Genomic DNA, 55,757 nt, shown 5'->3' with positions numbered 1-55,757 from the left:
CCCTCGAACCGCAGCTCGCCGCGCCGTCCCTCATGGGGCAGCGCCGTCGGCTCCGCCGGCTCGGCCACCGACGGCTCCTCCTCCAACACACCGGAGATCTTCTCCAGCGCGGCCACCGCGGCCGAGTAGGAGTTGGCGAACATGGCCAGGTCGTCCAGCGGGTCGTAGAGCCGGCGCAGGTACAGCGTGAACGCCGCCAGCACACCCAGCTGCAGGGTGCCGTCGACGACCCGCAGCGCGCCCCAGGCCAGCACCACGGCCACGGTCACGTTGCCGACCAGCCGCACGGTGGCGGTGAACCGGGACATCACCTTGAACGCCTGGTTGTTGGCGTCCCGGTACTCGACGTTGACCTCGTGCAGAATCTGCTCGTTGCGGTCGTGCCGCCGGTAGGCCTGGACCGCGCGAATCCCGTTCATGGTCTCCACGAACTGCACGATCACCTTGGCCACGGCCGTGGTCGTGGCCCGGTACGCCTTGTGCGAGCTGCGCCGGAACCAGCGCGTCACCAGGTACACCGGGACGAAGCCCAGCAGCACCACCAGGGCCAGCCGCAGGTCCAGGACCAGCAGCGTGACGGCGATGCCGACCACGGTGAAGATCGAGCTGAGCAGCCCGTCGAGACCCATGTCGAGCAGGTCGTCGATGGACTCCACATCGGACGAGAGCCGCGAGATGATCTTGCCCGAGGTGTAGGACTCGTGGAAGGACAGGGAAAGCCGCTGCACGTGCCGGAACACCCGGCGCCGCAGGTCGAGCAGCAGGTCCTGGCCGACCCGGCCGGACAGCCGCACGAACGAGAACTTGGCGCCGGCGCTGGCCAGGCCGCACAGGGCATAGCCCAGCACGCACCAGACCAGCGTCGCCGGCCGGCCGGCGACCACGCCGGTCACGCCGTTGTCGATCGCCGCCGCGACCAGCAGCGGGCCGGCCAGCTGCGCGCCGTTCTCCAGCAGCACGAACACCAACGCCAGCGCCACGGCCCACTTGTGCGGCCGCAGCAGCGACACCAGCAGCCGTCGCGACCGGGCCTGCAGCCGGGCCGTGACGACCTTGTCGACGTTCTCGATGTCTTCCGCGGCGACGCCGCGCCAGTCGGTGTCGGCCGGAGTCGCAGTTGTCGGCGTGCTCATCAGACCGCCACCTCCTCGTCCTCGTCTTCGTCCAATGTGGACAGCAGTCGCCGGTACTCCGCGTTGGTGGCGATCAGCTCGGAATGCGTTCCCACGGCGGCGATCCGGCCGTCCACCAGCATCGCCACCCGGTCGGCCAGCTGTACCGTGCTGGGCCGGTGCGCGACGACCAGCGCCGTCACGTCGTGCAGCACGCGCCGCAGCGCCCGCTCCACCTCGCCCTCGGTGTGCACGTCCAATGCGGACAGCGGGTCGTCCAGCACCAGCACCGCCGGCCGGCCGACGACCGCGCGGGCCAGGGCCAGCCGCTGACGCTGGCCGCCGGACAGGGACAGGCCCTGCTCGCCGACCCGGGTCGCGATGCCCCACGGCAGCTTTGCGACGAACTCCTCGGCCTGCGCCACCCGCAGCGCCTCGTGCACGTCCTCGTCGGTCGCGTCCGGCGTGCCCAGGGCCACGTTCTCCCGCACGCTGGCCGAGAACAGCACCGGCTCCTCGAACGCCGTGGCCACGATCTGGCGCAGATCGTTCATCCGCAGGTCGCGGACGTCGATGCCGTCCACCGTCACGCGGCCGCCGGTGACATCGGCCAGCCGGGCCACCAGCGCGGTCAGTGCCGTCTTGCCCGAGCCGGTGCTGCCGACCAGCGCCACCGTCTCACCGGGACGGACCTCCAGGTCGATGCCCTTGAGCACCTCGTGCTGGCCGCCGTCGTAGGCGAAGTGCACGTCCTCGAACCGCAGGTAGCCGTGGACGTGCTCCGGGAGCTCGCGGGGATGTTCGGGCTCGACGAGCGGGTTGATCTCGTCGCGGACCTCCCAGTACCGGTCGCAGGCCGAGGCCGCCATGTTGGTCTCGGCCAGCAGCCAGCCGATCGAGTCGAACGGCCAGCGCAGGTACGTGGCGACGGTGATCGCGGCGACCAGGGTGCCCGCGGTCAGGGTGCCGTTGGCGATGCCGATGCCGCCGATCGCCAGCTGGCCGGCGATGGCCAGCTCGGGCAGGCTCACCAGCACCGCCCACAGCGCCGCCATCACGCGGACCTTGCTCAGCTCCGCCCCGCGCAGCGACCGGGCCTGGGCCATGAACGACTTCGTCATGTTCCGGCCGCGGCCGAAGGCCTTGAGCACGCGGATGCCCAGCACCGATTCCTCCACGGTGCTGGCCAGGTCGCCCTGGAGATCCTGGGCCCGGCGGGCGTAGATCTTGTACTTGGTCTCGAACAGATAGGACAGCACCACCAGCGGCGCGCCGCAGGCGATCACGACCAGGCCCAGCAGCGGCGACAGCGTGAGCAGCACGCCGACCCCCACCACCAGGACGGTCGCGTTGACCACCAGGAAGATCGCCGCGAACGCGATGAACCGTCGCAATGTGCTCAGGTCGTTCACGGCACGGGACAGCAGCTGCCCCGACTGCCACTTGTCGTGGAACGCGACCGGCAGTCGTTGCAGTTGGTGGTAGATGTCCTCCCGCAGCCGCATCTCCACCGTGGTGCTCGGCCGCACGTTGAGTCGCCGCCGCGCGTAGAACAGGACCGCCTCGGCGACGCCGAGGACCAGCACCAGACCCACCAGCCAGGGCAGCTCCGACAGCTCGCCGCGCGCGACCGGGCCGTCGATGATCTGCTGGATGACCAGCGGAATGGACAGTCCGGCCAGCATCGCGCCCAGCGCCGCCGCCAGTGAGGCGAGCAGTTCCAGTCGCACCGGACGCACATAGGGCCACAGCCTGCTCAGCGTGGCGAAGGATGAGCGGTGGGTGACGGACTGGGCTCCGTCGTCACTCATTCGACAATTCCCCCTTCGAGTTCCACCCCGACCATACGTAGGACCCCTGACATCGACGACTCAATTTCCGCGCGTTCCGCGCGGGGCTCGGCCCCCGGGTAGCCGGTGCCTCGCCCTTGCTGGATTTCGCCCGCCGCGTCGGCAGAGTGGTCGGTCGCGTTGGTTGGCGGCGGTCGAAATCCAGCAACCGTGCGAAGCACCGGCGGGGCCGAGCGATCTCTGACTTGCCACCCCGACCCTTGTGCCAGCATGCGAGCTCGACCGCGCTGGAGGTCAAGACCGTCGTGGCTGGTCACACGGCCCGGGGGAGGTCCTCGTGAGGGGGATGACGGCGCGCGGGAATCCGGCGCATGATGCAGGCATGACGCGACCCGAGTCGGTGCGCTACCTCCGCACCGAGCCGACGATGGCGTTCCCCGACGGACGGCTGCTGGCCCGCAAGCAGCACCAGCTCTACCTGCTGGCGCCGGACGGGTGGACGCGGCTCGGCGACGACCGTCCGATCGACGCCAAGCCGCTGACCCGCCCGGAGGCGGAGGACTGGTGCGAGCGCGAAGGCATCGACTGGCACGCCTTCGAGCAGCTATGACCCAGCTTGGGACCTAACGCTGCGAGCGAACCCCGAGCAGCACGTCCTCCCAGGACGGCACGATCGGGTGGTTCTTCTTGCCCCGCCGCGGAGGCGCCTCCGCCTTGCGGGCGGCGGGCTGCGCGTCGGGCTGGGACTGCGCCGCCGGCTGCTGCGGCACGGGCGCCTGCGCCGCGGGCGGCTCCTCCACCGGGTCCGGGTCGTTGATCACGGGCGCCTGGGCCGCCGTGTGGGTCGGCTCGACGCGCGCGGTCTCCGTCTCCGGGGCGGGCGCCGGCTGTTTAATAAGTGAAAACCTACGCAGTAATTACTGTTTAACGGCTGTAATAGATGTCTATCACCTTTGCCCTGTGGGTTCTAAACGGCCAGTACGACCACTCCTCGGATGAGGGCGGGCGGCCGGGGGCTCCGGCGCCTGCTCCGGCACCACCGGCGCGGGCGCCGGGGTGGGCTGGGCCTGCGCCGCGGTGTGGGCCTGGGCCTGGTGCTCCAGCTCCAGCGCCTGCCGGGCCAGCTCCGTCACCGGCCGCACGGTGCGCAGCGGCCGGTTCGGGGACGGGTCCAGCAGGTCGATGGCGTGGTCGTCGATCGGCGAGACGGTGCCGCCGTGCGCGCCGGGGTGGAACGTCCAGTGCGCCCGGTTCTCCGACCTACCGGCCTGCCAGTGCAGCTGGATGATCCACTTGCCGTCCTCGCCGCGCCACGAGTCCCAGTGCCCGGCCGAGTAGTCCTGGCCGCGCAGGCCGAAGGAGTGCGCGATCACCTCGCCGAGGGTCTGCACGTCCGGCCCGTCCTCGCGGATCGGGTGGGCGCGCTGGGCCAGCTCGGCGGTGCGGGAGCGCTCCAGCAGCACGGGGTAGGCGTACCGCTCGATACGGTGCGTCGGCAGCCCGGCGGCCGCGGCGACCTGGTCGACCGACTCGCCGGCACGGATGCGGGCCTGGATCTCGCGGGGACGCATCTGGACGTCGGTCTCCGCCGCGATCTGACCGAGGCGGGCGATGTCGCCCCGCGCGGCGGCGCGCAGCCGCTCGTCGCAGGGAATGGTGTAGCGCTCGCCGCGAACGGGGTCTTCGCAGATGACAGATGTGCCGTCGTCGTCGAGCCCGACGACTCGCAGCGCTCGCATCACGGCCTCCCCGATCTGTCACCTCGCCACTGACCAACGATAGTTCGGCGCGCCTACTTGACGCCGTAGGCGCGCCGAGTCTATCGACATCCGACCATGATCCTGCCGGATTTACTAGGTAGGACGCATGGTGAGCCGGGAAGGTTCACCGCTACGGACGGTGATCTTGATCTGTGAGCCGGTTCACAGTTGACCGACGACCCACTCCACGCACTTGGTCAGGGCCGTCACGTCGTCCGGGTCGATGGCCGGGAACATGGCCACCCGCAGCTGGTTCTTGCCGAGCTTGCGGTACGGCTCCACGTCCACGACACCGTTGGCGCGCAGGACCTTGGCCACCACGGCGGCGTCCACGTCGTCCGAGAAGTTGATCGTGCCGACGACCTGCGAGCGGTTGGCCGGGTTCGCCACGTACGGCGTCGTGTACTCGGTGGCCTCGGCCCACGAGTACAGCCGCGACGACGAGTCGGCCGTGCGGGCCGTCGTCCACTCCAGTCCGCCGTTGCCGAGCATCCACTCGATCTGCTCGGCCAGCAGGAACAGCGTGGCCACCGACGGCGTGTTGTAGGTCTGGTCCTTGGTGGAGTTGTCCAGCGCCGTGGTCAGCGACAGGAACTCCGGCACCCAGCGGTCCGAGGCGCCGATCTCGGCGACCCGCTCCAGCGCCGCCGGGCTCATCAGCGACAGCCACAGGCCGCCGTCCGAGGCGAACGACTTCTGCGGGGCGAAGTAGTAGACGTCGAAGTCCTCGGCCTTGACCGGCAGGCCGCCCGCGCCCGAGGTGGCGTCGATGGCCACCAGCGCGCCCTCGGAGCCGGCCGGCCGGATCACCGGCACCGCGACACCCGTCGAGGTCTCGTTGTGGGCCCAGCCGACCAGGTCGATGCCCTCGCCGGCGGCGAAGGCGATCTCCGGGGCGTCGCCCGGCTCCGCCTTCACCACGACCGGGTCCTTCAGGAACGGCGCGCCCTTGGTCACGGTGGCGAACTTCGAGGAGAACTCGCCGTAGGTGAAGTGCTGCGCGCGCTCGCGCACCAGGCCGAACGCCGCGGCGTCCCAGAAGGCCGTGGTGCCGCCGTTGCCCAGCACCACCTCGTAGCCCTCGGGCAGCGAGAACAGCTCCCGCAGGCCCGCGCGGACCCGGCCGACCAGGGACTTCACCGGCTTCTGGCGGTGCGAGGTGCCCAGGTACGTCGCACCCGACTCGGCCAGCTTGGCCAGCTGCTCGGGGCGTACCTTGGACGGGCCGCAACCGAAGCGGCCGTCGGACGGGCGCAGCTCGGTGGGCAGGACAAGGGTGGCGGGGTCTGCGGTCTGCGTCATGCCGGCGCCTCCGGGACGTGTCAGCAAGTGCAAGGAATGCCGGCGCCGTTGCCGGGGAAGGGCCAGTGTTGCAAACCGGTGTCCGGCGCGTGACGTCCGGGTGTTCCGCGCCACACTTTGCGTCTCACGGATCGGTCAGATCGGCCAGCAGCACCGCCTGCGCGCTGCTGGCGATGTCGTCCCAGCTGTCCGGCGGCAGCTCCAGCAGCCGCCGCACCCGCTGCCGGTTGGTCAGCAGCTGCATCAGCGTCGCGTCGTCCACCGCGTCCGGCGGTCCGAAGTCCCGGTAGAACCGGCGCAGCCCGTTCGTGAACCAGCGCAGCGCGCCGTCCAGGTCCCCCGCCTCTTCCAGCACCTCGCCCGCGCACACGTAGGCGAACGGGTCGTCCGAGCTCGTCAGCTGGGCCAGCGCGTGCAGCGCCCGCTCCGGGCAGCCCGTGTCGAACAGGAACCCCGCGTAGTAGGACCTCGCGTCCCCCACCACCGGGCCGCCGTCCTCGATCGCCGCCGCGAACAGCTCCCCGGCCCGCTGCGGGCAGCCCGCCGCCGCCCACCCCTCCGCGGCCTCCACCAGGTACTGCGCCCGTTCCTCCGGGATCAGCGCCGCCAGCCGCTCGGCCTCCGCCGCCTCCGCTGCCCTGGCGGCGGCCCTCCCGTCCCGCATTTGTGGAGGCTAGCGGGTGAGAGCGCGCTCAAACGCCACCTCAGAGAGTGGTTCCCTCCCCTACCCGTTCACTCGAACGGCGCACCTCTTCTGCCACATGTGGACCACATTCGACGCTGGCGGCGGAATGCGGACCACATGTGGCAGAAGAAACCAGGGCGGGGTCAGCCGAGTGCGGTGAGGTCGACACGGACCAGGCCGGGGAGGTCGATCGTCAGCACGTGGTCGTGCACGCCGGTCGGCTTGTACTCCCCAGCGCCGTCGAGCTCGTTGGTGTGGACGGCGAGTGCGAGAGCGCCGCTGGCCGGGCCTTCGACCCGCCAGTAGTGGCGGATACCGGCCTCGGCGTAGGCCAGCGGCTTCGAGCCGCGGTCCTCCCGGTGCGAGCCCCGGGACACGACCTCGACCGCGACCAGGATCGCCGAACCAGGCACCGGCCGCGTGGTCAGCGGCACGGCGACATCGAACACGACGACGTCCGGGCTGAGGTAGTCCAGCGGGTCCTCAGCCAGCATCACGTCGATGTCGGTCTCCAGCTGCCACTGTGGCGGCAGCTGAGGTTCGAGCGCATCGGCCAACCGACGAACTACACGCTGATGAATCGGCCGCGGTCTCGGCTGCCCTCGCAAAAGCCCCTCGTCATACGACACGAGGGCAATATCGGCTCGCGGTGCTGTCGTCAGGAGTGGGCGATGGTGGTCCAGCCTTCGACGTCCTCGGGCTTGCGGGGGGCGGGGCCGATGTAGTGGGCGGAGGGGCGGACGAGGCGGCCGGTGCGCTTCTGTTCGAGGATGTGGGCGCACCAGCCGGCGGTGCGGGCGCAGGTGAACATGGCCGGCATCATGTGCGGGGGGACCTCGGCGAAGTCGAGGATGACGGCGGCCCAGAACTCGACGTTGGTCTCGATGGCCCGGTCGGGGCGGCGGGAGCGGAGCTCGGCGAGGGCGGCCTGTTCGAGGGCGTTGGCGACCTCGTAGCGGGCGGCGCCGAGTTCGCGGCAGGTGCGGCGGAGCACACGGGCGCGAGGGTCCTCGGCGCGGTAGACGCGGTGCCCGAAGCCCATGAGCCGGTCGCCGCGGTCGAGGATGCCGGCGACGACGGCGCGGGCGTCGCCGACGCGTTCGACCTCCTCGATCATGGGCAGCACGCGGGCGGGGGCGCCGCCATGGAGCGGCCCGGACATGGCGCCGATGGCCCCGGACATGGAGGCGGCGACGTCGGCGCCGGTGGAGGCGATGACGCGGGCGGTGAAGGTGGAGGCGTTCATGCCGTGCTCGGCGGCGGACACGAAGTAGGCGTCGATGGCCTTGACGTGGGCGGGATCGGGATCGCCGCGCCACCGGGTCATGAACCGCTCGGTGACGGTGGCGGACTCGTCGATCCGACGCTGCGAGACGGCGGGACGGCCGATGCCGCGGGCGGACTGGGCGACGTAGGACAGGGCCATGACCGAAGCGCGGGCCAGCTGATCGCGGGCCTGCTCGTCGGTGATGTCCAGAAGCGGCTGGTAGCCCCAGATCGGCGCGAGCATGGCCAGCGCGGCCTGCACGTCGACCCGCACGTCGCCGGTGTGCACGGGGATGGGGAACGGCTCGGCGGGCGGCAGCCCAGGCCCGAACCGGCCGTCGACGAGCAGCGCCCACACGTTGCCGAACGTCACCCGTCCGGCGAGATCCTCGATGTCCACGCCGCGGTAGCGCAGCGCCCCGCCGTCGCGGTCGGGTTCGGCGATCTCGGTACGAAAAGCGACGACACCTTCGAGCCCTGGCCGGAATCCGTCCTCCATGGCGCAACCCTGCACCCCGAACGGCTGATCGGCAATCGCAGGTAAACATCATGTTGCGGTCGCCACCGGGCGGTCACCGCGTGTTAGATCTTTCGCCATGCACCTCACGCCGCACGAACGGGACAAGCTGCTGGTGCACGTCGCCGCGGACGTGGCACGCCGCCGGCTGGAGCGGGGTGTGCTGCTCAACTACCCGGAGGCGGTCGCGCTGATCACCGACCACGTGCTGGAGGGCGCGCGGGACGGCGAGTCGGTGTCGGCGCTGATGGCCAGCGGCCGGCAGGTGCTGCGCCGCGACCAGGTGCAGCCGGGCATTCCGGAGATGCTGGACTCGGTACAGGTGGAGGCCACCTTCCCGGACGGCACGAAGCTGGTCACCGTGCACGACCCGATCGCGTGAGGGGCCGATGATTCCAGGCGAGATCATTCCCGGCGACGAGCCGGTGGAGCTGAATCCGGGCCGCGAGCGGACCGTGCTCACGGTGGTCAACGCGGCGGACCGGCCGGTGCAGGTCGGCTCGCACTACCACTTCGCGGCGGCCAACCCGGGGCTGGAGTTCGACCGGAAAGCGGCCTGGGGCAAGCGTCTGGACGTCCCGGCCGGCACGTCCGTGCGGTTCGAGCCGGGCGTCGAGCGCGAGGTGACGCTGGTGCCGATCGCCGGCCGCCGGGTGATTCCGGGGCTGCGCAAGGAATGGTCGGGGGAACTGTGACGAGCATCGACCGCCACCGGTACGCGGAGCTGTTCGGGCCGACGACCGGCGACAAGATCCGGCTGGCCGACACCAACCTGGTCATCGAGGTGACCGAGGACCGCAGCCGCGGCGCGGGCTCCGGTGACGAGGTGGTTTTCGGCGGCGGCAAGGTGATCCGCGAGTCCATGGGCCAGGGCATGGCCACCCGCGCCGAGGGCGCGCCGGACGTGGTGATCACGGGGGCGGTGATCCTCGACCACTGGGGCGTGATCAAGGCGGACGTCGGCATCCGCGACGGGCGGATCGTCGGCATCGGCAAGGCCGGCAACCCGGACACCATGGACGGCGTGGACCCGGCGCTGGTGATCGGCCCGTCCACGGAGATCGTGGCCGGCAACGGGAAAATCCTCACCGCCGGTGGCATCGACTGCCACGTGCACTTCATCTGCCCGCAGCTGGTGGACCAGGCGCTGGCCGCCGGCCTGACCACGCTGATCGGCGGCGGCACCGGGCCGGCCGAGGGCACGAAGGCGACGACGGTGACGCCGGGATCCTGGAATCTGGCGCGGATGCTGGCCTCGATGGACTATCAGCCGGTCAACGTCCTGTTGCTGGGCAAGGGAAACACAGTCAGCGAGGAAGGGCTCTGGGAGCAGCTGCGGGGCGGGGCCGGCGGCTTCAAGCTGCACGAGGACTGGGGCACCACGCCGGCCGTGATCGACTCGGCGCTGCGGGTGGCCGACGCCTCCGGCGTGCAGGTGGCCATCCACACCGACACGTTGAACGAGGCCGGTTTCGTCGAGTCCACTGTGGACGCGATCGGCGGGCGGTCGATCAACGCCTACCACACCGAAGGGGCCGGCGGCGGGCACGCGCCGGACATCATCAAGGTGGTTGGCGAGCCCAACGTGCTGCCCTCGTCCACCAATCCGACCCGTCCGCACACCGTCAACACCCTCGACGAGCACCTGGACATGCTGGTGGTCTGCCACCACCTGAACCCCTCGGTGCCGGAGGACCTGGCCTTCGCGGAGAGCCGGATCCGGCCGACCACCATCGCGGCCGAGGACCTGCTGCACGACATCGGGGCCATCTCGATGATCAGCTCTGACTCGCAGGCCATGGGCCGCATCGGCGAGGTGATCATCCGGACCTGGCAGACCGCGCACGTGATGAAGGAGCGGCGGGGGATCCTGGGCGACAACGAGCGGGCCCAGCGCTACGTCGCCAAGTACACGATCAACCCGGCCATCGCGCACGGCATCGACCACGAGGTCGGGTCGGTGGAGGTTGGCAAGCTGGCCGATCTGGTGCTGTGGGAGCCGAAGTTCTTCGGCGTGCGGCCGCACATGGTGCTCAAGGGCGGGTTCGCGGCGTGGGCGGCGATGGGCGACGCCAACGCCTCCATCCCGACGCCGCAGCCGGTGTTGGCCCGGCCGATGTTCGGTGCGGCGCCACGGGTCGCGGCCGCGAGCAGCGTGCATTTCGTGTCGCAGGCGGCAATCGACGATGGGCTGGCGGAGCGTTTGGGGCTGTCGAGGCTCTTGCTGCCGGTCGCGGACACTCGCCGCAGGGGCAAGGTGGACATGATCCGCAACGACACGCTGCCGCGCGTGACGGTCGATCCGGACAGCTTCGCCGTGCACGTGGACGGCGAGCTGGTCGAGCCCCACCCCGTGACGGAACTGCCCATGTCCCAACGTTATTTCCTGTTCTGATGTCGGCCGTGCTGCTCGTGCTGGCCGACTCCCGGTTCCCGGGCGGCGGGCACGCGCACTCCGGCGGCGTCGAGGAGGCGGCCGCGCGCGGGCTGATCACCGATGAGAACAGCCTGGAATCGTTCCTGTGCGGCCGATTGCGGACCAACGGCCTGGTGTCGGCGGCCTTCGCGGCGGCGGCCGTCGACGGAGACTGGTCCACTTTGGACATGGAGCTCGACGCCAGAACCCCTTCGCCGGCCCAGCGGGCGGCCTCGCGGGCTCAGGGCAAGAGCACGCTGCGGGCCGGCCGGGTGGCCTGGCCGTCGCCGCTGCTGAACGAGCTTTCCCAGCCCCACCATGCCATTGCCGTCGGCGCGCTGGTGCAGGTCGCGGGCGGGACACGACAGGAGGCGGCGGAGTGTGCCGCCTATCTCTCGGTCAGCGGCCCGGCCAGCGCGGCGGTGCGGTTGCTCGGCCTCGATCCGTTCCAGGTCAACGCGATCGTGGCCCGCATGCGGATCACCGAGATCGTCGACGAAGCGCTCAAGGGCCTGCCGATGCTCAGCGCGCCGGCACTGGACCTGTTCGCCGACTCCCACGCCCGGATCCACCAGCAGGAGGTGCGTCTCTTTGTCAGCTGACCACGAGCACCCGGTGTCGTTCGACCCCACGTTCACCGTGCACGACCACCATTCGGCGGCCCCGGCCGACGGCCGCGCGGTCCGCATCGGCATCGGCGGCCCCGTCGGCAGCGGCAAGACGGCCCTGGTCGCGGCCCTGTGCCGGGCCCTCGGCGCGGAGATCGAGCTCGCCGTCGTGACGAACGACATCTACACCACCGAGGACGCCGACTTCCTGAGGAAAGCGGGTGTCCTCGACCCGGCCCGGATCGAGGCGGTGCAGACCGGCTGCTGCCCGCACACCGCGATCCGCGACGACATCAGCGCCAACCTGGACGCCGTGGAAGTGCTGGAAGAGCGGTTTCCCGGGCTGGACCTCGTGATCATCGAGAGCGGCGGCGACAACCTGACCGCCACCTTCAGCCGCGGCCTGGTCGACCGGCAGGTTTTTGTGGTGGACGTGGCCGGCGGCGACAAGGTGCCGCGCAAGGGCGGCCCCGGCGTCACCACGGCCGACCTGCTGGTGATCAACAAGATCGACCTGGCCGAGCTGGTCGGGGCCGACCTGGACGTGATGACCAGCGACGCGCACCGGATGCGCAACCACCGGCTGCCGGTGATCACCCAGTCGCTGACCCGCACCCCGGACGCGCCCGAGGTGGCCGACTGGGTGCGCAAGCAGTTGGCCTGATGCGGGCCCGCGCCCGGCTGGCGGTCGAGCGCCGCGACGGCCGGACCGTCGTGACGGAACTGCGGTCGGCCGCGCCGATGACGTTGCTGCCGCAACGAAGTCGGCTGCGGCGTGGAACCGGTACCGCCGTGGTGCACCTGGTGAGCTCGGCCACCGCGCCGCTGGGCGGCGACGACCTCTCGCTGGAGGCGCACGTCGGTCCCGGCGCGCATCTCCAGCTCCGTGGCATCGCGGCGACGCTCGCATTGCCGGGGCACAAGGGCGAGCGCAGCCACGCGTCGATCCGTTTCGACATCGATGACGAAGCGTCGGTGGAATTCCTGCCCGAACCGACGATCGTCACGTCGCGGGCGTCACACAGCTCGGTGTTCACCGCGCAACTGGCCGACACGGCCCGATTGCGCCTCCGTGAGACGCTGGTTCTCGGCCGGGTCGGCGAACGGCCCGGCAGCCTGGACAGCACCGTCGAGGTCGTTCGGGGTGAAACGCCGCTGCTGCGGCAGCGCGTCGACATCGGCGACCCGGCGCTCGCGGCCAGCGCCGCCTACCTGGCCGGGCACCGCGTTCTGGCCACTGAGCTGCTGGTTTGGGGCGCCGATCCGGCGTCGGCGGTCAGCGGCGACTGGTGGTCGCTGGTTCCGCTTGCGCGGGGCGGATCGCTGGCCACCGCGCTGGCGGCCGACGCCGTCACCGCGCAGCGCCGTCTGGCCGAAGCGACCGCAGGTCACCCGGGACTTTCCACAGTGGACGGCGCTTCTGAATTGATCACTTTTTCGGTCCAGAACCACAGCGTGGCCAATTCCCGTTCGTGATCACTTCGCCGGGTGTTCACCGTCACCTCGCGAGCGGTTCCGGTTTGCCGGCAAAACCCGTACCTTCCGACGAACACGGTTGGTACCACGAGTGCTCTTCCGCGCGGAGGCCGCTATGCCGGAAACCCAGTCCGAGACCAACATCGCGCTCCCTGCGATGCGCGTGTCCTACGAGCAGGGCTCGATGACCGAGCACGATCTAGCCGGCACCTGGCACGAGCAGCTGGGGCTGTGGCTGGACGAGGCGACGCGGGCCGGTCTGGCCGAGCCGAACGCCATGGTGCTGGCCACCGCCGATCCCGAGGGCCGGCCGTCGTCACGGACCGTGTTGGCCAAGGGCCTGGACGCGCGTGGACTGGTCTTCTACACCAACTACACCTCCAACAAGAGCCACGACCTGCGGGCCACCCGCTACGCCTCGGCCACCTTCCCGTGGCTGGCGATGCAGCGGCAGGCCACGGTCCGCGGCACGGTGGAGAAGGTGGACCCGGCCGAGACCGCCGAGTACTGGCGCACCCGTCCGCGCGGATCGCAGCTGGGCTCGTGGGCCTCGCCGCAGTCCCGCGTGGTGCGCGACCGGACCGTGCTGGACAGCGCGCTGGCCAACATCAACCGGCAGTTCGCCGACGCCGATCGAGTACCGGTGCCCCCGCACTGGGGCGGCTGGCGGATCCGGCCCGAGATGGTCGAGTTCTGGCAGGGCCGGCAGGACCGCATGCACGACCGCCTGCGCTTCCACCTGGTCGGCGACACCTGGCAGCTGGAGCGCCTGGCCCCGTAAGCCGCGCGGATCACACCCCGACGGGTCGTTAGTTATCCTAAACTAACGACCCGTGACGGCTGCTGACACCACTTCCACGCGCCCCAAACGGGGCGTGCTGGCCCGACTGGTCCTCGACACGAGGCCGCTCAAGGTGGTGGCCTACCGGCGGCTGTGGCTGTCCACCGTGATCACCGCCATCGGCAGCCAGCTGACCGCGGTCGCCGTGCCCAAGCAGGTCTACGACATCACCGGCTCGTCCGCGTACGTGGGCGTGGCCGGCGCGGTGGCGCTCGTGCCGCTGCTGGTGTTCGGGCTGTGGGGCGGCGCCGTGGCCGATGTGATGGACCGTCGCAAACTGCTGATCATCAGCAACCTCGGCATCGCCGTGGTGTCGATTCTGCTCTGGCTGCAAGCGCTTTCCGGCATGAACTCCGTGACCGTCGTGCTGGTGCTTCTGGGTTTGCAGCAGGCGTTCTTCGCGGTCAACATGCCGGCCCGCAGCGCCTCCATCGCCCGGCTGGTGTCCGTCGAGTTGCTGCCCTCGGCCAACGCCCTGGGCTCCACCGTGCAATCCTTCGGCGCGGTCCTCGGCCCGATGCTGGCCGGCGCGTTCATTCCCGTGGTGGGGCTGTCCACGCTGTACCTGATCGACGCCATCGGCCTCACCGCCACGCTGTGGGCGGTCTGGAAACTGCCGCCGCTGCCGCCGCTGGACGGCGTCCGCCGCACCGCCGGGCTTCGCTCCGTCATCGACGGTTTCCGTTACCTGTCAACGAAGAGCGTGTTGCTGGCCTCGTTCCTGGCCGACATCGTGGCCATGGTGTTCGGCATGCCGCGGGCGCTGTTCCCGGAGATGGCCGAGCGCACCTTCCACGACCCAGCCGGCGGCGGGCCCGCTCTGGGCTGGCTGTTCGCGGCCATCCCGCTCGGGGCGCTGCTGTTCGGGCTCGTTTCCGGCTGGCTGTCCCGCATCACCCGGCACGGCGTCGCCGTCTGGGTCGCCGTGGCGGTCTGGGGCGTGGCGATCATCGGTTTGGGTTTGTCGTCGTCGCTGTGGGTGGCCGTGGTGTTCCTGGCCCTGGCCGGCGCCGCCGACATGGTGAGCATGGTGTTCCGCGGGGCGATCCTGCAATCCGCCGCCACCGACGACATGCGGGGGCGTATGCAGGGCGTCTTCACCGTGTCGTCGCCGGCGGTCCGCGCCTGTCCGACGTCCTTCACGGCACCATCGGTGCCGCCGTCGGCACGTCCGTGTTCCGTCTCCGGCGGCGGCATCGCCGTCGTCGTGGCCATCATCATCGCCGCCATCGCCCTACCGGCCATGTGGCGTTATCGCGCCGCCACCACCCACCCGGCTTGACGCCACATGTGGACCGCTTTAACTATATGGTTCTTGTCACAGACGGGCGTCATGGAAGTGATTGACCCCCAGTGTATGAGTGCGCACGCTGCTCCGATCGCCGGGAAATCAACACGGCTTTAAACCACCTTGGGGCAGTGTTGGCTGTCTGGGGTTACCGACAACTCCGTTCCTTGCTAGAAGGCGGCATCTTAGTACCCCACTCTCGGTTCGAATCGTCTAAAAACGTCTGGAAAAAGGGGAGGGGGAGGCGGGGTCAGGAGACGCGGGGAGCCAGGCCTCTGGCGAGGGTGTCGACCAGGGACTTGGCGTAGGTGCCGTCCGGGTCGAGGTCGGGGTCGAAGACCGTCACCTCGACGCCGAGGCAGCCCGGAGCCACCGTCAGCCCGGCCAGCAGCTCCGCCAGTTCCGCGTGCTCAAGGCCGTCCGGGTCGGGGGAGTCGACGCACGGCATCACGGCCGGGTCCAGCACGTCCACGTCCAGGTGCACCCAGAAGCCGTCCAGCTCGTCCAGCCGCCGCCGGGCCCACTCCGCCGACTCGGCGGCCCCGGCCTTGCGGATCTCCAGGGCGGTCCGGTGCCCGATGCCGGATGAGGCCAGCTCGGCTCGGCCCTCGTCGTCCTCGCGGATGCCCAGCACCACCACGTCGGCGTCCTCGAACAGCCGACACGCCACATCGGACTGGCCGCGCCCGGTGGCCAGCGCGAGGTCCTCGCCGGCCGCGGCGCCGATGCCGGCGTCGGTGGAGTTGCCGGGGTGGCGGAAGTCGCTGTGCCCGTCGATGAAGGCCAACCCGTAGCGGCGGCCCTCGGCCATGGCCCGCTCCCGGAGTGCGAGGCCGGTTCCCAGCAGCACGGAGCAGTCGCCGCCGAGCACGAGCGGGAAGGTGTGGCCGATCAGGCCGGCGACGCGGTCGGCGATGCGACGGGAGTACGTGGCTATCTCAGAAGCGTGGAAAACACCGTCCCCGGGCTGCCATCCACCCAGGTCGTAGCGGGGGGCGACGAGCCCGCCGGCGTCGGCGGCGGCGAGCCGGTTGAGCAGGCCGGCCTCCCGCAGCGCCGCGGGCGCCTTGGCGCAGCCAGGCACCACTCCGGGCGCAGGTGGGCGCAGGCCCAGGTTCGTCGGTGCGTCCACGATGCTGATCGCCACGCGCACAACCCTAGATACGCCGGTCGGGTGAAGCCGAACCGTGTTGAGTTCGGCCCCGATCGGTGAGCCGATCGTTACGACTTCCCGCGTCGGACCTCTAAGCTCGCACGGGTGAGCGGTCCCACAGGCGAGCAGTTCGAGATCACCTACGGCCATGCCCGCGCGGTCGTCACCGAGATAGGCGCGAGCCTGCGGACCTACACGGTCAACGGTGTCGACCACGTCGAGAGCTACCCCGACGACACGCATCCGCCGATGGGCTCGGGGGCGGTCCTCGTGCCCTGGCCCAACCGGGTGCGGGGCGGCAGCTGGCCCTTCGAGGGCGGTGTCCAGCAGCTGGAGCTGACCGAGCCGGAGCGCGGCAACGCCATCCACGGCTTCGTGCGCAAGCTGCCGTGGCAGGTGATCAACCACACCGGCTCGCTGATCTCGCTCGGCATCGACGTGCAGGCGCAGCAGGGCTGGCCGGTGCCGCTGCGGGTGACGATCAGCTACGCCCTCGACGCGCACGGCCTGACCGTCACGCACGGCGTCACCAACGTGGGTGACCGGCCGGTGCCCTTCGGCGTCGGCATGCACCCGTACCCACGGGCGGGCCGCGCCGCGACCGACGACTGCACGCTGCAGCTGGCCGCGACCACAAGCCTGCCGCTGAGCGCCGAGACCATGACCCCGGACGGCCCGCCGGTGCCGCTGGCCGGCTCGATCCTGGATCTGAGCAAGCCGACGTCGCTGCGGGGCGTCAACCTGGACGACGCGTTCGGCGGCTGCGAGCCGGGCGCGGACGGCCTGATCCGGCACCGGCTGATCGGCCCGGACGGCGGCGGCGTGGAACTGTGGGCGGACCCGGACTTCCGCTGGGTGCAGGTGTACACGCCCAACGACTTCCTCGGCCGGGGCCGGGCTGTCGCCATCGAGCCGATGACCTGCCCGCCGGACGCCCTGAACTCGGGCGTGGACCTCATCACGATCGCGCCCGGTGAGGCCTGGTCGGCTCGTTGGGGCCTGCTTCCCAAGTAACCCTGGCCAACCCGCCTGAGACCGTTAGCATTGCGAACCATGAACGTGGCGATCACAGGCGGATACGTGGTGCCGGTCGACGGCGACCCCATCGACGGCGGGACAGTCCTGATCATGGACGGGCGGATCGCCGCCGTCGGCCCGGACGCCGACGTCGACGTGCCCGACGAGGTCGAGGTGGTCGACGCGGCCGGCTCGTGGGTGCTGCCCGGCTTCGTCGAGGCCCACGGGCACCTCGGCGTGTCCGAGGAGTCCGAGGGCTGGGCCGGCGAGGACACCAACGAGATGACCGACCCGATCGGGGCCCGGTTCCGCGCGCTGGACGGCATCAACCCGGGCGACCTGGCCTTCGCCGACGCGCTGTCCGGCGGCGTCACCACCGCGGTGATCAAGCCCGGCTCGGGCAACCCGATCGGCGGCCAGACGGTGGCCGTGAAGTGCTGGGGCGCCACCGTGGACGAGATGGTGCTGCGCGAGCCGGTCAGCGTGAAGAGCGCGCTGGGCGAGAACCCCAAGCGGGTCTACGGCGACAAGAAGGTCACCCCGAGCACCCGGCTCGGCGTGGCCGCGGTGATCCGCGAGGCGCTGACCAAGGCCCAGGACTACAAGGCCAAGCGGGACGCGGCGGCGGCCGAGGGCAAGCCCTTCGACCGGGACGCCAACAACGAGATCCTGGTCAAGGTGCTCGACCGCGAGCTGCCGTGGTGCCAGCACACGCACCGGGCCGACGACGTGGCCACCGCCATCCGGCTGTCCGAGGAGTTCGGCTACAAGCTGGTCATCAACCACGGCACCGAGGCCCACCTGATCGCGGACCTGGTGGCGGAGAAGAACATTCCGGTGATCATCGGCCCGCTGTTCACCAGCCGGTCCAAAGTGGAGCTGCGCAACCGTTCGCTGCGCAACCCCGGCATCCTGGCCCGGGCCGGCGTGGAGCTGGCGATCATGACCGACCACCCGGTGGTGCCCATCCACTTCCTGGTGCACCAGGCCACCCTGGCCGTGAAGGAGGGCCTGGACAGCGACACCGCGCTGCGGGCGATCACCAGCAACCCGGCCCGCATCCTCGGCCTCGACGACCGGGTCGGCTCGCTCAAGCCCGGCCTGGACGGCGACGTGGTGATCTGGTCCGGCGACCCGCTGGACGTGATGAGCCGGGCCCTGCAGGTGTTCATCCAGGGCCGCAAGGTCTACCGCTTCGACGAGGCGAGCGGCGAGGGCGTCACCGAGAACCCCTATTACCAGGATCGTTGACAGGTAAGCGGGTTCGCCTCGACCGGGCGAACCCGCTCCGTCCTCAACCCCGGGCCAGGTGCCGGCCGATCACCATGCGCTGGATCTGGTTGGTGCCCTCGAAGATCTGCAACACCTTGGCCTCGCGCATGTAGCGCTCGACCGGGAAGTCACGGGTGTAGCCGGCCCCGCCGAGCACCTGTACGGCGTCGGTGGTGACCTTCATGGCGGCGTCGGTGGCCACCAGCTTGGCGATCGAGGCCTGCCGGCTGAACGACAGCCCGCGGTCCCGCCGCCGCGCCGCCTCCAGGTAGGTGGCCCGGGCCGACTCCACCGCGGCGGCCATGTCCGCCAACAGGAACTCCATGCCCTGGAACTCGATGACAGGGCGGCCGAACTGCTTGCGCTCACGGGCGTAGCGCACGGCCTCGTCCAGCGCCCCCTGGGCCAGACCGACCGCGCAGGCGGCGATCCCGAGCCGCCCGGAGTCCAAAGCGGACAGTGCGAACTTCAGGCCGTTGCCCTCCTGGCCGACCCGGCGCTCGGCCGGCACCCGCACGTCGTCGAACCGCAGCTGCGCCACCGGGGACCCGGTCAGGCCCATGGTCCGCTCGCGTTCGGCGGCGGAAAGTCCTTCGCTGTGACCGTCCACGAGGAAGCAGGACACTTCGCCGGTGCGGGCCATCACCGTGTAGAAGTCGGCCACGCCGGCATGGGTGATCCACGCCTTGGTGCCGTTGAGCACGTACTCGTCGCCCTGGCGGACGGCCTTGGTGGTCATGCCGGCCGGGTCCGAGCCGGCCTGCGGCTCCGACAGCGCGTACGCGCCGAGCAGCTGGCCGCCGATCATGTCCGGCAGCCACCGCTCGCGCTGCTCGTCGGTGCCGAAGGTGGCCAGCGGGTAGCAGGACATCACGTGCACGGAGATCGCCTCGGCCACTGTGAGCCAGTTGGCGGCGATCTCCTCCAGGACCTGGAGGTACACCTCGTACGGCTGCCCGCCGCCGCCCAGCTCCTCCGGGTACGGCAGGCCGAGCAGCCCGGTCTTGCCGAGCAGCCGAACCGTCTCGCGCGGGAACCGGCCCGCCTCTTCCTCGGCGGCCGCGTGCGGCGCCAGTTCTTCCCGGCAGATGTCCCTGACCAGCGAGATCAGGTCCTCGGCCTCCGTGGTCGGCAGCAGGCGCTCGGCGGGCATGGCACGCTCCCAGATCGTGGGTTCGATACTGAGAACAGTACTCTGGGACGTACTGGAGTACTACTTCGGTGATTGTGGCACTCTCCACACATGACCCGGTCCGAAGTCACCGCGATGCCGCGCCGGCGCACGCTGACCGCTCGCCAGGCCGACCTGCTCAACCGCCTGGAGCAGCTGTTCCTGGCCGAGGGCTTCGGCGCCTTCACCCTGGACGACCTGGCCGCCCGGATGCGGTGCTCCAAGTCCACCCTGTACGCGCTGGCCCCCAGCAAGGAACAGCTGTCGGTGCAGGTGGTCGGCCACTTCTTCAAGAAGGCCACCGAACGGATCGAGGCCCGCATCGCCGAGGTCGCGGACGTGCGGGCCCGCATCGGCGACTACCTCTCCGCCGCCGCCGCCGAACTGCGCCCGGCCAGCCGCGAGTTCATCGCCGACATCGCCGCCTTCCCGCCGGCCCGGGCCGTCTACGAGCTCAACGCCCGCGCCGCCGCCACGCGGATCCGGACCCTCATCGCCGAGGGCGTCAAACAGGGCGCCTTCCGTGACGTGCACGCCGCCCTGGTCTCGGAGATGGTCGGCCTGACCATCGAGAACATCCACCTCGGCGTCATCGCCAAGCGCACCGGCCTGTCGGACGCCGAGGCCTTCGAGGCCCTGGCGGAATTCCTGCTCGGCGGCCTCTCACCGGCTGGGTGACCCTGATGCAGGGAAGGACGCCTTACCCGCGTTGAGCGCGGGTAAGGCGTCCTTCCCTGCATCGGCCGGGCCCGGTTAAAGTGGGCCGGCTCGCGGCCGTGACAACGTTGACAAAGGGGTACCCGTGATCGTCGTCGCTGGTGAGGCGCTGGTCGACCTGGTTCCGACGACGGGTGGCGCGCTGCTGCCGCAGCTCGGCGGCGGCCCGTACAACGTGGCGGTGGCGGCCGGGCGGCTGGACGCGCCGACGGCCTTCCTGTCCCGGGTCTCCACCGACGCCTTCGGCGACGCCCTGGTGGCCCGCCTCAAGGACGCGCAGGTGGACGTGAGCCTGATCCAGCGCGGCCCCGAGCCCACCACGCTGGCGGTCGTCGGCCTGGCCCCGGACGGCTCCGCCCGCTACGGCTTCTACGTCGAGGGCACCGCAGACCGCCTGGTCGTCGATCCCGGCCCGCTGCCCGCCGACGCCCAGGCGGTTTCCTTCGGCACCCTCTCCATGGTGCTGGAGCCGGGTGCCTCGGTCTACGAATCGTTGCTGCGCAGGGAATCTGCCCGCGGTCTGCTGACCGCGCTCGACCCCAACGTGCGCCCGGTGCTGATCCCGGACGCCGACGCCTACCGCACCCGGTTCCGCTCCTGGCTGCCGGATGTGGGCCTGCTCAAGGTGTCCATCGAGGACGCCCGGTGGCTGGCCGGGGACGCCGACGCCATGACGGAAATCCGGGCCTGGCAACAGATCGGGCCGGCCGCGGTGGTCATCACCCGCGGCGGCGACGGGCTGGCCGTGCTCATCCGTGACGGCCAGCTCGTCGAGGTGCCGCCGGTCCGCGTGTCGGTGGTGGACACCATCGGCGCGGGCGACACGGTGCAGGGCGCGCTACTGGCGTGGCTGCACCGTCACGGCGTGCTGTCGAAGGACGCGGTCTCCGCGCTGACCGCCCAGGAGTGGCGAGCGGCCCTGGCCTTTGCCGGAGCCGCCGCCGCGATCACCGTTTCCCGCGCCGGGGCCGAACCGCCCCGCAGCGCGGAAATGACTCACCAGCAGTGGTGATGCCACCACCACGTGCCCAGGGAAAGGCCCACACCCAAGCCGATCACGATCATCGGAAAACCTCCGCCTCGTGTGCAGAAATTGATTTCCGGAAATGCGGCCGCTGAGAACAAAATTAACCCGATGACACCGTGCTGTGGCCACACGAATGTGTCGACCTGTCGTCACCGGACGTGTCGGTAACCCCCATCCGCTGTGCCGGCTGTCACCTGGGCGGCCCAGCCGGCTGGGCCGGACGGCGGAAACCGGGGCGGGTGCGGCCGGTGGGCGGGACCGGGACCGGGAGTGTCGCACGCCACGGCCCGACGCCGATGTGTCCTTATCGTGACCCTGACGGGTCGGGACATCGTGTGATACCTGTCCCATCGCGTGCAACAGCACGCCCGCCGCGCTGTCCGCCGGGCTCGAACGCTACTAGCGTGCTACTCGACAGGACCCCAACGGGGCGGTGCTGCGGTGCGGTCACCCCGGTTCCGTGCGCTCGCTCGACACCTTCGCTGTGAGCCCAGCGGCGCCCCGTCTGAGCGTGAGAGGGATTTTGATGCCCGACGCGACGACTGCGCCGAATACCGACCTCCGTACCGTCGCGCTGCACTATGCGGGCGGAGAGCACGAGATGGGTGTGTCGCTCCCGACAGAGGGCGCACCCGGCATAGATCTCGGTAAACTCCTTGCGAAAACCGGGATGGTAACCCTCGATCCCGGTTTCGTGAACACCGCTTCATGCTCCTCCGAGATCACCTACATCGACGGTGACGCCGGCATTCTGCGTTACCGTGGTTATCCGATCGAGCAGTTGGCGCAGCGGTCCAACTTCATGGAAGTCAGCTACCTGCTCATCTACGGCGAGCTCCCGACGCAGGCCCAGGTCGAGGAGTTCAGCCGCCAGATCAGCCGTCACACCCTGCTGCACGAGGACCTCAAGCGGTTCTTCGACGGCTTCCCGCGTGACGCGCACCCCATGCCCGTGCTGTCCTCGGCGGTCTCCGCGCTGTCCACCTTCTACCAGGACAGCCTGAACCCGTTCGACGACAACCAGGTCGAGATCTCCACGATAAGGCTGCTGGCCAAGCTGCCGACGATCGCCGCGTACGCGTACAAGAAGTCGATCGGCCAGCCGTTCCTTTACCCGGACAACCAGCTGGGGCTGGTGGAGAACTTCCTCCGGATGACCTTCGGCCTGCCGGCCGAGGACTACGACGTGGACCCCGCCCTGGTCCGCGCGCTGGACCTGCTGTTCATCCTGCACGCCGACCACGAGCAGAACTGCTCCACCTCGACCGTGCGGCTGGTCGGCTCGTCCGAGGCCAACCTGTTCGCCAGCATCTCCGCCGGCATCAACGCCCTGTTCGGCCCGCTGCACGGCGGCGCCAACAGCGCCGTGCTGGAGATGCTGGAGAAGATCCGGCAGGACGGCGGCGACGTCGCCTCGTTCGTCAACAAGGTCAAGAACAAGGAGGACGGCGTCCGCCTGATGGGCTTCGGCCACCGGGTCTACAAGAACTACGACCCGCGCGCCGCGATCATCAAGAAGACCGCCGACGAGATCCTCGGCAAGCTGGGCGGCGACGACCAGCTGCTGGAGATCGCCAAGAAGCTCGAGGAGACCGCGCTGGCGGACCCCTACTTCATCGAGCGCAAGCTGTACCCGAACGTGGACTTCTACACCGGCCTGATCTACCGCGCGATGGGCTTCCCCACGAAGTTCTTCACGGTGCTGTTCGCGCTGGGCCGCCTGCCGGGCTGGATCGCCCACTGGCGCGAGATGATGAAGGACCCGGCCACCAAGATCGGCCGCCCGCGCCAGCTGTACGTCGGCCCGGCCGAGCGGAACTTCGTGGCCATCGACGAGCGCTGAGCTTCGTAGGCTGAATCGATCGCTGAACCGGTCCACACCGGTCCGCGAACATGCAGGGAAGGACGCCTTACCCGCGTTGAACGAGGGTAAGGCGTCCTTCCCTGCATTCAGGGGCTGTCGGTGTGGTGGGGGAGGGAGAGGGCCAGCAGGGTGATGACCAGGCCGGCCCAGTGGGCCTGCTGGGCGGCGGTGGGCGTGGTCAGCACGCCGAGGGCCAGGATCAGGGCGAACAGGGCGATCATCAGCAGCCGGGGGCGGCTGATCAGGGACACGCCGACGTGGCGGGCGGCGGACAGACTGCACAGCACGGCGACCATGGCCTCGACCACGGGCAGGAACGGGTCCAGGGCCAGCGACGGCCAGCGCAGCGGCGGGGTGTCGCCGAGCCGGGCGAGGGCGGTCAGCGCGGCGCCGGGGTCGAGCAGGAACGCCCCGCCCGGCGTGATCGTCACGAAGTAGGCGAAGAAGGCGCTGACCACGCCGCCGAACAGGCCGAACAGCAGGCCGGCGGTGGAGTGCGTGTACACCGTGCGGCGGTCGGAGACGGTGACGCCCATGACCCTCCCCGTTGTGCGGCCGGAAGGGGATCACCGTAGCGTCGGAGGGCATGACCCCGCCCGCGATCATGTGGTTCCGACGCGATCTTCGGCTGTGTGATCACCCGGCCGTGTTGGCCGCGGCCGACGCCGGCGAGGTGCTGCCGCTGTTCGTGCTGGACGACCGGCTGCTCAAGCCGGCGGGCGAGCCGCGGCGGCGCTTCCTCTTCGACTGCCTGCGGGCGCTGGACCACGACCTCGGCGGCCGCCTGCACATCGCGCACGGCGACCCGGAGCGGGTGTTGCCGGAGCTGGCCGCGAAGATCAAGGCCGGTAGCGTGCACGTCACCGCCGACACCGCCCCGTACGGCCGGGAGCGCGATGACCGGGTGCAGAAGGCGTTGGGGGACATCGACTTCGTGCGTACGGGATCGCCGTACGCGGTGACGCCGGGCCGGGTGCGCAAGCAGGACGGCGACCCGTACCGGGTGTTCACGCCGTTCCGCCGGGCCTGGCTCGACCATGGCTGGCGCAAGCCGGCGAAGTCCGGTGTGGACAGTGCCTCCTGGATGACTCTCAAGGGCAGCAAGAAGGTCCCGGCCGCGAAGTCGGAGCTGCCGGCCGGTGAGGCCGCCGCCCTTGAGGCGTGGGAGGACTTCCGGGACGGCGCTCTGGCCGACTACGACACGGGGCGGGACCGCCCGGACCGGGAGGGCACCAGCCGGCTGTCGACGTATCTGCGCTGGGGCTGCGTGCATCCGCGCACGTTGCTGGCCGATCTCAAGCCGGGCAACGAGACCTTCCGCTCCGAGCTGGCCTGGCGGGAGTTCTACGCGGATGTGCTGTGGCACCAGCCGAAGACCGCCCGCGAGAACTACGACCGCAAGTTCGACAAGTTCGAGCACGACACCGGAAAGGCCGCGCAGCAGCGGTTCGAGGCCTGGTGCGAGGGCCGCACCGGCTATCCGGTCGTCGATGCCGGCATGCGGCAGCTGGCGGCCGAGAACTGGATGCACAACCGGGTGCGGATGATCGTCGCCAGCTTCCTGGTGAAGGACCTGCACGTGCCGTGGTGGTGGGGCGCAAGGCATTTCATGCGCCAGCTGATCGACGGGGACCTGGCCTCCAATCAGCACAACTGGCAGTGGGTGGCCGGCTGCGGCACCGACGCCGCCCCGTACTTCCGGATCTTCAACCCGATCACCCAGGGCGAGAAGTTCGACCCCAACGGCGACTACGTGCGCAAGTACGTGCCGGAACTGCGTGGCGTGCCGGGGAAAACCGTGCACAAGCTGGACAAGCTGCCCGAGGAGTACCCGGCGCCCATCGTGGACCACGCCCACGAGCGCCGGGTCTCCCTCGACCGGTACGAGGCGATCAGGACGACCTGAGCGCGTCCAGCAGCCGGACCCGGCCGCCGGTCTGGAGCACGGCGTTGCGGTAGATCCGCCCGGCCAGCCAGGTGACGACCGCGATCGAGGCGATCATCAGGGCCACCGCCAGCGCGATCTGCCACGGCGGCGCGACGCCGAGCGCGATCCGGGCCGGCAGCAGGGTCGGCGTGAACAGCGGGACCATCGACAGCACGGTGCTGATCGTGTTGGTGGGGTTGGGAATCAGCAGGTTCACGCCGACCACGAAGCCGATCGTCGGCAGCAGCGTCACCGGCGTGACCGCCGACTGGAGCTCCTCCTGGCGCGACACCAGCGAGCCGGCGGCGCCCAGCAGGGCGGCGTAGAGGAAGAAGCCCAGGACGTACCAGCCCAGCGCCGCGAGCACCGTGCCGACCGTCACCGTGGGCAGGTCGACCACGCCGCTGGTCCGGGCCAGCACCAGCCCGACCCCGGCGATGACCAGCACCTGTATCAGCCCCACAGCGCCGATGCCGAGGATCTTGCCGGCCAGCAGCTGCCAGGGGCGGATGGTGGCCAGCAGGATCTCCACCACCCGGCTGGACTTCTCCTCCACCACGCCCTGGGCGACGGCCGTGCCGAAGGTGATGATGGAGATCACCAGCACGATGCCGGTGATCAGCGACACCGCGATCCGCGGGCCCTGGTCGGGATCCGGCGGCTCCAGCTGGTCCAGCGTCACCTTGGCGTTGAGCACCGGGTTCAGCACGCTCGCCGGCTGCTGGATCTGGGCCAGCAGGGCCTGTAGGGCCTGGGCCCGCACCTGCTGCTCCAGCGCGTTCTGCAGCACCGGGTCCACAGTGGACTTGAACACCGCGGTCGGCGCGCCCAGCGGGCCCTTGACCAGCAGGTCCAGCTTGCCGTCCCGGACCTGCTGCACGCCGTCGGCCTCGTTGTCCACGGTGCTGATCTGCACCGTCTTGCCGAGGTGTTCGGCGGCGGCGGTCAGCGGCTGGGCCATGGCGGTGGCCTGCCCTGTGAGCCCGACCTTGGCCGTCGTTCCCTTGCCGATGACGGTGAACAGCACGACGTACACGGCCATCACGGCCAGGATCAACAGCGTGCTGATGACGAACGACTTGCTGCGTACGCGGGTGGTGAACTCGCGGCCCGCGACCAGGCCGATCACGCGCGATGTGGTCACGATGCCCCCTGTTCGGACACGACGTTGCGGAACAGCTCGGCCAGACTTGGCCGCAACCGGCTGAACTCCTTGACGGGTCCGGCTTTCAGGGCCGCGGCCAGCACCTCCTGGTCGTCGGCGCCCTCGCTGAGTTCGACCGTGGTGCGGCCGCCCTCGGTGGCGACCACGCGCACGCCGGGCAGCCCGGTCGCCCAGTCGGCGTCGGCCCCGTCGACCACCAGCCGCACCGGGCCGCTCTCGCGCAGCTCGGTCACGCCGCCGCTGGCCACCATCTGTCCACTTCGGACGATGCCGACCCGGTCGCAGAGCCGCTCGACCAGATCGAGCTGGTGGCTGGAGAACAGCACCGGCACACCGCGGTTCGCCTGCTCCCGCAGCACTTCGCTCATCAGGTCCACGGCCACCGGGTCCAGCCCGGAGAACGGCTCGTCCAGCACCAGCACCGCCGGCTCGTGCACCAGCGCGGCGATCAGCTGCACCCGCTGCTGGTTGCCGAGGCTGAGCTTCTGCACCTCGTCATCGCGGCGGGCGTCGAGGCCCAGCCGGTCGATCCAGCCGTCGGTGGCCCGCCGGGCGTCGGCGGCCGACATCCCGTGCAGCTGGGCCAGGTAGACGAGTTGTTCACGTGCCTTCATCTTCGGGTACAGGCCGCGTTCTTCCGGCATATAGCCGATTCGCCTGCGGGTGGCCAGATCCACCGGCCTGCCGTCCCAGCGGACCTCGCCGCCGTCGGCCGCCAGCACACCCAGCGCGATGCGCATGGTGGTGGTCTTGCCGGCGCCGTTGCTGCCCACGAAGCCGAACAGCTCGCCCGCGCGGACGTCGAAGGTCATCTCGTGCAGCGCGCGCACGGTCCCGTAGCGCTTGGAGATCCGGTCGATCTCCAGCACGCCCTCAGCCACGGCTGTCTCCTTCGGCGATCGGGTCGGGCTCGTCATCCGGCAGTTGCCAGGCCAGCAGCGCGCTCGGGGTGTTGGCGGCGAGCATGCCCAGGCTCATCAGGACCACGAACGGAGCAAGCGGCAGGCTGCCGATCGGCGTCGCCGCGAACGCGACGGCGGCCGCGATCATGCTCCACGTGGCAACGAGAAAGCCAACGTAGCTGGACCGGCCGCGCAGCGCGAGTTCACGTTCGTCCAGCAGCCGTGCCGACCGCTCGCCCATGTTGTTCGTGAGCACCTTGTTCAGCAACTGCAACATGATCGTGATCAGCAACAGGACCATCCAGACCAGCAGGACGGTCGAGTCGGGCGACCCGGCGACGGTGCCGAGGCCGATGGTGGTCAGCGCGGCGATGAGCCAGGCCACGGCCACCCGGCGGCGGGTGCGACGGTTGCGCCAGCCCGGCAGCCAGTCCGCGTACGCCGCCGCCTGGCGTTCCTGTTGCTCGTGAAAGCGATCCTTGAACGTGGTCATGACTCCCCCTTGCCGTACAGCTGGGTGGACAGCGGTTGGAACGGGGTGCGGCTGAACACCGCCTCGACCGGCAGCGCGAACACCTCGCACAGCCGGAAGGCCAGATCGAGGCTCGGGTAGTGGTCGCCGCGCTCCAGCGCGCCGATCGTCTGCGGGTTCACCTCGACCAGCTCCGCCAGCTGGGCCCTGGTCAGCCCCCGTTCCGCGCGCAGCACCTGCAGCCGATTGTGGATCGGCAGCTCTTTACCGCGCCTTACTGGGCTCACGGAACGAAGTGTTGCAAAAACCCAACGACTCGTCAACGAGATCGGCGGAGGGGTCACGCCCTGTCCGGCGCGGCGACCCGCCGCGCGGCCTGTGAGCGGTCGGCCGGGACCAGGCCGATGCGGGTGCGGCGGTCCAGGACGTCGTCGGCGTCCAGGGCGCCCTCGTGGTCGTAGGCCCAGGCGATCTCGGCCTCGGTGATCTCGCCGAACACCGGTTCCGGCCGGTTCAGGGCCACCACAAGCGGGGCCTCGGAGCCGTACTTCGCGACCAGCCGGGGCGGGGCGTCGACGGCCGAGCGGGTGGCGCCGACGAGCGGGATGTCCTTGGTACGGCAGGGGTTTGACGCCAGGCCGGTGGCGTCGACGGCGTCGGCGGCCATGCGGCGGTAGGTGGTGAGCTTGCCGCCGACGACGGTGATCACGCCGTCGGGAGAGGTCAGCACGGCGTGCTTGCGGGACAGGTCGGCGCTGCGGGATCCCTCCTGCTCGATCAGCGGCCGCAACCCGGCGTACGAGCCGATGACGTCGCTGATGGTCAGGGGGTGTTGCAGGACAGAGGAAGCGACCCGCAGCAGGAAGTCCACATCGGACTGCGGAACCGTGGGGACGTCCGGGAGCGGGCCGTCCACGGGCTCGTCGGTGAGTCCGACGTAGACGCGGCCGTCGGCCTGGGGCAGCACGAGCACGAAACGGTTGGTCTCGCCCGGGATGGGGACGGTCAGCGAGGTGGATCCGATCCGCACGGCGTCGGCGCTCAGCACGAGGTGCGAGCCGTGGGACGGCCGCAGCCGCACCGACGGCACGAGTTGCCCGGCCCACACCCCGGTCGCGTTGATCACCTTGCGGGCCTTGACGTCGAACTCGACACCGGTCAGTGTGTCCCTGACCCGAGCGCCGTCACCGGCCAGCTCGGTGACGCGAGCGCGAGTGAGGATGCGAGCGCCGAGGCCGGCGGCGGTGCGGGCCAGGGCGACGACCAGCCGGGCGTCGTCGATCAGCTGTCCGTCAAAGGAAAGCAGGCCACCGGTGAGACCGTCGGCGCGTAAACCGGGGGCCAGGGCCAGGGTTTCCGCCGCGGAGATCCGTCGCGGCGGCGGGAGGACGGACTTGGGCGTGCCGGCGGCGCGGCGTAGCACGTCGCCGGCCCGTAGCCCGGCCATTACGAGCGAGCCGCGCTGTTTGTCATGCAGGGCAACGAGTTGCGGCAGCGCCCGGACCAGGTGTGGGGCGGTGCGGGTCATCAGGATGCCCCGCTCGACCGCGCTCTCGTAGGCCAGCCCGACCTCGCCGTGCGCGAGATAACGGAGGCCGCCGTGTACCAGCTTGCTTGACCACCGCGACGTCCCGAAGGCCAGATCGTGCGCCTCGACCAGGCACACCGACAGCCCGCGTGAGGCGGCATCCAGGGCAGTGCCGGCCCCGGTCACGCCGCCGCCGACCACGAGCACATCGACGGCCAAGCCGCCGGCCACCTCGGCCAGCTCACGAAGGCGGCGCTCCGCGTTCATCGATGTCTTCACGGCCGCAGCGCTCCTTCCACCATCAGCGCCAGCTCGTCGAAGACGGTGTCCGGCTCCAGATCGGCGATCGCCGGCCGGACCGACAGCACGAACGACTGCACCATCAGCAGCAGGGTGCGGGCCTGCACGTCCAGGTCGCCGGGGCGGACGGAGCCGTCCGTGTGCCCGGCGGCCAGCTCCACGCGCAGGAACTGCTCGGCGATCAGCTGCGTCGCCCCGAGCCGCTCCACGACGTACGGCAGCAGCAGTTCGGCGTCCCGGTCGAGGACGGCGGCCATCAGCGGGTTGGCCAACAGCCGGCGGACGGTGCCGACGGCGCCGCTGACCAGCCGCTGGCGGGCGGTGGCGCCGGGCCCGACCTCGCCCAGCAGCGCGCCGAACTCCCTGGTCATCAGGGCCGCGACCAGGCTGCGCACGTCGGGGAAACGCCGGTAGAGGGTCATGCGGCTGACCCCGGCCTCGCGGGCGACGTCGGTCAGGGTGGTGCGCCGCACACCGACCAGCAGGACGCACTTGTGCGCGGCGTCCAGCAGGACGTCGTCCCCGACTCGGGTGCTGTGACGTTGTGACGGCATGTGTAACACTGTAGCAATGGAACCGGGCATCGATCACACCCTGCGCGGCGGCTGGACGCTTGGCGAGCACGCGCTGCCACCGCACGCGCTGCGCTGGCTGCGGACCAGGATCGGCTTGGCCGAGCATCCGACGCCGATCGCGCCGGACTCGGTGCTGACCGTGCCGGAACCGGAGCTGTCGATCGTCGGCCGCGCGGCGCTGGAGTCGGTGGTCGGGGCCGAGAACGTGCTGCTGGACCGGAACTCCCGGCTCGGCCGGTCCGGCGGTATGTCCTATGTGGACCTGTTGCGGCATCGCGGCTGCGGCGAGCTGGCCGTGCCCGACGCCGTGGTGCTGCCCGGCGAACCGGACGAGGTGGTTGCCGTGTTGAAGGCGTGCGCCGAGCACGACATCGGCGTGATTCCCTTCGGTGGCGGCACTTCCGTGGTCGGCGGCGTGACCGCGCTGCGCGGCGGCAAGCACGCGGTGATCGTGCTGGACCTGACCCGGCTCAACCGGCTCGTGTCGATCGACCCGCTGTCCCGGCTGGTCGTGCTGCAGGCCGGCGTCCGGGCCACCGACGCCGAGCGGATGCTGGCCGCGCACGGCTTCACCCTCGGCCACTTCCCGCAGTCCTTCGAACGGGCCACCATCGGCGGTTTCGCCGCCACCCGCTCCGCCGGACAGGCCTCGGCCGGCTACGGGCGTTTCGAGGACATGGTCGACGGCGTCCGCCTGGCGACCCCCGTCGGCGAGCTCGACCTCGGCGTCGCCCCGGCCACTGCGGCCGGCCCGGACCTCAAGCAGCTCGTGATCGGCAGCGAGGGCGCCTTCGGCGTGATCACCGAGGTGACCCTGCGGGTGCGGCCCGTCGCCACGCACACCCGGTACGAGGGCTACTTCCTGGACGGCTGGGACAAGGCCACCGACGCCATCCGGGACCTGGCCCAGCACCGCGTGCTGGCCGACGTGACCCGGCTGTCGGACGCCGAGGAGACCGAGGTGCAGCTCTCGCTCACCGGTGGCGTGAAGGCCGGCGCCGTGCGGGCGTACCTGCGGGCGCGGCGCATCAACGACCCGTGCCTGCTGATCCTGGGCTGGGAGGCCGGATCCGGCGGCGAGCTGGCCGTCCGTCGCGCCGGGACACTGCGCGCCCTGCGCCCGCACCGGTACGTGCGCCTGGGCAAGCCCATCGGCGAGACGTGGCGGCACGGGCGGTTCGCCGGGCCACGGCAACGGGATTCTCTACTCAACGTGGGTGTTCTCGTGGAGACGCTGGAGACCGCCACGCACTGGTCGCAGCTGAGCACCCTTCGGTCGGCCGTGCGAGGGGCCTTGCAACGATCGCTGGGCCGGGCGATCGTCATGTGCCACGTGTCCCACGCGTACGAGACGGGCGCATCGCTGTACTTCACCGTGCTGGCCGCGCGGGCCGACGAGGACCCGATCGGCCAGTGGCAGCGGGCGAAACGGGCGGCCTCCGAGGCGATCGCGCCGCTGGGCACCATCACCCACCACCACGCCGTCGGCACCGACCACGCGCCGTACCTGGCGGGCGAGGTGGGCTCGCTCGGCATCGACGTGATGACCTCGGTGAAGCGTGCACTCGACCCGACCGGCGTGCTCAACCCCGGAAAGCTGTTGCCGGCGGCCGATCGGGGTTAACCTCCCGTGATGAGCGGTGAGCTGCTGATCACCTCCGTGCGGCCGTGGCCGAGCGCGGCGGAGCTGCCCGCGGTCGATGTGCTCTGCGTGGCCGGCCGGATCGACCAGATCGGCGTCGGCCTTTCCGCGCCGCCCGGCACTCCCGTCGTCGACGGCGGTGGCGGTGTGCTGCTGCCGTCGTTCGTCGACGCCCATGCCCGGCTGGACGCGTTGCGTCCCGGCACCACCATGGCCCGCGCCCACATTCCGTTGGGGGCCATGGACGAGGCCCTCGCGCAGCGGGAGCGACTGCTTGGTCGGGTCGAGGTGCAGCTGGTCGCGGTGTCGCTCACCGGGGCCATCACCGGCATGGACGCCCTGGACGCCGCGCTGGAGGCCGGGGCCGATCTGGTCGGCGGCATCGATCCGGCGCGGGTCGACCGGGATCCCGTGCGGCACCTCGATGTCGTGTTCGGGCTGGCCGACAAGCACCAGTGCGGCATCGACATCCAGCTCGACGATCCCGGTGAGCTCGGCGCCTTCGAGATCGAGCTGATCTGCGCCCGCACCTCGGCGTTGGACCTTCGCGGCCGGGTCGCCATCACCCACGCCACGGCTCTGTCCACTGTGGACCCGGATCGTCAGGACGAGCTCATCGACCGGCTGGCCGAGTCCGATGTGGCCGTCATCGCCACCAAACCCCTGCCGCTGCGCAAGCTCCGCTGGGGCGGCGTGCGGGTCGGCATCGGCGGCTGCGACCTCTGGGATCTGGCCGAGGCCGAGGGCTACACCGCCGCCCCCATGATCGAGATGTGCGCCGACACCGCCACCCGTGGCGGCGCCGCCGTGCTCGGCGAGCGCGACCACGGGCTGGTCGAGGGCGATCGTGCCGAGTTCGTCGTGCTGCCGGGCGCCACCGTCGCCGAGGTCATCCGCGACCGCCGCGAGCCGACAGTCGTGGTGCACCAGGGAAAGGTGGTCCAGCCACTGTCAGGAAGGGGCCCTTCCTGACGTTCAACGCCAGGATTGTTCCCTTGATCTTGTTACTTCTCCTCCACGGCCTTGGCGTCGAGTTCGATGACCTGCTCGATGATCTTCGTGACGGCGGCCAGGCCCTCGGGGGAGAGTTCGAGGGCGCGCAGGGCGAGGTGGCGGACGCCGAGATTCTCGGCCACGCGGGCCAGCTCGGTCTCGGCGTCGGGGCGCGTCTCGCCGGTGACGAAGTAGTCGACGGACACGCGGAAGAAGCGGGCCAGCGCGGCCAGGAGTTCGGTGGAGGGGCGGCGCTTGGCCCCGGTGCGCAGCGCGGACAGGTAGGCGCCGCTGACCCGGACGGTGGGCACGGCCGTCTTCACGGCGTTGGCGACCTCTTCGTTGGTCCAGCGCCGACCGGTCCGACCCCCGGGACGGACGTCCTCGAACAGCCGGTTCAGCCGGTCGGCCAGTAGCGACTGCTCGCTGTCGGGCATCCGGGGCACCTCAACCAGTGGTTGACAACGATGGTTCGGGCCAGTTTAGACTGGCGTCGTCCGTCAACCAGAGGTGAAGCCTACGCCTAGGCTTGGATATGCATTCGCAGATATAGAGAGGGTAGGGCAGGGCTACATACCCGCGCGCACTCTAGCGTGCAGCTGACGCGGTGCTCAACGCGGGCGGAGTTATAGTGGACAAAAAGTCTGTGATTAAGCCTGGTCTTACTCTACCGGACACTGTTCTGGGGTAGAACTTGGTCCGAAGGCCCACAAGATGGATTAACTATAAAACAGGAACTCTGTAACTGGTGCATCGTTTTTGGTCAAGCCCTCCACGTTAGTACTCTATAAAACGGTTCCTTGAGCCCAAAATGGGGGTGAGCCGGCCTCTGAAGAAACTACGATTGTCCAGTGTAGTCACGTTTCTCACCGGCGCCGGGGGGCGGGGGGAAGACTTCGCCCGGGGGGAGGCCTGGTGGCGGCGTGCTCTGACGACGCGCCGCCACCAAGCAGCCAGGCCGGTCGCGCAGGCCAGGCGCAGTCACGCCGCGCCCGCCCGTGCCGACCGCAGCCGACCCGATGCTTCAGGCTCTGGCGGGCCCGCTGTCGCGCCGACACCGCCCGCGCCGACCCCAGCCACGATGCGCTTCAGCGGGGCCGCCGTAGCGCCGACCCCGCTCGCGCGACCCCGTAGCTCGGTCTCAGATCTTGACCAGCATCTTGCCGGTGTTCTCGCCGCGCATCATGCCGATGAACGCCTGCGGGGCGTTCTCCAGGCCCTCGACCACGGTCTCGGTGTAGCGCAGCTTGCCGCCGGCGACCAGCGGGGCCACCTCGGCGACGAACTCGGGCTGGAGGTCGTAGTGGTCGCCCACCAGCAGGCCGCGGATGGTCAGGCGCTTGGCGATGACCTGGGCCAGGTTGCGCGGGGCGGGGGTGGCCTCGGTGCTGTTGTAGCCGGAGATCATGCCGCAGACGGCGACGTGGCCGTGCTCGTTGAGGCTGTTCAGCGCGGCTTCGAGGTGCTCGCCGCCGACGTTGTCGAAGTACAGCTCGATGCCGTCGGGCGCGGCCTTGGCCAGCTGCTCGGCGACGGAGCCGTCCTTGTAGTTGAAGGCGGCGTCGAAGCCGAGCTCGTCGATCAGATACTGGACCTTCTCGGCGCTGCCGGCGCTGCCGATGACCCGCTTGGCCCCCTTGAGCTTGGCCAGCTGGCCGACGACCTGGCCGACGGCCCCGGCGGCGCCGGAGACGAAGACGGTGTCGCCCTCCTTGAACTCGCCGGAGCGCAGCAGGCCGGCGTACGCGGTGAGGCCGGGCATGCCCAGCACACCGAGGTAGGTGCTGATCGGGGCGGCCTTGGCGTCGACCTTCACGCCCTGCTTGGGGTGCAGGACGGCGTAGTCGCGCCAGCCCTTGAAGTGCAGCACGGTGTCGCCGACCGCGAAGCCCTCGGCGTCGGACTGCACGACCTCGCCGATCGCGCCGCCCTCCATCACCTTGCCGACCTCGAACGGGGCGCTGTAGGACTTGGCGTCGTTCATGCGGCCGCGCATGTACGGGTCGACGCTCATGAACCGGTTGCGCACCACGATGTGTCCGGGCTCGACCACCAGCGGCGCCTCGGCGAGCTCGAAGGTCTCCTCCGTGGGCCAGCCCTTCGGTCGTGCGGCCAGCCGGATCTCGCGGACGGTGGTCGGAACGGACATGGCGAGCGCCTCCATATTTTCGAGACTGGATAGTTCAGTAATTGATGCTCACTCTGTCCAACACCATGCATCCGGACACGTGTTCCCGCGAGTGGCGACGGTCACTAGCGGCCCAGGATGCCCTTCTTCTTGATCGCCTCGATCAGGGCGGCGCAGGTCGCCTCCACCTCGGCCTCGTAGAACTCCAGCGGGCGCGCCGGCCCGGTGGCGTCCGGCGGCGGAATGGGCCGCATCTCCTTCATCCAGGTCTCGTGGAACAGCTCGGCCATGGCTTTGCGCCACAGCCCGTCGATCTTGGTCATGCTCTCGTCGGCCCTGGTCAGCATGGCCATCGTCTCGGCCATGGCATAGTCCAGCTGCCGCTCGACGAGCTGCCCGCGCTCGGCGTTCTGCTCCTGCATGTGGTGCATGGCGTCGCCGAGCCAGGCGGTGATCTCCCGGTAGCGCACGTCGGCGCCGACGTCCTCGGTCACGGGGCCTCCCCCTCGGTGTCGAACGGGATGACGACCTGGGGCCGGGCGTGCTCGAAGCGGTCGAAGAACAGGCCACGGCCCGGCCGCGGGGACCACGTGATCATCTGGCCGGGGGCGAAGGTGTTGAGGTCCTGCCCCTGCACGTCGAAGCCGACCCAGGCCCCGATGTCGTCGGCCGACGCGCCCATCATCAGCATGCTCTTGAGCCGCCCGGGGCTGCGCCACCAGCCGATGAGATGGGTCCGGTGCTCGGGCCCGCTCTTGATCACCTGCCGGAAACTGTCCACACCGGACACCCGCGTGTCGGGATCCTTGGTCTCCAGCACGGAATTGGCGGCGTCCACGCCGTACAGCACGAGGTAGTGCGGCACGGGCTGCTCCGACACGGAGCCGGACAGCCGCTCCTCAAGGCCGCGGGCGACCCGGCCCAGGTGCTGGCGGATGCCGTCGAGGCCGACGGTGGCGACCTCGTGCCCCATGGCCTGCAACCGCGCGGCCAGGGACGAGGCGGCCGGCATGGCGTCGTCGATCATCGGCGCGACGGTGAAGCGAGCCTCGCCGGCCAGGTGTTGCCGGGCCACAGAAAGCGTCGCGGCGGCCAGCACGCTGGTCGATTCCTTCAGCACCGAGCCGAAAACGGCCACGTTCCGGCCGGGGGCCCGGGCCAGCGTCACGCGGGCGGCGCGGCCCTCCACATCGATGACCTGTCCCAACAGGACGGTCGGCGAGCCGGAAACCGGGGCCAAAGCCTGGAAACCGGGCAGGTCGGCCAGCACCGGGATGCGGCTGCCGTCGAACAGGCGCGGCACCGGCAGATCCGGATCCTTCATCTCGAACAGCCGGGCCTGCACGCGGTCGAAGGCGCCGCGGCCGGTGGCGTCCGGCACCCGGGCGATCTCGTTGCCCTGCTTGACGCCCGACTCGTGGTTGACGATCGCGTGCCAGCGCGGCAGGTTGATGGCCTCGTTGTTGCCGTCCACCAGCACGCGGCGGGCCTTGGGCAGCGCCACCCGCACGGTGAACTGCTCGAAGATGGCCGGCTTGCCCCAGAACGCCTCGATGCTGGACACGTCCTGGCTGGCCAGCACCAGGTGGATGCCCTGCGACCGGCCCCGCCGCGCCACATCCTCCAGCAGGGCAACGGCTTCCCGCGTGACGGCGTCCTTCTCGGCGAACAGGTACTGGAACTCGTCGATCACGGCGATCACCCGCGGCCAGCGGCCGCCCGGGTCCTCGGCCCGCAGCTCCTCCAGCTTGGTGACCTCGTGCTGCTTGGCGGCGTCGGCCCGGCGGCGCATCTCGTCGGCCAGGAAGCGCAGCAGCGCCACGCCGAACTCCCGGTCCTGGTTGACGTTCACGCCGACCAGCCGCGCGTTGGGCAGCCAGGTCGGGTCCTTGCGGCCCGGCGCGAACTGGGCGAACGACACGCCTTCCTTGAAGTCCAGCAGGTACAGCTCCAGCTCGGCCGGCGAGTACCGGGCCACCAGGCCGCCGAGCATGGCGTACAGGAAGTTCGTCTTGCCGGAGCCGCTGGGCCCGCCGATCAGCACGTGCGGCGAGCTGTCGCCGATGGTGATCGGCACGGCCACGCCGTCCCGGTGCCCGATCGGCGTCTGCACGACCGCCGAGGACTGGTGCGACCAGTAGTGCTCCGGCAGCAGCTCGTCGAAGGTGCACACGCGGTTGCGGCGCTCCTCCAGCGCGGCGGCGATCGCCCCGCAGGCCCGCGGCACCATCTCCCGAGGCAGCGCGGGATCGACGTGGAAGGTGGCGTGATCACCGGACATCGTGGTGCGCCACGGCTTGTCGTCGAACAGCTTGACCGTCTCGATAGGACTGTTGACGGTGATCGGGATGTCGACCAGCACCAGCTGCACGCCGGCGGCCAGGCCGTTGCGGGCGATCCGCTGGAGCTTGTGCAGCTCCTCGTCCTTGAGCGCCTCGGCCCGCCCGAACATCACCGCGATCCGCCACGGCTCGGTGCGCAGACCGGCGTCGGATTCCATGGAGCGCAACGAATCATGCCCGCCGACCAGGACCGAGGTGTGCACCTTGCGGATGTGCTCGGCCAGCTCGTCCAGCAGCTCGGCCGGCCGTGCCGGATCGTGCACGGTGAGCAAACCGGCCCGGGTCAACGGATACAGCCCGGGCAGCGACCCGGTGAGCTGGCCGACGTCCCACACGTGCACGTGCACGAGGCCGGGCTGGAAGTGGCTGAGCACCCGCAGCAGCAGCGATTCGACCAGGTTCTCGGCCTGTGGCCGGGTTGTGGGCGAGGTGAAGATGGCCAGGTGCGACCGGTCCAGCAGCGGCACGGCGACCGGAAACGGCACGGGCACGGGCGAACTGGTGGCGATGGCCGTGCCGATCCGCCACAGGCCCGGGACCGGACCGCGGCCGTCGACCGTGCCGATCTGCCCGAGCCAGTTCTCGGAGTCCTCCGATGCGCTGCCGGGCGCGGCCTCGGCGACCAGGGCGGCCAGCGTCTGCGGACCCTCGTCGGTCCACTTGGCGAAGGCCTGCTCCCAGTCGTCCTTGGCCTGCCTGACGATCTCGGCCAGGTGTGGATCGGTCAGCGACTGGGCGTAGTCCGGATCACGCAGGGCCTGGTGGATGCCCCGGGCCCGCAGATCCTGCTCGAAAGTCTCCCTCGCCTGCTGCAGAGCGGCGGCGACATGCGCCCGCGTGGCGGCGCCGCGGGCCGCGGCGACCGCGTCGTGGAAGGCATCGAACGCGTCCAGTATCCGTTGCCGGCGATCGTTTCGCCTGTTCAACGCCCACCTCTACGGTCAGTTCACAGGCGACCGGAGAACCGTTCCACGGCTTCCATGACGCCCAGCAGCAGCGTCAGCTGCTCCCTTGCATGATCGCACGCCCTGGTCAGCTCCGGGGGCACAAGTGAACGGGGGTGCATCCGGCTGGCCTCTTCGAGGATGGCGTGCGCCTCGGTCAGCCGTTCGCAGGCCTCGGTCAGCTGCTGGTGCGCCGTCCGAAGATGGTCACCGACCACCACCAGCGAGGCCCGCACCTGCTCGACTGACGCCATCGGTCACAACCGGCCGGCGTAGGACTCCGCACCGCTCACCGCGGCCATCACCGCGTCGCGCGCCTCGCCGATCTTCTGCAGCGCGTGGGCGAACATGTTGTTCACGTCGCTGGCCTCGGACTGGTTGCTGCCCTGCGAGGCCTGCTGGAAGGCCTGCTGCGCCTGTCCGACCTCGGTCTCCGCTGTCTGCAACGCCTGGGCAGCTTGCTCGGCCTGGTCCTTGGCCTGGCCGATCTGGCCCATCACCTGCTCGACGCTAGCCATAGCTGATCCGGTCCCTCCCAGTAACGTGACTGCCCGACCGTGCAGTCCTACGTTCCCGAACTTAGTACTGTCACACGCCGCCCGCTCAACCAGGATCGGCTGATCGAGCGGTATTTCTGGGCATTAGAGTGCACGGTTGGCCTCGGTCGCGGCAGCCCGTGTCCCTCCACTGTAGACGATCAACTTCCCGGCTCCCGCCACACCGGCGGCTCGTCCTCGGTCGGCCATGCCACCTCGGCCTCGGCCAGGTCCGCGACCAGCTCCAACGACGTGATGCCCGAAGTCGGCCGGAGCACGTCCAGCCACCGCTGCACCGCCGTCCCGTCGGCCCTGAGCTCCATCGGCGACCACTCGGGACGGCCCAGCGCCTCGGCCGCGTCGGCCACGGCCTGCTGCGGCGGCTGCGCCCATCGTCCGAGGTCCAGGTGCACGGAGACGCCGTCGCCACCCTGCGTGACCCCCGTGATGGTGGCCGCCTCGGTGATCCGGCTGGCCAGCGCCCGCGCCTGCCACTGCGCCCCGGCCGGATGCTGCACGGCCACGTCGACCCGCAGCCGCAGCCGGGTCGTGTGCTCCGCCGGCACCGGTTCCGGGGCCACCGGCTCCTGATAGCTGACCGGCTGGAACGGGGCCTGCTCCGACCACGCCTCCACCAGCAGCCGCTCCGCGCCCTCCACCAGCTTGCCGATCAGCTCGGGGTCGTCCAGCACCGTCCAGGCCGTCGGCGGCTCGCAGCACACGCGGGGCAGCGGCGAGTCCGGGGCCAGCTCCCGCACGAAGGTGCGCACCGACCGGGCCAGCGCCGCGGCGTCGTTGTGGACCTGCACCGACGGCAGGTCCTTGCCGATCGTCACCGACCAGCAGCCGGGTTCCTCGTCCGAGCAGTCCGCGGCCTCGACGACGCGGCCGCCGATCCGGTCGACGAGGTCGCGGCAGGCGTCATGGGCCTGTCGCTCGTCTTCGGCGCTGACCACCACGGAGATCAGCAGCCTGAGGTCCTGCTCCACCATCGCCGCCAATTGTCCCTCAGGCGTGCGGCGACGCAGCGCGGTGGGTGGCGTCACGTCAGGTCCTGGGCAAAAAGGCCTGCCGGGGCGTCAAGGCGAGCGGCGGCGCCGGCCCGGCTGAGGGACGGACCGGCGCCACACCCGGTTACTTCCTGTGCTCGCCTGAGTCGTCGACCTCGATCCGCTCCTTGCGGACCTTGCCGCTGACCGTGCGCTGCTCGGTCACGGTCTCGGTGCGCAGTCGGACCTTCTCCACCGGCACCGCCTCGGTCTCCACGACCGGGCGCTCGGCGTGCAGCACGACCTCCTGGTCGTCCTCGCCGATGCGGGCCCGCTCGCCGCCTCGGACGGGTTCCCGCTCGACGCGGACCTCTTCGTGCCGCACCGGCACGGTCACCTGCTGCTCCTCGGTGACGACGTATTTGTGCAGGCGGACGCGGCCGGTCTCGGTCTGCTCGGTGCCGACCCGCAGCTGCTCCTCGGAACGGGTCATGGCCTGGTCCCCGGAACCGGCGCCGGAACCCGCGCCCGTGCCGGAGATGCCGCCCTTGGGGGCGGTGCGCCCGCGCTGGCCGGGCAGGCCGTAGTGCTGGTACAGCCGGCGGCCCTCCTCGTCGGACAGGTGGCCCTCGGCGTCCATCCGCGGCGCGTCCTTGACGGCGTCCTTGGTGGTCTGCACGCGGAGGCCACCGTCGGAGATCTGCGCGCCCTGCAAGGGAACGAAGCTCTCCTTCTGGCCGAACAGTCCCGTTCGGACGGTCACCCACTGCGGCTGCCGGTTGTCGTCGCCGACGTAGACGTTGCCGACCTTGCCGACCCGTTCGCCGTCGCGGTCGACGACCTCGGTGCCGATCAGGTCGCGGGGATTGGCGATGCTGGTCATGGCTGCGCCCTTTCCTGGTCGAATTCCCCTGATGGGCAAGGGATGTCCGACGAGAGCGAAGGGAAACACGAGGGTCACCCACCTGTGTGGTCCCGCCTCGGATCGATCACGCCCACGGCTGCGCTGCGCAGTCGGCCGGGCGGCACTTGTCGGTGGTTTCGAGGGCAGTCCTTCGGGTACGAGGCCGCCCTTGAGGGGTCGTGAGGCGGATATGAGGGCTACTGTCACACGTACGGGTCAACTTGAGGCCCGCGCGCTTTTATCGACGGTATTCACCGTGTGTATAGTTCGGCGGGTGGTGAACGCCTACCTGCTGCCGATCCGGACCGCGGCCCTGCTGTTTCCGCTGCTCGCGATGGTGCTGTTCGTGCCGACGGCGATCGTGCTGTACCGCCGCCACGGCGTGCTGAGCCGGTGGCGGGGGCTGTCGTTCGCCAGCTTCCTCTACTACTGCCTGGCCGCGTTCTGCCTGGTGATCGTGCCGCTGCCGAGCCGCCAGGTCGACGTCTGCCGGGTGTACGCCGACTTCGGGCATCCGCAGCTGGTGCCGGGCAACACCTTCAGCGACATCTGGAAGGAAGCCAAAGGCTCCCTCAACCCGAACGCGCTGATCATCCACAACCCGGCGGTCTGGGAGACGGCGTTCAACCTGGCCCTGCTGCTGCCGCTGGGCATGTACCTGCGCTACCACTTCCGCCGCGGCCGCTGGACCAGCGCGGCGATCGGCCTGGCGGTGGCCTGCTTCTTCGAGTTCACGCAGCTGACCGGCCTGTGGGGCATCTACCCGTGCCCGTACCGGCTGTTCGACGTGGACGACATCATCGTCAACTCCCTGGGCTGCATGCTGGGCTGGGCGCTGGCCGGCCCGATCACCCGCTGGCTGCCCACGCTGGACAGCATCGACGTGCGGGCGCTGGAACGGGTCCCGGTGCCGTTCGGCCGCCGCCTGATCGCGCTGCTGCTGGACGCCGTCGGCTACGCGTTCTGCCTGCCGTTCCTGGCCGGCGCCTGGTACCTGCTCGGCGGCGAGTCGCTGTCCAGCGCGTTCCTGGTGGCGCTGTTCGCTTTTGTGCTGTGGTTCGTGCTCATGCCGTGGGTCACCGGCGGCACGGTGGGCAAACACGTGCTGCGGCTGCGCCTGGTCGACAAGGACGGCAACCGGCCGCCGGTGTGGCGGCTGCTGATCCGCCAGGTGCTGCTGGCTGTCGCCTTCGTGCCGCTGACCTTCGTGGCCATGCTGGGCGCGGTTTTCCTGGTGGTGTCGGCGTCACGGCTGGTCGAGGTCATGCAGAACTTCCAGCTGTCGACGCTGATCGGCATCGCCGAGGACCGGCCGGGCGAGGTGGCCTTCGCGGTGTTCGCGGTGCTGGTCAGCGTGGCCCTGCCGGTCGGCTTCGCGGTGTTCGCCAAGCTGCACAACAAGCATCTCGGCCTGCACGAGCTGGCGTCGGGCGTGCGCAACATCGCGCTGCCGCCGACGAAGACCCCGCCGCCCGAGGTGCTGCCGGCGCAGAGCGAGGACCAGGAGCTGACTAGCCTTTCACCGCCCGGGCGGTGAAAGCCGCGATGTCGGCGAACACCTCGTCCCGGTTGATCTCGTTGAACAGCTCGTGCCGGGCCCCGAGATAGGTGTGCTCCTCGAAGCCGAGGCCGCGCACCCGGTCCGTGCCGGCGCGGGTGTCGGCCTGGTCGACCAGCTCGTCGGCGTCGCCGTGCAGCCACAGCACCGGCAGGTCGTCGCCGAGCGGCCGGTCGAAGCTGATCGTCTGGAGCAGCTCGTCCAGCGCCACCAGCGTCGGCCGCTTGTACGGACCGTGCCACACCAGCGGATCCGCGGCGTAGGCCGCGGCGACCGAGGCGTCGCGGGACAGCCTGGACGGGTCGACCGGCGTGTCGGGGATTTCCTCGTACTCCAACAGATCCAGCATCGGCCACACGCCCAGCACCGGCGCGGACAGCACCATGGCGGCGATCCGGTCGGCGAAGCGCTGGGCGTAGCGGACGGCGACGGCGGCGCCCAGCCCGTGCCCTATGACCACCACCGGCAGGTCGGGGTGCCCGTCGAGGGCCGCCGTCACCACGGCGTCCACATCGGACACCACCGCCTCGAAGTCGCCGATCAGCGCCCGCTCGCCGGCCGACCGGCCGTGGCCGGCCAGATCGGCACCGACCACCATGGCCCCCATGCCGGCCAGCGCGTCGGCCACGTGCTGGTACCGGCCGAGGTGCTCGCCGTGCCCGTGCACGAGGACGGCGAGCCAGCGGGCGTCGGGATTGGGCCAGGTGCGGGCGGCCAGCTCGCCGGCGTGCCCGGACAGGGTCCATTCGATCGGTGGGATCACCCGTCCACTTCAGCACATCTCACAGCTTGTAGTAAGCGCTGGCGTCCATCTGGCCGTGCTGGCAGACCGACCCGTAGGGCCAGCTGACCGACAGCGGCACGGTCTCGTCCGGCGGGATGGAGATCGCCGAGGCGGCGACCGGTTCGCACTGGTCACCAGCCTCGTCGTCGGCCGGGACGGCCGTCCAGTGCAGGGTCATGGCGGCCCGCTCGCCCGGCGACAGCGTGACCAGGCTGGCCCCCGGATTGGCCGTCCAGGTCAGCTGGGTCGGTGCGCCGACCAGGGCGAATCCGCCGTGGCCGTAGAGCGTGCAGGCCGCGCGGCCGGTGTTGGTGACGATGAACTGGGCATAACGCTGGCCGGCTCCGGCGTCCGGATTGGCCAGTGTGGCCGATAACGTGCCGGCATTGCAGCGGGTGCTGGCCGGGCTCGCCGAGGCGACCGGGGCGACGACGGCCCCGACGGCGGCGAGCACGCCGGCGGCGACCAGAACGCGGTTGATGAACATGAATGGACCACCTCCATTCCGCAGACGCCCGGGTGCGGCCTGAGGTTGCCTCAGGGATTCCCCGGGTTCAGGCCGAGGCCCGCCACCCTTGCGGCAGGAGGTCCATGCCGTGCGTCGGCTCGGTCCACACGTAGGTCCAGCACACGGCGCCGTCCGGCAGCACGAGCCGGACCCGCCGGTAGTCGGGGCCCTCGTACTTGTCCAAAGTGGACAGAGTCCGGCGCGGCGAGCGGATCGGCACCGCCCAGCCCGGAATGGTGTCCGTGCCGTCGAGTTGCAGCGCCGGATAGCCCATTCCGGTGTCGTAGAGGGAGCCCCGGATCGACGTCTTGCGCGGGCGGCCGGTGACCATCGGGGCCAGCAGCCGCCACGCCTCGTGCCCGGGCTGCAGGGTGCCGTAGACGAAGACGCGTTTGGGCCACGAGTCGGGGCTGGGCTCACCGTCCACTGTGGACGCTTTGAGGCCATCGCTGCCGGCCCGCTTGCCGACGAGGCCCTGCGCGGCCGCCTGGTCCATGTCCGCGCAGCGCACGGGCTTGCCGCGCACCAGGATCGGCCGGCGCACCCGGTCGGCGGCGATGTAGGCCAGCACCCGGTCCACCACGGCCCCGTCGTCAAGGACCACTCGGCCGCTGCGCACCCGGGCCAGCCGATACCGCCGGCCGCGGCCCTCGCAGGCGTCCAGCACCCGCACCTGCTCCGGATCGGCCATCCAGACGGCGTGCTCCTCGACCACGTCCTTGTCGGCCATCAACGTCGCCGGCCGCTGGTCGTCGACCACACGCAGACCGGCGGCCCAGACCGCGGACAGGCCCTCGCAGCGGGCCCGCAGCACCACCACCGGCCCGGTCAGGCCGAGCGACTCCCGCAGCCAGGTGATCTTCGACGGGCAGGCGTTCGAGCCGTAGGCCAACACCGGCACCCGTCCGCTCATCGGCACGGCGTCCTGCGCGGCCAGCCACTCGTCCAGATCCTGCCCGGAGTGGTCGATGCGCCAGCCGGACGGGCAGTGCCGATCCGGGCGCAGCGGCGCGCCGACCCCGTCCAGGTGGGCGAACGACACGTCCGGCCGGGCGCCCGGGTAGGGCGCAGCGGGGTAGTCCTCGTCGCCGAACGGTGCTAGCACCTGTCCAGTATTAGTCGAACACGACCACGCTGCGCAGCACGTCGCCTCGCCCCATGCGCTCGAACGACTGCTCTACGTCGCCGAGCCCGATTCGTTCTGTGACGAACTTCTCCAACGGCAGGCGGCCCTGGAGGTGCAGGTCGACCAGCATCGGGAAGTCCCGCGAGGGCAGGCAGTCGCCGTACCAGGAGGACTTCAGGGAGCCGCCGCGGGAGAAGAAGTCGATCAGCGGCATGTCCAGGGTCATGTCCGGGGTCGGCACGCCGACCAGCACCACCGTGCCGGCCAGGTCCCGCCCGTAGAAGGCCTGCTTCCACGTCTCGGGCCGGCCGACCGCGTCGATCACCACGTCCGCGCCGAAGCTGTCGGTCAGGCCCTGGATGGCCTCGACCACATCGGTCTCGCGGGCGTTGACCGTGTCGGTCGCGCCGAAGTCCTTGGCCCACTCCAGTTTCCGCTGGTCCACGTCCACCGCGATGATCTTCGCCGCGCCGGCCAGCCGGGCTCCCGCCACCGCCGCGCTGCCCACGCCGCCGCAGCCGATCACCGCGACCGTGTCGCCGCGGGACACGCCGCCGGTGTTGATCGCCGCGCCCAGGCCGGCCATCACGCCGCAGCCCAGCAGCCCGGCCACGTCCGGGCTGACCCGGCGGTCCACCGGCGTGCACTGGCCGGCGTGCACCAGCGTCTTCTCCACGAACGCCCCGATGCCCAGCGCGTTGCTCAGCGGCTGGCCGCTGGCCAGCGTCATCGGCTGGCTGGCGTTGAAGGTGTTGAAGCAGTACCAGGGCTTGCCCTTGCGGCAGGCCCGGCAGTCGCCGCACACCGCGCGCCAGTTCAGGATCACGAAGTCGCCCGGCGCCACGTTCGTCACGCCCGCGCCCACCACCTCCACGATCCCCGACGCCTCGTGGCCCAGCAGGAACGGGAACTCGTCGTTGATGCCGCCCTCGCGGTAGTGCAGGTCGGTGTGGCAGACCCCGCAGGCCTGCACGCGCACCACGACCTCGCCCGGCCCCGGATCCGGCACGATGATCTTCTGGACGCTCACCGGAGCGCCCTTCCCGGCCGCGACCACCCCGTTGACCTCGTACGGCATCGGCTACCCCTTCCGGCCTCGTCGCCCTTGATCGGCAGCCTCGCACTTCCACGCCCGCATCGCGACCCCCGCACGGGTTTTCGCCACATGTGGCGCACATGTGGCCCTGGGCACCGACTGTGGCGCACATGTGGCACCCCGCTCCCACCCCACCCGCGCCCGCATCCGCCCATCGTTTGATGCCACATGTGGCGCACATGTGGCCCCGGGAGTCGAATGTGGCGCACATGTGGCGGCGGGGTTGGTGGTGGTGTCACCGGAACGGGTGACACGGGGCGAAACCCCGGCCGAGTGGCGTCGTTGTGCCTGGCGTGAGCGAGGATCCCGTCAGAGTCTGCATGCATGTCGACGCGCCGGCCGAGATCGTGTACGACCTGGTCAGCGACGTCACCGGCCAACACCGGTTCACCGAGGAGTGCACCCGCTCGCAGTGGGTGCACCCGGCCACCGGCCCCGAGGTGGGCGCGGTCTTCCGTGGCAGCAACCGCAACGGCCCGTTCCGCTGGGCGACCACGTCCGAGGTGGTCAGCGCGGAGCCGGGCCGCCGGTTCCGCTACACGGTGCGCAGCCTGGGCGTCGACGTGGCCGAGTGGGAGTACCTGATCGAGCCGGGGGATCGCGGCTGCCGGGTCACCGAGACGACCTTCGACCGCCGCAACGCGTTCTTCCGCTACGTGGTCGCGCCGCTGGCCACCGGCGTGTGGGACCGCTCGGAGCACAACCGCCGCAACATCGAGCGGACGCTGGACAACCTGCGCCGCGTGGCCGAGCGGAGGGCATAGGAAAGCCGGTCAGGTTCGCACACGATGCGCGTCGGCACGAACCTGGCCGGCTAGTCCGAAAAGCGTAGTGAGCTGGTGTATTCGACGGTACCGACGTTCCGGTGATGTGTCCTGGATCACACGATCAGCGCGGCGGCCAGGTGGCCGGGTCGAGCAGTCCGAGGGAGTAGGCCCGCGCCACCAGCGCGGTCCGGTTGGGCACGCCGAACCGGTCGGACATCCGCGTCAGGTGGTAGTTCACGCCGTCGCCCGTGATGCCGAGCTCGGCCGCCACTGCCGCCGAGGTCGCGCCGCCGGCGATCAGGCGCAGGATCTCGCTCTCCCGGTCGGAAAGGTGCACGTCGGTCGGCACGGGCGTGATCCGCAGCGTGATCAGCAGGCCCGAGCCCTCGTCGTCGGAAACCGCTTGCACGGTGAGCTCGCCGCCGCCGCCCGGGAACTGCACGGCGATCACCAGCCGGGCCCGGCCGCGGTGCAGCCCGGCGACCAGCCGCTCGTAGTCGCGCTGCACCTTGGCCTGGAAGAACTCCAGCACGTGCCGGTCGCGCAACTGGGACGGACGGGTGGAAAGCGCTTCCGCGAAGGCCGGATTGGCCACGGTGATCGTGCCGTCCAGTTGGCAGATCGCGGTGGGCACGGGGGTGCGGTCGAGTAGCGCGAGGAAGCGGTTGCGCCATACGCCGGTCCGGCGCTGCTCCGCGCGGAAATCGGGCGTCGCTTCACTCACAGGGCAAAGCTACAGGTTCTTGTAGTCCTTCTTGTCGCGTGCGCGCCCGGTCGCTGCCAGGCTGGGATGGAGCGATCAAGACGCACCGACCTGGGGAAGAGTAATGACAACCTCGATGGACACCACGGGCCTCCCGCACCCGGCCAACCGGATTCCCCTGGTCGGCGACGTGGTCGGGACCTCGCCGGCCACCCCGATCCAGGACGCCATGCGGCAGTCCCGCGAGCTGGGGCCGATCTTCGCCCGCCAGTTCTTCGGCCACGACGTCGTGTTCGTGTCCGGCGCCGACCTGGTGGCCGAGGTGGCCGACGAGGACCGCTTCGCCAAGCACGTCGCCCCGTCGCTGGCCCGCATCCGGGCCATCGCCGGCGACGGCCTGTTCACCGCGTTCAACGACGAGCCCAACTGGCAGAAGGCCCACGACATCCTGCTGCCGGCGTTCTCGCTGCAGTCGATGCGCGGCTACCACCCGGCGATGCTGGAGGTGGCCAACCGGCTGGTCGCCTCGTGGGACGAGCACGTCGACCGTCGTCCGGTCGAGGTCGCCGACGACATGACCCGGCTGACCCTGGACACCATCGGCCTGACCGGCTTCGCCTTCGACTTCGAGTCCTTCCAGCGCCCCGACCCGCACCCGTTCGTGCAGGCCCTGGTCCGCGGCCTCGCGCACGCCCAGGCCAAGGCGCGGGAGCTGCCGTGGATCGGCCCGATCATGAACAAGGGGGCCGACGAGCAGTACGCCAAGGACGCCAAGTTCCTGGCCGGCGTGGTCGACGACGTCATCCGGGAGCGCAAGGAGTCCGGCGACACCTCGACCGGCGACCTGCTCGGCCTGATGCTCAACGCGCCGCACCCGGTCGACGGCACCGTGCTGGACGACACCAACATTCGCAACCAGGTGATCACCTTCCTGATCGCCGGGCACGAGACCACCTCCGGCGCGCTGTCCTTCGCGCTGTACTACCTGGTCAAGAACCCCGCCGTGCTGGCGCGGGCGCAGGCCGAGGTGGACGCGCTGTGGGGCGAGCAGGACAGCCCGCAGCCGACGTACGAGGAGGTCGGCAAGCTCCGTTACGTCCGGCAGGTGCTCAACGAGGCTTTGCGGATGTGGCCCACCGCAGCCGCGTTCTCCCGCGAGGCGATCGTCGACACCACCATCGGCGGGCACCCGATCAAGAAGGGGCAGTGGGTCGTCGTGCTGGCCCCGATGCTGCACCGGGACAAGGTGTGGGGCGACAACGTCGAGGCCTTCGACCCCTCGCGTTTCGACCCGGAGCGGGAGAAGGCCCGTCCGGTGCACGCCTTCAAGCCGTTCGGCACGGGCGAGCGGGCCTGCATCGGCCGGCAGTTCGCGCTGCACGAGGCCACGCTGCTGCTGGGGATGATCATCCACCGATACCGGCTGCTGGACAGCTTCAACTACGACCTGAAGATCAAGGAGACGCTGACCCTGAAGCCGACCGGCTTCCGGCTGGACCTCGCTCGCCGCACCGAGCGGGTCAAGACGGCTCAGGCTTCGGTTGCGAGGGAGTCGACCAAGGCCGCCGGCCGGGCCAAGCAGGGCACGACGCTGACCGTGCTGCACGGCTCCAACCTCGGCACCTGCCGGGCCATGGCGCGCCAGCTGGCCGACGAGGGTTCAGACCGTGGGTTCACCACCGTCGCCGCGCCGCTGGACGAGTTCGCCGGCAAGCTGCCGTCCGACGGCCCGGTGGTCGTGGTTGCCGCTTCCTACAACGGAAAGCCCACGGACGACGCCGCGAAGTTCGTGTCGTGGCTGGATTCCACTTCGGACGATCTGTCCGCGGTGTCCTTTGCCGTGCTGGGTGTCGGCGACCGGAACTGGGCCGCGACCTACCAGCACGTGCCGACCCGGTTGGACGCCCGGCTGTTCGAGCTGGGGGCCACGCGGCTGGTGGAGCGGTGCGAGGCTGACGCCTCCGGCGACCTGACCGGCGACATCGAGTCGTGGAGCGACCTGCTGTGGACGGAACTCCTCACCCGGTACGGGGATCCGGACGCCGCGCCGGTCGCGGAGGACACCTCCGACCGGCTCTACGACGTGCGGGTGATCACCGGCCCGGTGACGGCCGCGCTGGACGCCCGGTACGAGGTGGCGCCGATGACCGTGCTGGCCAACGACGAGCTGGTCGACGTGGACAGCCCGCTCGGGCGGTCCAAGCGGCACCTGCGCATCCAGCTGCCGGACGGCGTTTCGTACCGCACCGGTGATCACCTGACCGTCGTGCCGGACAACCCGTCCGACCTGGTGGACCGGGTCGCCGCCCGCTTCGGGCTCAAGCTGGACCTGGTGGTCGCGATCAACCCGCGGCAGAAGACCCGGCGGGCCATCCCGGTCGACCGTCCCGTGACGATTCGCCAGCTGCTGACCCACTTCGTCGAGCTGCAGAACCCGGCGACGCCGGCGCAGATCAAGGTGCTGGCCGGCTGCAACCCGTGCCCGCCCGAGAAGGCGGCGCTGGAGGCCATGGCCGAGACCGACCTGAGCCTGCTGGAGCTGCTGGAGCAGAACCCCGCCTGCCAGCTGGCGCCGGAGGACTTCCTGGAGATGCTCTCGCCGATCCAGGCCCGGCACTACTCCATCTCGTCCTCGGCGCTGGCCAGGCCGGGCGAGATCGAGCTCATCGTCGGCGTCGTCTCGGGCCCCTCGCGCACCGGATCCGGTGAGTACCACGGCGTTTCCTCGTACTACTTGTCGCAATTGGCGGCCGGCGACCAGCTGCGGGCGCGGGTCGACAAGGCGCGCGAGGCGTTCCAGGCGCCGGAGGACACCACGGTGCCGGTGATCTACGTCAGCGCCGGCACGGGTTTGGCTCCCTTCCGCGGTTTCATCGGCGACCGGGCGGCGCAGTTGGCCGCCGGCCAGGCTTTGGGCCCCGGGCTGTGTTACTTCGGAATTCGACACCCCGACGTCGACTACCTGCACCGGGACGAACTCGAAGCGGCCGAGAAGGACGGCGTGATCTCCATGCGCCCTGCCTTCTCCCGCGCCGAGGTCGACGGCGTCAAGTACGTGCAGGACCGCATCGCCGCCGACGGCGACGAGATCTGGGCGGCCATGGAGGCCGGCGGCCGGGTGTACATCTGCGGCGACGGCAAGGGCATGGCCCCCGCCGTGCGGGAGGCGTTCCGGTCCATCCACCGCAGCCACGGCTCCGGCGACGACCAGGCGTGGCTGGACGGGCTGATCGCCGAGGACCGCTACGTGGAGGACGTCTGGGCGGGCTGAGCCCCCGTTCCGCGAGGCCGGTTCCGATTCGTCGGGGCCGGCCTTTTCGTTGCGGCACAAGCAAAGGATCTTGTAGAGCAGGGGTCTGTCAGCAAGTCAACGCTTTCTTTTCCCCGGAAATACCTGGTAGTCCTGGGTTACCGACCTTTGGGGGAAGACATGACCGGCTGGTACGTCGACGACCGCTGCACCGACTGCGATGTGGCGCGTCAGTTCGCACCCGACCTGATCGCGCGGGTGAACGGGCGCTCGGAGGTGATCCGGCAGCCTGAGACCGAGGACGAGCTGCGGATCCTGCACACTGCCGCCTTCGCCTGCCCGACCCGCTCCATCCGGCACACCGAGGACCGGCTTGATCCGTCGCTCGACCCGTTCCCGCTGGCGCTGGACGACGACCTGTTCCACTGTGGACACAACTCCCGGCGGACCGCCGCCGCCAACTCGTACCTGCTGCGCCGTCCCGGCGGGAACCTGATGATCGACACACCGCGGTGGAGCGCCGAGTTGGCCGACCGCTACGAGCGGCTCGGGCCCGTTGCCCACGTCCTGCTGACCCACCGCGACCACGTGGCCCACGGCCGGCAGTACGCCGACCGGTTCGGGGCCAAGCTGTGGATCCACGAGGGCGATCTCGCCCATGCGCCCGATGCCGACGTCGTCGTGCGCGGGCTCGATCCCGTCGAGGTCGTGCCCGGTGTCGTGGTGCATCCGTTGCCCGGACACACCGAGGGCAGCGTGCTCTTCCTCGCCGACGACAAGTACTGCTTCACCGGCGACTCGTTCTACTGGTCCCGCACCGCCGGCGACCTCGAAGTGGCCGAGGCCGTCACCTGGTACGACATCCGCGTGCTGGCCGAGTCGCTGGCCCGGACCGCCCCGCTCATCCGGTTCGAGTACGTGCTTCCGGGACACGGTGACCGCAAACGCTTGCCGGCCGACGAGATGGCCGCACGGATGTCCGGATTGGTGGCCCGGACGGCATTGTTGGAGCCCCGACCGGTCGACTTCACCGCCACGCGCTGGTGATCCGTGGTCTGATCGGCGGCGTGGACCGTCAGACCTGGACACCCGAGCACTACCGGCGCTCCAACAGCCGGCAGTTCCGCACCGCCGTCGAGGCCCTGGAGCTGGCCGGCCTGCACGGCGGCAGGCTGGCCGATGTCGGCTGCGGCAGCGGGGAGATCACCCGGGAGCTGGCCGCACGGGGTTACGCCGTGACGGCCAGCGACTTCTCGCCGGCGATGGTCGAGGCCACGCGTGAGCTGTGCTTGGGACTGCCGGTGACGGTCGAGGTTCGTGACGCTCGGAAGCTGGAACTGGAGCCCGGAGCGTTCGACATCGGCACTGCTCCTGGGTGCTGCACTGGCTCGACGACGTCGATCACGCCCTGCGCGAGATGGCCCGCGCCGTCAAGCCCGGCGGTTCCCTTGTGCTCCAGTGGAGCCGCGGCAATCCCCGTTCCACGCCCGATCCGGTGACGATCCTGGAGGACGTCATGGCGCGGCCGCGGTGGCGAGATCGGTTGGCGGACACGCCGTTCGACATGCTCCAACATCCCGCCGCCGAGGTCGTCGAGCGCCTGACGGCCGAGGGGTTGGCGGTGGAGTTGGGACCGGTGGAGATCGACGCCCAGTTCGTCGCCGATCCCGTCGCCCTCGGCCAGATCATGAAGGCCGCCGGCCTGGCCGCGCAGGCCAAGAAGCTGGGCGAGGACGCCGACGACTTCGTCACCGAGGTCGCCACCGAGATGGTCACGGCCGGCGAGCTCAACCCACACAACACGCGGCTGATCGCTCGCCGGCCGTAGACCTGAATTATGGCAGGGGCATCCCGTGCGGGGTGACGATGTAGACGACGCCGCCGGAGCCGCCACCGACGCCGCCGTCGGGCAGGGGGCGTTCGGTGCGGAGCCAGACGTTCTCGAACTGGCTGCGCTTGTAGACGTTGCGCACGGCCGGATCGTCGTTGGAGGCGGGGTCGTTGGCGATGACGTCGCCGGTCTTGGTGAAGCCGACGATGACCATGATGTGGCCGGAGGTGGAGTAGCCGGCGCCGTCGAGCTCGCTGGCCTGGAAGGACTGGGACGTGATCACGGGGATGCCCCGCCGGATGTAGTGCTCCATCTCCTGCAGGGAGTGCAGGCGGGTGATGTGCGCGTCCAGACCGTAGCTGGCGGCGTAGGCGGCGTTGAACGGCCAGTTGCCGGTGCCCTCGTAGTCGTAGTCATAGGTGTTGCGGGCGGCGTAGTCGACCTGGGGGTCGGCGTAGCTGGGGTCGACCCACGAAAGTTGTTGCGCCGAGGGGTGTTTGCCCCAGTACTCGACGACCATCTGGGTGGAGGTGGGGCTGCACCACGCCTCGCCGCCGCCGTCGTACTCGGGGTACTGGCCCTTGTGGATGTCCTGCGAGTAGCGGGGAACGGGTAGCTCCATGCCCCACGCGCCGCCGCTGGGGCTGGTGGGAACGGTGAAGCGGTCGGGAATGGCGGACGTCATGGCGCCGACCATGCGCAGGTTGGGGGAGGCGTGGGTGCCCTGGAGGCGGTAGAGGGTGACCCGAAGCTGGTACGCCATCAGCTTGACGCCGTCGGCGGCCTCGAAGGTGTCGACGTCGATGGTGCCGGTGGCGTCGGTCTGGTCGGGCACGCTGGTGCGGTGGATGTCCTGGTCGCCGGACGCCCACCGACCCATGACGTACCAACCGGTCTGGGTGCCGGTGGACGAGGTGCCCCGCATCTCCACCTGGAGCCAGGTGCCGGCGGGAGTGGTGGCGTTCCACGAGGCGATCAGCTGCGTGGCCCCGAAACGCTGGCTGTAGCGGGGAGAGGTCCACGTGGCGTAGTCGTAGGTCTTCGTGGTGCCCAGGGCGGGCTCGGTGTGCTGCACGGAGCCGGCGGGACGGCCGATCACCAGGCCGTTGCGGACGAGCAGGCCATCGGAGTGTCCACTGTGGAACTGGGAGTCGCTGCTCCACTGGTGGAAGTCCACGGGCGCGGCGGTGGTCGCGGCGACGGCGGGGGCGGCGGTCAGCTGCGCGATGAGGGCGCCGGCGACGGTGCCCACCATGGCGAGCCTGGTCAACCTGTTGTGCACAGGGCTCATCGGTACTCCTCGGTGATGCTCGGACGGCTCTCGTGGTGGGTGCGGTCCAGTGCGGTGACCGCATAGCTGTGACGACCCTCGGGCAGGGTGAAAGTGGTGCCGCGCAGCGTGGTGAACAGCTTTCCGTCCTGGTAGACGGCGTACGAGGTGGCGAAACCGATCCAGCGCAGGGTGTTCCCCCACAACGGCAGCAGCACCGGCGGCAACGGGGCGTGCCCGGCGACGGTGGGGCGCACGGGGATGAGGGCCGGCTGGGCGTAGAGATCGGTGCGCAGGCGGTCGGCGAAGCCCAGCGGGTTGGCCAGCAAGGTGTTGGTGTTGTAGAGAATGTCGCCGTTCACGCCGGGGGTGGCGCGGTTGAGGGCGATGTGCCGGGGCATCTCCGACGGGTCCAGCCAGGCGGCGGGGCTGGGCGTGCCGATCTTGTACACGGCCTGGCCGATGTACAGCGAAACCCCGGTGCCGGCGACCTCGTGGGCCCACCACGGCAGCAGCTTCCCGTAGTCGGCGATGGTGTATCCGACGGGCCAGTACAGCTGCGGCGCGATGTAATCGACCCAGCGGTTGCGGATCCACGTGCGGGTGTCGGCGTACAGGTCGTCGTAGTCGTGCACGCCGCCCTGGGTGTCGGAGCCGGTCGGATCGGTGCGGGCGTCCCGCCAGATGCCGAAGGGGCTGACGCCGAACGCGATCCACGGCTTCATCCGGTGGATCCCCGTCGTCAGCTCGCTGATCAGCTTGTTCACGTTGTCCCGCCGCCAGTCGGCGACGCCTCCGAAGCCACCGCCGTACTGGGCGAAGGTGGCCTGGTCGGGAAACTGTTGCCCGGCAACGGGATACGGGTAGAAGTAGTCGTCGAAGTGCACGCCGTCGAGGTCGTAGCGCCGGGTGGTGTCGAGGATGACCTGCTCCACGAACCGCCGCACGGCCGGAATGCCGGGGTTGTAGTAGAGCTGGCCGCCGTAGCCCACGACCCAGTCCGGGTGCAGCCGCGCCGGATGGGTCGGCACGAGCTTGCCGACGTCGCCCTGGAGGCTGATCCGGTACGGGTTGAACCAGGCGTGGAACTCGAGGTCACGCTTGTGGGCCTCGGACACCAGGAACCGCAACGGGTCGTAACCGGGATCCTGGCCCTGGGTGCCGGACAGGTACTGCGACCACGGTTCCAGCGTCGACGGGTAGAAGGCGTCGGCGGTCGGCCGGATCTGCACGAAAACAGCGTTCACGCCGAGGGCCTTGGCCCGGTCGAGCAGGCTGAGGTACTCCTGCTTCTGCTGTGCCGCCGGCAGTCCGGCCTTGGACGGCCAGTCGATGTTGGCCACGCTGGCGATCCACATCCCGCGCAACTCCCGCGGCGCGGCGACCGACGGAGCCACCACCGACGGAGCCGCTGCCGACGGAGCTGCCGCCGACGATGCCGCCGCGGGTGGTGCGGCGATCACGGTCAGTAGCGCTGCCAGCACAATTGCGAGCCTTCGCACGCCGTCACCTCGCTCGTCGCCCTGGTCAAGGATTTTCGCGATGGTAGGCGACGTTGTAAAGAACTGTCTAAGTGCAACTTCCGGCAAATCCACCGTTCGGCCGGGTGACCAGCCCCGTGACCGCGTCCACCCCGAGCGCCGCCAGCAGCACGACGCCGACCGACAGACCGACGCCGGCGACCGTGTCGGTGAAGTAGTGGAAGCCGTCGACGATGAGCGCCAGCACCATGATGACGCACACCACCAGCAGAAGCACGCCGAGTGCCACGCGCAGCGCAAGGGTCAGCGAGGCGCCCAGCAGGATGACGCCGAGCACCGTGCAGGTCGACAGCATGCCGACGGTGTGCCCGCTGGGGTAGGACAGCCAGTTGTTGTATCGGCGCTGCACCAACGGCTTGAGCACCAGCTCGGTGAGCCCGATCGCCGCGACGGGCCCGATCGCCGCCAGCGCCGCGATGTCCGGGCGGGCGCGCAGCACCGCCAGGACCGCCACGACGGCGAGGACCGTGACCACGACCTGGAGATCGGCCACGTGCAGCAGTTGGTACAGGAACGCCCGGTCTCGGCCGAAGATCGTGAACAGCCGGTCGTCGACGGCGTCGTCCAGCCGGCCGGCACGGGCCTGCCCGTGATAGAGCGCCGCCCCCACGGCGATCACGGCGGCACACAACACGACGAGGCCGACGGCGGGTCGACGGGCCTGGGGCGGTAGCAGGCGCACCACATCAGGCTA

54 protein-coding genes and 2 pseudogenes (1 of these 56 cut by a window edge) are annotated in these 55,757 nt (G+C 70.3%); 23 read left to right on the top strand and 33 right to left on the bottom strand.

The features are described from left to right. Window positions 1–1,133, bottom strand: the 5' portion of a protein-coding gene (locus KUTG_RS23415) for an ABC transporter ATP-binding protein (protein ID WP_043719562.1). It extends 715 nt beyond the left edge of the window; only the first 1,133 of its 1,848 coding nucleotides appear in the window; its start codon is at window positions 1,131–1,133; its stop codon lies off the left edge, out of view. Next, entirely contained in the window at window positions 1,133–2,923 is a 1,791-nt protein-coding gene (locus tag KUTG_RS23410; RefSeq protein ID WP_043719560.1) for an ABC transporter ATP-binding protein, read from the bottom strand. The genes KUTG_RS23415 and KUTG_RS23410 overlap by 1 nt, the downstream gene beginning before the upstream one ends. A 361-nt stretch (window positions 2,924–3,284) precedes the next feature. Here KUTG_RS23410 and KUTG_RS23405 point away from each other — a divergent pair, with 361 nt between their 5' ends. Next, entirely contained in the window at window positions 3,285–3,512 is a 228-nt protein-coding gene (locus KUTG_RS23405) for a hypothetical protein (protein ID WP_043719558.1), read from the top strand. Between the two features lie 13 nt (window positions 3,513–3,525). Here the strand turns inward: KUTG_RS23405 and KUTG_RS55420 are convergent, their stop codons facing one another. The 6 genes from KUTG_RS55420 to KUTG_RS23375 form a co-directional block, all read right to left on the bottom strand. Then, complete coding sequence (locus tag KUTG_RS55420; RefSeq protein ID WP_063753555.1) at window positions 3,526–3,723, bottom strand: hypothetical protein; 198 nt, start codon at window positions 3,721–3,723, stop codon at window positions 3,526–3,528. 126 nt (window positions 3,724–3,849) lie between these two features. Further along, window positions 3,850–4,641 carry a septation protein SepH gene (sepH, locus tag KUTG_RS55415; RefSeq protein WP_084579714.1) on the bottom strand — a complete coding sequence of 264 codons (792 nt, stop codon included), beginning with the start codon at window positions 4,639–4,641 and terminating at the stop codon, window positions 3,850–3,852. A gap of 183 nt (window positions 4,642–4,824) precedes the next feature. Next, window positions 4,825–5,964 carry a phosphoserine transaminase gene (serC, locus tag KUTG_RS23395; protein ID WP_043719556.1) on the bottom strand — a complete coding sequence of 380 codons (1,140 nt, stop codon included), beginning with the start codon at window positions 5,962–5,964 and terminating at the stop codon, window positions 4,825–4,827. Window positions 5,965–6,088: 124 nt separating this feature from the next. Then, on the bottom strand, window positions 6,089–6,628 hold the full coding sequence (locus tag KUTG_RS53780) for a hypothetical protein (protein WP_052395302.1): 540 nt from the start codon (window positions 6,626–6,628) through the stop codon (window positions 6,089–6,091). A 164-nt stretch (window positions 6,629–6,792) separates the two neighbouring features. Then, on the bottom strand, window positions 6,793–7,278 hold the full coding sequence (locus tag KUTG_RS56570) for a Uma2 family endonuclease (protein WP_198047285.1): 486 nt from the start codon (window positions 7,276–7,278) through the stop codon (window positions 6,793–6,795). A 29-nt stretch (window positions 7,279–7,307) separates the two neighbouring features. Further along, window positions 7,308–8,414: a citrate synthase 2 gene (locus KUTG_RS23375; protein ID WP_052395300.1), complete on the bottom strand. Its 1,107-nt coding sequence runs from the start codon at window positions 8,412–8,414 to the stop codon at window positions 7,308–7,310. A gap of 97 nt (window positions 8,415–8,511) precedes the next feature. Between KUTG_RS23375 and KUTG_RS23370 the strand changes: the two genes are divergently transcribed. The 8 genes and pseudogenes from KUTG_RS23370 (at window position 8,512) to KUTG_RS23335 (ending at window position 15,055) form a co-directional block, all read left to right on the top strand. Then, window positions 8,512–8,814, top strand: coding sequence for an urease subunit gamma (locus KUTG_RS23370; protein ID WP_043719551.1), 303 nt, complete (start codon window positions 8,512–8,514; stop codon window positions 8,812–8,814). 7 nt (window positions 8,815–8,821) lie between these two features. Further along, complete coding sequence (locus tag KUTG_RS23365; protein WP_043719548.1) at window positions 8,822–9,127, top strand: urease subunit beta; 306 nt, start codon at window positions 8,822–8,824, stop codon at window positions 9,125–9,127. Further along, complete coding sequence (locus KUTG_RS23360) at window positions 9,124–10,827, top strand: urease subunit alpha (protein WP_043719545.1); 1,704 nt, start codon at window positions 9,124–9,126, stop codon at window positions 10,825–10,827. The genes KUTG_RS23365 and KUTG_RS23360 overlap by 4 nt, the downstream gene beginning before the upstream one ends. Further along, window positions 10,827–11,450 (top strand): urease accessory protein UreF, encoded by a 624-nt coding sequence (locus KUTG_RS23355; RefSeq protein ID WP_043719542.1) that lies wholly within the window; start codon window positions 10,827–10,829, stop codon window positions 11,448–11,450. The genes KUTG_RS23360 and KUTG_RS23355 overlap by 1 nt, the downstream gene beginning before the upstream one ends. Beyond that, window positions 11,440–12,120 carry an urease accessory protein UreG gene (gene ureG / locus KUTG_RS23350; RefSeq protein WP_043719541.1) on the top strand — a complete coding sequence of 227 codons (681 nt, stop codon included), beginning with the start codon at window positions 11,440–11,442 and terminating at the stop codon, window positions 12,118–12,120. Before KUTG_RS23355 ends, ureG begins: the two co-directional genes overlap by 11 nt. Next, window positions 12,120–12,932 carry an urease accessory protein UreD gene (locus KUTG_RS23345; RefSeq protein ID WP_052395297.1) on the top strand — a complete coding sequence of 271 codons (813 nt, stop codon included), beginning with the start codon at window positions 12,120–12,122 and terminating at the stop codon, window positions 12,930–12,932. The genes ureG and KUTG_RS23345 overlap by 1 nt, the downstream gene beginning before the upstream one ends. Before the next feature lie 115 nt (window positions 12,933–13,047). Continuing rightward, entirely contained in the window at window positions 13,048–13,713 is a 666-nt protein-coding gene (gene pdxH, locus KUTG_RS23340; RefSeq protein WP_043730378.1) for a pyridoxamine 5'-phosphate oxidase, read from the top strand. Window positions 13,714–13,765: 52 nt separating this feature from the next. Continuing rightward, window positions 13,766–15,055: pseudogene (locus tag KUTG_RS23335) on the top strand (MFS transporter). Between the two features lie 256 nt (window positions 15,056–15,311). Here the strand turns inward: KUTG_RS23335 and KUTG_RS23330 are convergent. Next, a complete protein-coding gene (locus KUTG_RS23330) occupies window positions 15,312–16,208 on the bottom strand; it encodes an arginase family protein (RefSeq protein ID WP_232240908.1) in 897 nt (298 codons plus the stop codon). 111 nt (window positions 16,209–16,319) lie between these two features. Between KUTG_RS23330 and KUTG_RS23325 the strand changes: the two genes are divergently transcribed. Further along, on the top strand, window positions 16,320–17,228 hold the full coding sequence (locus tag KUTG_RS23325; RefSeq protein WP_043719539.1) for an aldose 1-epimerase family protein: 909 nt from the start codon (window positions 16,320–16,322) through the stop codon (window positions 17,226–17,228). 39 nt (window positions 17,229–17,267) lie between these two features. After that, the gene (locus tag KUTG_RS23320) at window positions 17,268–18,482 is read left to right on the top strand and encodes an amidohydrolase (RefSeq protein WP_043719537.1); all 1,215 of its coding nucleotides are present in this window, start codon (window positions 17,268–17,270) and stop codon (window positions 18,480–18,482) included. Between the two features lie 43 nt (window positions 18,483–18,525). Here the strand turns inward: KUTG_RS23320 and KUTG_RS23315 are convergent, their stop codons facing one another. Next, window positions 18,526–19,656, bottom strand: a complete 1,131-nt coding sequence (locus tag KUTG_RS23315; RefSeq protein WP_043719535.1) for an acyl-CoA dehydrogenase family protein — start codon at window positions 19,654–19,656, stop codon at window positions 18,526–18,528. Between the two features lie 90 nt (window positions 19,657–19,746). Between KUTG_RS23315 and KUTG_RS23310 the strand changes: the two genes are divergently transcribed. The 3 genes from KUTG_RS23310 (at window position 19,747) to KUTG_RS23300 (ending at window position 23,261) form a co-directional block, all read left to right on the top strand. Further along, window positions 19,747–20,352, top strand: coding sequence for a TetR/AcrR family transcriptional regulator (locus KUTG_RS23310; RefSeq protein ID WP_043719532.1), 606 nt, complete (start codon window positions 19,747–19,749; stop codon window positions 20,350–20,352). Between the two features lie 124 nt (window positions 20,353–20,476). Beyond that, complete coding sequence (locus KUTG_RS23305; RefSeq protein WP_043719531.1) at window positions 20,477–21,403, top strand: carbohydrate kinase family protein; 927 nt, start codon at window positions 20,477–20,479, stop codon at window positions 21,401–21,403. A 541-nt stretch (window positions 21,404–21,944) separates the two neighbouring features. After that, entirely contained in the window at window positions 21,945–23,261 is a 1,317-nt protein-coding gene (locus tag KUTG_RS23300; RefSeq protein ID WP_052395295.1) for a citrate synthase, read from the top strand. A gap of 107 nt (window positions 23,262–23,368) precedes the next feature. Here the strand turns inward: KUTG_RS23300 and KUTG_RS23295 are convergent, their stop codons facing one another. Beyond that, window positions 23,369–23,818 (bottom strand): hypothetical protein, encoded by a 450-nt coding sequence (locus tag KUTG_RS23295; protein ID WP_043719529.1) that lies wholly within the window; start codon window positions 23,816–23,818, stop codon window positions 23,369–23,371. A gap of 50 nt (window positions 23,819–23,868) precedes the next feature. Between KUTG_RS23295 and KUTG_RS23290 the strand changes: the two genes are divergently transcribed. Continuing rightward, window positions 23,869–25,188: a cryptochrome/photolyase family protein gene (locus tag KUTG_RS23290; RefSeq protein WP_043719528.1), complete on the top strand. Its 1,320-nt coding sequence runs from the start codon at window positions 23,869–23,871 to the stop codon at window positions 25,186–25,188. On the opposite strand, the gene KUTG_RS23285 is transcribed toward KUTG_RS23290, so the two are convergent. The 6 genes from KUTG_RS23285 to KUTG_RS23260 are packed head-to-tail and all read right to left on the bottom strand — an operon-like array spanning window position 25,175 to window position 30,130. Next, window positions 25,175–26,353, bottom strand: coding sequence for an ABC transporter permease (locus KUTG_RS23285; protein ID WP_043719526.1), 1,179 nt, complete (start codon window positions 26,351–26,353; stop codon window positions 25,175–25,177). The genes KUTG_RS23290 and KUTG_RS23285 overlap by 14 nt on opposite strands. Continuing rightward, window positions 26,350–27,291: an ABC transporter ATP-binding protein gene (locus KUTG_RS23280; RefSeq protein WP_198047284.1), complete on the bottom strand. Its 942-nt coding sequence runs from the start codon at window positions 27,289–27,291 to the stop codon at window positions 26,350–26,352. The genes KUTG_RS23285 and KUTG_RS23280 overlap by 4 nt, the downstream gene beginning before the upstream one ends. After that, window positions 27,248–27,769 (bottom strand): hypothetical protein, encoded by a 522-nt coding sequence (locus tag KUTG_RS23275; protein ID WP_043719523.1) that lies wholly within the window; start codon window positions 27,767–27,769, stop codon window positions 27,248–27,250. The genes KUTG_RS23280 and KUTG_RS23275 overlap by 44 nt, the downstream gene beginning before the upstream one ends. Further along, complete coding sequence (locus KUTG_RS23270; RefSeq protein ID WP_043719521.1) at window positions 27,766–28,035, bottom strand: helix-turn-helix transcriptional regulator; 270 nt, start codon at window positions 28,033–28,035, stop codon at window positions 27,766–27,768. The genes KUTG_RS23275 and KUTG_RS23270 overlap by 4 nt, the downstream gene beginning before the upstream one ends. Window positions 28,036–28,088: 53 nt before the next feature. Continuing rightward, window positions 28,089–29,543, bottom strand: coding sequence for a glycerol-3-phosphate dehydrogenase/oxidase (locus KUTG_RS23265; protein ID WP_043730368.1), 1,455 nt, complete (start codon window positions 29,541–29,543; stop codon window positions 28,089–28,091). Window positions 29,544–29,551: 8 nt separating this feature from the next. Continuing rightward, window positions 29,552–30,130 (bottom strand): TetR/AcrR family transcriptional regulator, encoded by a 579-nt coding sequence (locus KUTG_RS23260; protein WP_084579706.1) that lies wholly within the window; start codon window positions 30,128–30,130, stop codon window positions 29,552–29,554. 16 nt (window positions 30,131–30,146) lie between these two features. Here KUTG_RS23260 and KUTG_RS23255 point away from each other — a divergent pair, with 16 nt between their 5' ends. Next, a complete protein-coding gene (locus KUTG_RS23255; protein WP_043719516.1) occupies window positions 30,147–31,775 on the top strand; it encodes an FAD-binding oxidoreductase in 1,629 nt (542 codons plus the stop codon). A 9-nt stretch (window positions 31,776–31,784) separates the two neighbouring features. Continuing rightward, on the top strand, window positions 31,785–32,765 hold the full coding sequence (locus KUTG_RS23250; protein ID WP_043719514.1) for an amidohydrolase family protein: 981 nt from the start codon (window positions 31,785–31,787) through the stop codon (window positions 32,763–32,765). 32 nt (window positions 32,766–32,797) lie between these two features. On the opposite strand, the gene KUTG_RS23245 is transcribed toward KUTG_RS23250, so the two are convergent. From KUTG_RS23245 to KUTG_RS23210, 8 genes are all read right to left on the bottom strand, one after another. Continuing rightward, window positions 32,798–33,223, bottom strand: coding sequence for a helix-turn-helix domain-containing protein (locus tag KUTG_RS23245; protein ID WP_043719511.1), 426 nt, complete (start codon window positions 33,221–33,223; stop codon window positions 32,798–32,800). 704 nt (window positions 33,224–33,927) lie between these two features. Then, complete coding sequence (locus tag KUTG_RS23240) at window positions 33,928–34,935, bottom strand: NADP-dependent oxidoreductase (protein ID WP_043730365.1); 1,008 nt, start codon at window positions 34,933–34,935, stop codon at window positions 33,928–33,930. Between the two features lie 104 nt (window positions 34,936–35,039). Further along, window positions 35,040–35,408: a hypothetical protein gene (locus tag KUTG_RS23235; protein ID WP_043719510.1), complete on the bottom strand. Its 369-nt coding sequence runs from the start codon at window positions 35,406–35,408 to the stop codon at window positions 35,040–35,042. After that, window positions 35,405–38,182, bottom strand: a complete 2,778-nt coding sequence (locus tag KUTG_RS23230; protein WP_043719508.1) for an FtsK/SpoIIIE domain-containing protein — start codon at window positions 38,180–38,182, stop codon at window positions 35,405–35,407. The genes KUTG_RS23235 and KUTG_RS23230 overlap by 4 nt, the downstream gene beginning before the upstream one ends. A 20-nt stretch (window positions 38,183–38,202) precedes the next feature. After that, window positions 38,203–38,454: a hypothetical protein gene (locus tag KUTG_RS23225; RefSeq protein ID WP_043719506.1), complete on the bottom strand. Its 252-nt coding sequence runs from the start codon at window positions 38,452–38,454 to the stop codon at window positions 38,203–38,205. 3 nt (window positions 38,455–38,457) lie between these two features. Further along, window positions 38,458–38,718 (bottom strand): hypothetical protein, encoded by a 261-nt coding sequence (locus KUTG_RS23220; RefSeq protein WP_052395294.1) that lies wholly within the window; start codon window positions 38,716–38,718, stop codon window positions 38,458–38,460. A 179-nt stretch (window positions 38,719–38,897) separates the two neighbouring features. Continuing rightward, a complete protein-coding gene (locus tag KUTG_RS53775; protein WP_232240907.1) occupies window positions 38,898–39,782 on the bottom strand; it encodes a hypothetical protein in 885 nt (294 codons plus the stop codon). Window positions 39,783–39,870: 88 nt separating this feature from the next. Then, the gene (locus KUTG_RS23210; protein WP_043719504.1) at window positions 39,871–40,608 is read right to left on the bottom strand and encodes a DUF2382 domain-containing protein; all 738 of its coding nucleotides are present in this window, start codon (window positions 40,606–40,608) and stop codon (window positions 39,871–39,873) included. Between the two features lie 295 nt (window positions 40,609–40,903). On the opposite strand from KUTG_RS23210, the gene KUTG_RS23205 reads away from it, so the two are divergent. After that, window positions 40,904–42,166 carry a VanZ family protein gene (locus KUTG_RS23205; RefSeq protein ID WP_052395291.1) on the top strand — a complete coding sequence of 421 codons (1,263 nt, stop codon included), beginning with the start codon at window positions 40,904–40,906 and terminating at the stop codon, window positions 42,164–42,166. Here the strand turns inward: KUTG_RS23205 and KUTG_RS23200 are convergent. From KUTG_RS23200 to KUTG_RS23185, 4 genes are all read right to left on the bottom strand, one after another. Continuing rightward, window positions 42,141–42,950, bottom strand: a complete 810-nt coding sequence (locus KUTG_RS23200) for an alpha/beta fold hydrolase (RefSeq protein ID WP_043719502.1) — start codon at window positions 42,948–42,950, stop codon at window positions 42,141–42,143. The genes KUTG_RS23205 and KUTG_RS23200 overlap by 26 nt on opposite strands. A gap of 19 nt (window positions 42,951–42,969) precedes the next feature. Then, a complete protein-coding gene (locus tag KUTG_RS23195; RefSeq protein WP_052395290.1) occupies window positions 42,970–43,458 on the bottom strand; it encodes a DUF4232 domain-containing protein in 489 nt (162 codons plus the stop codon). A gap of 67 nt (window positions 43,459–43,525) precedes the next feature. Beyond that, complete coding sequence (locus tag KUTG_RS23190; protein WP_043719500.1) at window positions 43,526–44,584, bottom strand: gamma-glutamylcyclotransferase family protein; 1,059 nt, start codon at window positions 44,582–44,584, stop codon at window positions 43,526–43,528. A 10-nt stretch (window positions 44,585–44,594) separates the two neighbouring features. After that, window positions 44,595–45,683 (bottom strand): S-(hydroxymethyl)mycothiol dehydrogenase, encoded by a 1,089-nt coding sequence (locus KUTG_RS23185; RefSeq protein WP_043719498.1) that lies wholly within the window; start codon window positions 45,681–45,683, stop codon window positions 44,595–44,597. A 311-nt stretch (window positions 45,684–45,994) separates the two neighbouring features. Between KUTG_RS23185 and KUTG_RS23180 the strand changes: the two genes are divergently transcribed. Continuing rightward, the gene (locus tag KUTG_RS23180) at window positions 45,995–46,465 is read left to right on the top strand and encodes an SRPBCC family protein (RefSeq protein ID WP_043719496.1); all 471 of its coding nucleotides are present in this window, start codon (window positions 45,995–45,997) and stop codon (window positions 46,463–46,465) included. Window positions 46,466–46,589: 124 nt separating this feature from the next. Here the strand turns inward: KUTG_RS23180 and KUTG_RS23175 are convergent, their stop codons facing one another. Further along, entirely contained in the window at window positions 46,590–47,192 is a 603-nt protein-coding gene (locus KUTG_RS23175) for a helix-turn-helix transcriptional regulator (RefSeq protein WP_043719493.1), read from the bottom strand. A 103-nt stretch (window positions 47,193–47,295) separates the two neighbouring features. On the opposite strand from KUTG_RS23175, the gene KUTG_RS23170 reads away from it, so the two are divergent. From KUTG_RS23170 to KUTG_RS23160, 4 genes and pseudogenes are all read left to right on the top strand, one after another. Continuing rightward, on the top strand, window positions 47,296–50,442 hold the full coding sequence (locus KUTG_RS23170) for a bifunctional cytochrome P450/NADPH--P450 reductase (RefSeq protein ID WP_043719491.1): 3,147 nt from the start codon (window positions 47,296–47,298) through the stop codon (window positions 50,440–50,442). Window positions 50,443–50,601: 159 nt separating this feature from the next. Continuing rightward, complete coding sequence (locus KUTG_RS23165; protein WP_043719490.1) at window positions 50,602–51,468, top strand: 4Fe-4S domain-containing protein; 867 nt, start codon at window positions 50,602–50,604, stop codon at window positions 51,466–51,468. Further along, window positions 51,465–51,817: pseudogene (locus KUTG_RS56565) on the top strand (class I SAM-dependent methyltransferase); the annotation flags it as partial. The gene KUTG_RS23165 and the pseudogene KUTG_RS56565, both read left to right, overlap by 4 nt. 99 nt (window positions 51,818–51,916) lie before the next feature. Then, window positions 51,917–52,249, top strand: coding sequence for a hypothetical protein (locus KUTG_RS23160; RefSeq protein ID WP_084579700.1), 333 nt, complete (start codon window positions 51,917–51,919; stop codon window positions 52,247–52,249). A gap of 7 nt (window positions 52,250–52,256) precedes the next feature. Here the strand turns inward: KUTG_RS23160 and KUTG_RS23155 are convergent, their stop codons facing one another. The 3 genes from KUTG_RS23155 to KUTG_RS53770 form a co-directional block, all read right to left on the bottom strand. Continuing rightward, entirely contained in the window at window positions 52,257–53,543 is a 1,287-nt protein-coding gene (locus tag KUTG_RS23155) for a C39 family peptidase (RefSeq protein ID WP_043719485.1), read from the bottom strand. Next, a complete protein-coding gene (locus KUTG_RS23150; RefSeq protein WP_043719483.1) occupies window positions 53,540–55,024 on the bottom strand; it encodes a glycoside hydrolase family 10-like protein in 1,485 nt (494 codons plus the stop codon). The genes KUTG_RS23155 and KUTG_RS23150 overlap by 4 nt, the downstream gene beginning before the upstream one ends. A gap of 67 nt (window positions 55,025–55,091) precedes the next feature. Then, on the bottom strand, window positions 55,092–55,745 hold the full coding sequence (locus KUTG_RS53770) for a phosphatase PAP2 family protein (RefSeq protein ID WP_198047282.1): 654 nt from the start codon (window positions 55,743–55,745) through the stop codon (window positions 55,092–55,094). Window positions 55,746–55,757 lie beyond the last annotated feature (12 nt).

This window comes from Kutzneria sp. 744, from assembly GCF_000568255.1.
Taxonomy (GTDB): domain Bacteria; phylum Actinomycetota; class Actinomycetes; order Mycobacteriales; family Pseudonocardiaceae; genus Kutzneria.
The sequence above is the reverse complement of the archived record's forward strand: the minus strand, read 5'-3'. Positions and strand labels throughout refer to the sequence as shown.

Bases quoted from the DNA above. Each gene is read 5' to 3' on its own strand.
- pdxH (WP_043730378.1), top strand. From the start codon at position 13,048: ATGCCGGAAACCCAGTCCGAGACCAACATCGCGCTCCCTGCGATGCGC.
- KUTG_RS23265 (WP_043730368.1), bottom strand. From the start codon at position 29,543: ATGAACGCGGAGCGCCGCCTTCGTGAGCTGGCCGAGGTGGCCGGCGGC.
- KUTG_RS23210 (WP_043719504.1), bottom strand. From the start codon at position 40,608: ATGACCAGCATCGCCAATCCCCGCGACCTGATCGGCACCGAGGTCGTC.
- KUTG_RS23300 (WP_052395295.1), top strand. From the start codon at position 21,945: ATGCCCGACGCGACGACTGCGCCGAATACCGACCTCCGTACCGTCGCG.
- KUTG_RS23170 (WP_043719491.1), top strand. From the start codon at position 47,296: ATGACAACCTCGATGGACACCACGGGCCTCCCGCACCCGGCCAACCGG.
- sepH (WP_084579714.1), bottom strand. From the start codon at position 4,641: ATGCGAGCGCTGCGAGTCGTCGGGCTCGACGACGACGGCACATCTGTC.
- KUTG_RS23255 (WP_043719516.1), top strand. From the start codon at position 30,147: ATGGAACCGGGCATCGATCACACCCTGCGCGGCGGCTGGACGCTTGGC.
- KUTG_RS23375 (WP_052395300.1), bottom strand. From the start codon at position 8,414: ATGGAGGACGGATTCCGGCCAGGGCTCGAAGGTGTCGTCGCTTTTCGT.
- KUTG_RS23240 (WP_043730365.1), bottom strand. From the start codon at position 34,935: ATGTCCGTTCCGACCACCGTCCGCGAGATCCGGCTGGCCGCACGACCG.
- KUTG_RS23290 (WP_043719528.1), top strand. From the start codon at position 23,869: ATGACCCCGCCCGCGATCATGTGGTTCCGACGCGATCTTCGGCTGTGT.
- KUTG_RS23245 (WP_043719511.1), bottom strand. From the start codon at position 33,223: ATGCCCGACAGCGAGCAGTCGCTACTGGCCGACCGGCTGAACCGGCTG.
- KUTG_RS23275 (WP_043719523.1), bottom strand. From the start codon at position 27,769: ATGACCACGTTCAAGGATCGCTTTCACGAGCAACAGGAACGCCAGGCG.
- KUTG_RS23185 (WP_043719498.1), bottom strand. From the start codon at position 45,683: ATGCCGTACGAGGTCAACGGGGTGGTCGCGGCCGGGAAGGGCGCTCCG.
- KUTG_RS23365 (WP_043719548.1), top strand. From the start codon at position 8,822: ATGATTCCAGGCGAGATCATTCCCGGCGACGAGCCGGTGGAGCTGAAT.
- KUTG_RS23410 (WP_043719560.1), bottom strand. From the start codon at position 2,923: ATGAGTGACGACGGAGCCCAGTCCGTCACCCACCGCTCATCCTTCGCC.
- KUTG_RS53780 (WP_052395302.1), bottom strand. From the start codon at position 6,628: ATGCGGGACGGGAGGGCCGCCGCCAGGGCAGCGGAGGCGGCGGAGGCC.
- KUTG_RS23320 (WP_043719537.1), top strand. From the start codon at position 17,268: ATGAACGTGGCGATCACAGGCGGATACGTGGTGCCGGTCGACGGCGAC.
- KUTG_RS23370 (WP_043719551.1), top strand. From the start codon at position 8,512: ATGCACCTCACGCCGCACGAACGGGACAAGCTGCTGGTGCACGTCGCC.
- KUTG_RS23295 (WP_043719529.1), bottom strand. From the start codon at position 23,818: ATGGGCGTCACCGTCTCCGACCGCCGCACGGTGTACACGCACTCCACC.
- KUTG_RS23225 (WP_043719506.1), bottom strand. From the start codon at position 38,454: ATGGCGTCAGTCGAGCAGGTGCGGGCCTCGCTGGTGGTGGTCGGTGAC.
- KUTG_RS23220 (WP_052395294.1), bottom strand. From the start codon at position 38,718: ATGGCTAGCGTCGAGCAGGTGATGGGCCAGATCGGCCAGGCCAAGGAC.
- KUTG_RS23165 (WP_043719490.1), top strand. From the start codon at position 50,602: ATGACCGGCTGGTACGTCGACGACCGCTGCACCGACTGCGATGTGGCG.
- KUTG_RS23195 (WP_052395290.1), bottom strand. From the start codon at position 43,458: ATGTTCATCAACCGCGTTCTGGTCGCCGCCGGCGTGCTCGCCGCCGTC.
- KUTG_RS23315 (WP_043719535.1), bottom strand. From the start codon at position 19,656: ATGCCCGCCGAGCGCCTGCTGCCGACCACGGAGGCCGAGGACCTGATC.
- KUTG_RS23155 (WP_043719485.1), bottom strand. From the start codon at position 53,543: ATGAGCCCTGTGCACAACAGGTTGACCAGGCTCGCCATGGTGGGCACC.
- KUTG_RS23260 (WP_084579706.1), bottom strand. From the start codon at position 30,130: ATGCCGTCACAACGTCACAGCACCCGAGTCGGGGACGACGTCCTGCTG.
- KUTG_RS23310 (WP_043719532.1), top strand. From the start codon at position 19,747: ATGACCCGGTCCGAAGTCACCGCGATGCCGCGCCGGCGCACGCTGACC.
- KUTG_RS23345 (WP_052395297.1), top strand. From the start codon at position 12,120: ATGCGGGCCCGCGCCCGGCTGGCGGTCGAGCGCCGCGACGGCCGGACC.
- KUTG_RS23355 (WP_043719542.1), top strand. From the start codon at position 10,827: ATGTCGGCCGTGCTGCTCGTGCTGGCCGACTCCCGGTTCCCGGGCGGC.
- KUTG_RS23250 (WP_043719514.1), top strand. From the start codon at position 31,785: ATGAGCGGTGAGCTGCTGATCACCTCCGTGCGGCCGTGGCCGAGCGCG.
- KUTG_RS23280 (WP_198047284.1), bottom strand. From the start codon at position 27,291: ATGACGAGCCCGACCCGATCGCCGAAGGAGACAGCCGTGGCTGAGGGC.
- KUTG_RS23405 (WP_043719558.1), top strand. From the start codon at position 3,285: ATGACGCGACCCGAGTCGGTGCGCTACCTCCGCACCGAGCCGACGATG.
- serC (WP_043719556.1), bottom strand. From the start codon at position 5,964: ATGACGCAGACCGCAGACCCCGCCACCCTTGTCCTGCCCACCGAGCTG.